Source organism: Streptomyces sp. AM25 (genome assembly GCF_058146165.1).
Genome location: NZ_JBKIWN010000014.1, coordinates 230446 through 286274, shown reverse-complemented (window position 1 = coordinate 286274; position 55829 = coordinate 230446). Strand labels below are relative to the sequence as shown.

49 protein-coding genes (2 of these 49 only partly in view) are annotated in these 55829 nt (G+C 74.3%); 23 read left to right on the top strand and 26 right to left on the bottom strand.

Going from position 1 to position 55829, the window contains the following annotated elements; translation table 11 throughout:
• The 4 genes in view from ACLHRZ_RS20460 to ACLHRZ_RS20445 are tightly spaced (at most 41 nt apart) and all read right to left on the bottom strand, a layout consistent with a single transcriptional unit that may run on beyond the window.
• Positions 1-1059, bottom strand: partial view of a ketosynthase chain-length factor gene (locus tag ACLHRZ_RS20460; RefSeq protein WP_490419928.1) — the 5' portion only. Its footprint begins 168 nt before the window's first position; 1059 of the gene's 1227 nt are visible here — the first part of the coding sequence; the start codon lies at positions 1057-1059; its stop codon lies off the left edge, out of view.
• A complete protein-coding gene (locus ACLHRZ_RS20455; protein WP_490419927.1) occupies positions 1056-2333 on the bottom strand; it encodes a beta-ketoacyl-[acyl-carrier-protein] synthase family protein in 1278 nt (425 codons plus the stop codon). The genes ACLHRZ_RS20460 and ACLHRZ_RS20455 overlap by 4 nt, the downstream gene beginning before the upstream one ends.
• Positions 2330-2770 carry a cupin domain-containing protein gene (locus tag ACLHRZ_RS20450; protein WP_490419926.1) on the bottom strand — a complete coding sequence of 147 codons (441 nt, stop codon included), beginning with the start codon at positions 2768-2770 and terminating at the stop codon, positions 2330-2332. The genes ACLHRZ_RS20455 and ACLHRZ_RS20450 overlap by 4 nt, the downstream gene beginning before the upstream one ends.
• 41 nt (positions 2771-2811) lie before the next feature.
• Positions 2812-3132 carry a TcmI family type II polyketide cyclase gene (locus tag ACLHRZ_RS20445; protein ID WP_490419925.1) on the bottom strand — a complete coding sequence of 107 codons (321 nt, stop codon included), beginning with the start codon at positions 3130-3132 and terminating at the stop codon, positions 2812-2814.
• Between the two features lie 184 nt (positions 3133-3316).
• Between ACLHRZ_RS20445 and ACLHRZ_RS20440 the strand changes: the two genes are divergently transcribed.
• The 5 genes from ACLHRZ_RS20440 to ACLHRZ_RS20420 all read left to right on the top strand — a co-directional run bounded on the left by ACLHRZ_RS20440 (position 3317) and on the right by ACLHRZ_RS20420 (position 8543).
• Positions 3317-4372 carry a methyltransferase gene (locus ACLHRZ_RS20440; protein ID WP_490419924.1) on the top strand — a complete coding sequence of 352 codons (1056 nt, stop codon included), beginning with the start codon at positions 3317-3319 and terminating at the stop codon, positions 4370-4372.
• 127 nt (positions 4373-4499) lie between these two features.
• Positions 4500-5636 carry a cytochrome P450 gene (locus ACLHRZ_RS20435; RefSeq protein ID WP_490419923.1) on the top strand — a complete coding sequence of 379 codons (1137 nt, stop codon included), beginning with the start codon at positions 4500-4502 and terminating at the stop codon, positions 5634-5636.
• A 26-nt stretch (positions 5637-5662) separates the two neighbouring features.
• Complete coding sequence (locus tag ACLHRZ_RS20430; RefSeq protein ID WP_490419922.1) at positions 5663-6874, top strand: cytochrome P450; 1212 nt, start codon at positions 5663-5665, stop codon at positions 6872-6874.
• Positions 6856-8091: a nucleotide disphospho-sugar-binding domain-containing protein gene (locus tag ACLHRZ_RS20425; protein ID WP_490419921.1), complete on the top strand. Its 1236-nt coding sequence runs from the start codon at positions 6856-6858 to the stop codon at positions 8089-8091. The genes ACLHRZ_RS20430 and ACLHRZ_RS20425 overlap by 19 nt, the downstream gene beginning before the upstream one ends.
• Positions 8088-8543: a pyridoxamine 5'-phosphate oxidase family protein gene (locus ACLHRZ_RS20420; protein ID WP_490419920.1), complete on the top strand. Its 456-nt coding sequence runs from the start codon at positions 8088-8090 to the stop codon at positions 8541-8543. The genes ACLHRZ_RS20425 and ACLHRZ_RS20420 overlap by 4 nt, the downstream gene beginning before the upstream one ends.
• 57 nt (positions 8544-8600) lie before the next feature.
• Here ACLHRZ_RS20420 and ACLHRZ_RS20415 read toward each other — a convergent pair whose 3' ends face one another.
• The 4 genes from ACLHRZ_RS20415 to ACLHRZ_RS20400 form a co-directional block, all read right to left on the bottom strand.
• Positions 8601-9092 (bottom strand): SgcJ/EcaC family oxidoreductase, encoded by a 492-nt coding sequence (locus ACLHRZ_RS20415; protein ID WP_490419919.1) that lies wholly within the window; start codon positions 9090-9092, stop codon positions 8601-8603.
• Between the two features lie 173 nt (positions 9093-9265).
• Complete coding sequence (locus tag ACLHRZ_RS20410; RefSeq protein ID WP_490419918.1) at positions 9266-13039, bottom strand: SDR family NAD(P)-dependent oxidoreductase; 3774 nt, start codon at positions 13037-13039, stop codon at positions 9266-9268.
• Between the two features lie 120 nt (positions 13040-13159).
• The gene (locus tag ACLHRZ_RS20405) at positions 13160-14032 is read right to left on the bottom strand and encodes an arylamine N-acetyltransferase family protein (protein WP_490419917.1); all 873 of its coding nucleotides are present in this window, start codon (positions 14030-14032) and stop codon (positions 13160-13162) included.
• Positions 14033-14037: 5 nt separating this feature from the next.
• Positions 14038-15237: a nucleotide disphospho-sugar-binding domain-containing protein gene (locus ACLHRZ_RS20400; protein ID WP_490419916.1), complete on the bottom strand. Its 1200-nt coding sequence runs from the start codon at positions 15235-15237 to the stop codon at positions 14038-14040.
• Between the two features lie 175 nt (positions 15238-15412).
• Between ACLHRZ_RS20400 and ACLHRZ_RS20395 the strand changes: the two genes are divergently transcribed.
• Positions 15413-16432 (top strand): LLM class flavin-dependent oxidoreductase, encoded by a 1020-nt coding sequence (locus ACLHRZ_RS20395; RefSeq protein ID WP_490419915.1) that lies wholly within the window; start codon positions 15413-15415, stop codon positions 16430-16432.
• Between the two features lie 62 nt (positions 16433-16494).
• Here ACLHRZ_RS20395 and ACLHRZ_RS20390 read toward each other — a convergent pair whose 3' ends face one another.
• The 10 genes from ACLHRZ_RS20390 to ACLHRZ_RS20345 form a co-directional block, all read right to left on the bottom strand.
• Positions 16495-18294, bottom strand: coding sequence for a fatty acyl-AMP ligase (locus tag ACLHRZ_RS20390; protein WP_490419914.1), 1800 nt, complete (start codon positions 18292-18294; stop codon positions 16495-16497).
• Positions 18295-18443: 149 nt separating this feature from the next.
• Positions 18444-19202: a 4'-phosphopantetheinyl transferase family protein gene (locus ACLHRZ_RS20385; protein WP_490419913.1), complete on the bottom strand. Its 759-nt coding sequence runs from the start codon at positions 19200-19202 to the stop codon at positions 18444-18446.
• Positions 19199-20233, bottom strand: a complete 1035-nt coding sequence (locus ACLHRZ_RS20380; protein WP_490419912.1) for a methyltransferase — start codon at positions 20231-20233, stop codon at positions 19199-19201. The genes ACLHRZ_RS20385 and ACLHRZ_RS20380 overlap by 4 nt, the downstream gene beginning before the upstream one ends.
• Before the next feature lie 30 nt (positions 20234-20263).
• Positions 20264-20722, bottom strand: a complete 459-nt coding sequence (locus ACLHRZ_RS20375; RefSeq protein WP_490419911.1) for an anthrone oxygenase family protein — start codon at positions 20720-20722, stop codon at positions 20264-20266.
• 38 nt (positions 20723-20760) lie between these two features.
• Positions 20761-21852, bottom strand: coding sequence for an NAD-dependent epimerase/dehydratase family protein (locus ACLHRZ_RS20370; RefSeq protein WP_490419910.1), 1092 nt, complete (start codon positions 21850-21852; stop codon positions 20761-20763).
• A 16-nt stretch (positions 21853-21868) separates the two neighbouring features.
• Positions 21869-23242, bottom strand: coding sequence for an NDP-hexose 2,3-dehydratase family protein (locus tag ACLHRZ_RS20365; protein WP_490419909.1), 1374 nt, complete (start codon positions 23240-23242; stop codon positions 21869-21871).
• Between the two features lie 248 nt (positions 23243-23490).
• Positions 23491-27018, bottom strand: a complete 3528-nt coding sequence (locus ACLHRZ_RS20360; RefSeq protein WP_490419908.1) for an ABC transporter ATP-binding protein — start codon at positions 27016-27018, stop codon at positions 23491-23493.
• Between the two features lie 117 nt (positions 27019-27135).
• Positions 27136-27822, bottom strand: coding sequence for a VC0807 family protein (locus tag ACLHRZ_RS20355; protein ID WP_490419907.1), 687 nt, complete (start codon positions 27820-27822; stop codon positions 27136-27138).
• The gene (locus tag ACLHRZ_RS20350; protein ID WP_490419906.1) at positions 27819-28574 is read right to left on the bottom strand and encodes a VC0807 family protein; all 756 of its coding nucleotides are present in this window, start codon (positions 28572-28574) and stop codon (positions 27819-27821) included. The genes ACLHRZ_RS20355 and ACLHRZ_RS20350 overlap by 4 nt, the downstream gene beginning before the upstream one ends.
• A complete protein-coding gene (locus ACLHRZ_RS20345) occupies positions 28571-29797 on the bottom strand; it encodes an FAD-dependent oxidoreductase (protein WP_490419905.1) in 1227 nt (408 codons plus the stop codon). The genes ACLHRZ_RS20350 and ACLHRZ_RS20345 overlap by 4 nt, the downstream gene beginning before the upstream one ends.
• A 480-nt stretch (positions 29798-30277) precedes the next feature.
• Here ACLHRZ_RS20345 and ACLHRZ_RS20340 point away from each other — a divergent pair, with 480 nt between their 5' ends.
• The 4 genes from ACLHRZ_RS20340 to ACLHRZ_RS20325 all read left to right on the top strand — a co-directional run bounded on the left by ACLHRZ_RS20340 (position 30278) and on the right by ACLHRZ_RS20325 (position 35538).
• Positions 30278-31492: an aminotransferase class I/II-fold pyridoxal phosphate-dependent enzyme gene (locus ACLHRZ_RS20340; RefSeq protein WP_490419904.1), complete on the top strand. Its 1215-nt coding sequence runs from the start codon at positions 30278-30280 to the stop codon at positions 31490-31492.
• A 79-nt stretch (positions 31493-31571) separates the two neighbouring features.
• The gene (locus ACLHRZ_RS20335) at positions 31572-33356 is read left to right on the top strand and encodes an AfsR/SARP family transcriptional regulator (protein WP_490419903.1); all 1785 of its coding nucleotides are present in this window, start codon (positions 31572-31574) and stop codon (positions 33354-33356) included.
• Between the two features lie 66 nt (positions 33357-33422).
• Positions 33423-34646, top strand: a complete 1224-nt coding sequence (locus ACLHRZ_RS20330) for a cytochrome P450 (protein ID WP_490419902.1) — start codon at positions 33423-33425, stop codon at positions 34644-34646.
• 61 nt (positions 34647-34707) lie between these two features.
• Positions 34708-35538: a tyrosine-protein phosphatase gene (locus tag ACLHRZ_RS20325; RefSeq protein ID WP_490419901.1), complete on the top strand. Its 831-nt coding sequence runs from the start codon at positions 34708-34710 to the stop codon at positions 35536-35538.
• A gap of 187 nt (positions 35539-35725) precedes the next feature.
• Here ACLHRZ_RS20325 and ACLHRZ_RS20320 read toward each other — a convergent pair whose 3' ends face one another.
• The 3 genes from ACLHRZ_RS20320 to ACLHRZ_RS20310 are packed head-to-tail and all read right to left on the bottom strand — an operon-like array spanning position 35726 to position 39053.
• Positions 35726-36547: a class I SAM-dependent methyltransferase gene (locus tag ACLHRZ_RS20320; RefSeq protein ID WP_490419900.1), complete on the bottom strand. Its 822-nt coding sequence runs from the start codon at positions 36545-36547 to the stop codon at positions 35726-35728.
• Between the two features lie 53 nt (positions 36548-36600).
• On the bottom strand, positions 36601-37842 hold the full coding sequence (locus ACLHRZ_RS20315) for a glycosyltransferase (RefSeq protein ID WP_490419899.1): 1242 nt from the start codon (positions 37840-37842) through the stop codon (positions 36601-36603).
• Positions 37839-39053, bottom strand: a complete 1215-nt coding sequence (locus ACLHRZ_RS20310) for a nucleotide disphospho-sugar-binding domain-containing protein (protein ID WP_490419898.1) — start codon at positions 39051-39053, stop codon at positions 37839-37841. Before ACLHRZ_RS20310 ends, ACLHRZ_RS20315 begins: the two co-directional genes overlap by 4 nt.
• 450 nt (positions 39054-39503) lie before the next feature.
• Between ACLHRZ_RS20310 and ACLHRZ_RS20305 the strand changes: the two genes are divergently transcribed.
• The 4 genes from ACLHRZ_RS20305 to ACLHRZ_RS20290 all read left to right on the top strand — a co-directional run bounded on the left by ACLHRZ_RS20305 (position 39504) and on the right by ACLHRZ_RS20290 (position 46316).
• Positions 39504-42524, top strand: a complete 3021-nt coding sequence (locus tag ACLHRZ_RS20305; RefSeq protein ID WP_490419897.1) for an amino acid adenylation domain-containing protein — start codon at positions 39504-39506, stop codon at positions 42522-42524.
• Positions 42521-43768, top strand: a complete 1248-nt coding sequence (locus ACLHRZ_RS20300) for a condensation domain-containing protein (RefSeq protein ID WP_490419896.1) — start codon at positions 42521-42523, stop codon at positions 43766-43768. The genes ACLHRZ_RS20305 and ACLHRZ_RS20300 overlap by 4 nt, the downstream gene beginning before the upstream one ends.
• Entirely contained in the window at positions 43765-45534 is a 1770-nt protein-coding gene (locus ACLHRZ_RS20295; RefSeq protein WP_490419895.1) for a non-ribosomal peptide synthetase, read from the top strand. Before ACLHRZ_RS20300 ends, ACLHRZ_RS20295 begins: the two co-directional genes overlap by 4 nt.
• A gap of 410 nt (positions 45535-45944) precedes the next feature.
• Positions 45945-46316, top strand: a complete 372-nt coding sequence (locus ACLHRZ_RS20290) for a hypothetical protein (protein WP_490419894.1) — start codon at positions 45945-45947, stop codon at positions 46314-46316.
• Positions 46317-46356: 40 nt separating this feature from the next.
• Here ACLHRZ_RS20290 and ACLHRZ_RS20285 read toward each other — a convergent pair whose 3' ends face one another.
• Positions 46357-46974, bottom strand: coding sequence for a VC0807 family protein (locus ACLHRZ_RS20285; protein WP_490419893.1), 618 nt, complete (start codon positions 46972-46974; stop codon positions 46357-46359).
• A gap of 110 nt (positions 46975-47084) precedes the next feature.
• Here ACLHRZ_RS20285 and ACLHRZ_RS20280 point away from each other — a divergent pair, with 110 nt between their 5' ends.
• Both ACLHRZ_RS20280 and ACLHRZ_RS20275 read left to right on the top strand, forming a co-directional pair.
• Entirely contained in the window at positions 47085-48395 is a 1311-nt protein-coding gene (locus tag ACLHRZ_RS20280) for a sensor histidine kinase (RefSeq protein ID WP_490419892.1), read from the top strand.
• Positions 48347-49012, top strand: a complete 666-nt coding sequence (locus ACLHRZ_RS20275; protein ID WP_490419891.1) for a LuxR C-terminal-related transcriptional regulator — start codon at positions 48347-48349, stop codon at positions 49010-49012. The genes ACLHRZ_RS20280 and ACLHRZ_RS20275 overlap by 49 nt, the downstream gene beginning before the upstream one ends.
• Before the next feature lie 18 nt (positions 49013-49030).
• Here ACLHRZ_RS20275 and ACLHRZ_RS20270 read toward each other — a convergent pair whose 3' ends face one another.
• Positions 49031-50167, bottom strand: a complete 1137-nt coding sequence (locus ACLHRZ_RS20270; protein WP_490419890.1) for a baeRF3 domain-containing protein — start codon at positions 50165-50167, stop codon at positions 49031-49033.
• A 117-nt stretch (positions 50168-50284) separates the two neighbouring features.
• Between ACLHRZ_RS20270 and ACLHRZ_RS20265 the strand changes: the two genes are divergently transcribed.
• The gene (locus ACLHRZ_RS20265; protein ID WP_490419889.1) at positions 50285-50860 is read left to right on the top strand and encodes an HhH-GPD-type base excision DNA repair protein; all 576 of its coding nucleotides are present in this window, start codon (positions 50285-50287) and stop codon (positions 50858-50860) included.
• Between the two features lie 24 nt (positions 50861-50884).
• Here the strand turns inward: ACLHRZ_RS20265 and ACLHRZ_RS20260 are convergent, their stop codons facing one another.
• Both ACLHRZ_RS20260 and ACLHRZ_RS20255 read right to left on the bottom strand, forming a co-directional pair.
• Positions 50885-51316, bottom strand: a complete 432-nt coding sequence (locus ACLHRZ_RS20260; protein WP_490419888.1) for a glycosyltransferase — start codon at positions 51314-51316, stop codon at positions 50885-50887.
• Positions 51313-52110 (bottom strand): MerR family transcriptional regulator, encoded by a 798-nt coding sequence (locus ACLHRZ_RS20255; RefSeq protein ID WP_490419887.1) that lies wholly within the window; start codon positions 52108-52110, stop codon positions 51313-51315. Before ACLHRZ_RS20255 ends, ACLHRZ_RS20260 begins: the two co-directional genes overlap by 4 nt.
• A 113-nt stretch (positions 52111-52223) precedes the next feature.
• Between ACLHRZ_RS20255 and ACLHRZ_RS20250 the strand changes: the two genes are divergently transcribed.
• The 3 genes from ACLHRZ_RS20250 to ACLHRZ_RS20240 all read left to right on the top strand — a co-directional run bounded on the left by ACLHRZ_RS20250 (position 52224) and on the right by ACLHRZ_RS20240 (position 53650).
• Complete coding sequence (locus ACLHRZ_RS20250; RefSeq protein ID WP_490419886.1) at positions 52224-52424, top strand: DUF5988 family protein; 201 nt, start codon at positions 52224-52226, stop codon at positions 52422-52424.
• 103 nt (positions 52425-52527) lie between these two features.
• Positions 52528-52824, top strand: coding sequence for a type II toxin-antitoxin system VapB family antitoxin (locus tag ACLHRZ_RS20245; protein WP_004943146.1), 297 nt, complete (start codon positions 52528-52530; stop codon positions 52822-52824).
• 136 nt (positions 52825-52960) lie between these two features.
• Entirely contained in the window at positions 52961-53650 is a 690-nt protein-coding gene (locus ACLHRZ_RS20240; RefSeq protein WP_490419885.1) for a LytR C-terminal domain-containing protein, read from the top strand.
• 164 nt (positions 53651-53814) lie between these two features.
• On the opposite strand, the gene upp is transcribed toward ACLHRZ_RS20240, so the two are convergent.
• Complete coding sequence (gene upp / locus ACLHRZ_RS20235) at positions 53815-54450, bottom strand: uracil phosphoribosyltransferase (RefSeq protein ID WP_490419884.1); 636 nt, start codon at positions 54448-54450, stop codon at positions 53815-53817.
• A 171-nt stretch (positions 54451-54621) separates the two neighbouring features.
• Here upp and ACLHRZ_RS20230 point away from each other — a divergent pair, with 171 nt between their 5' ends.
• The 3 genes from ACLHRZ_RS20230 to tadA form a co-directional block, all read left to right on the top strand.
• Positions 54622-54837 carry a hypothetical protein gene (locus ACLHRZ_RS20230; protein ID WP_490419883.1) on the top strand — a complete coding sequence of 72 codons (216 nt, stop codon included), beginning with the start codon at positions 54622-54624 and terminating at the stop codon, positions 54835-54837.
• A gap of 169 nt (positions 54838-55006) precedes the next feature.
• Positions 55007-55531, top strand: coding sequence for a tRNA adenosine deaminase-associated protein (locus tag ACLHRZ_RS20225; protein WP_490419882.1), 525 nt, complete (start codon positions 55007-55009; stop codon positions 55529-55531).
• A gap of 34 nt (positions 55532-55565) precedes the next feature.
• Positions 55566-55829: the 5' portion of a tRNA adenosine(34) deaminase TadA gene (tadA, locus tag ACLHRZ_RS20220; protein WP_490419881.1), read on the top strand. It continues 252 nt past the right edge of the window; only the first 264 of its 516 coding nucleotides appear in the window; the start codon lies at positions 55566-55568; its stop codon lies beyond the right edge, outside the window.

Genomic DNA, 55829 nt, shown 5'->3' with positions numbered 1-55829 from the left:
GCGCAGGGCCAGCAGCGCGGCCGCGGCGTCCAGGGAGCCGCCGCCCGCGTAGAGCCGGCCGGTCATGGACTTGGGCGCGGTGACCGGCACCCCGCCGGGGCCGAAGACCTCGGCGAGCGCGGCGGACTCGGCCCGGTCCAGCTCGGGCACCCCGGCCGCGTCGGCGAACACCGCGTCCACGTCGGCGGGTTGCAGCCCGGCGTCGGCCAGGGCCTGCCGGATCGCGCGGGCCAGGCCCGGCGGGCGGCCGGTGCCGGGCGCCGGGTCGAAGGTGGCCGCGTACCCGGCGAGGTACCCGTAGACCTTCTCCGCGCCGCGCTCGGCGGCGGCACGCTCGTCCTCGACGAGGAGGATCGCGCCGCCCTCGCCGGGCACCCAGCCGGTGGCGTCCGCGGCGAACGGCCGGTAGGCGCGGGCCGGTTCGGGCTCGGCCGACAGGTTTCCGCTCGCGCCCTGGCAGACCAGGGCGTACGGGGACAGCGGGGCCTCGGTGCCGCCGGTGAGCACCGCGCGGGCGTCGCCGTCGGCGAGCGTCCGGCGGGCCTGGGCGAGCGCGTCGAGACCCGCGGCCTGCTCGGAGACCAGGACCCCGCAGGGGCCGCGGCCGCCGTTGCGGATGGACAGCTGGCCGGTGGTCGCGGCGTAGAACCAGGCGATGGACTGGTAGGCGCCGACCGCCTGCGGCCCGCGGGACCACAGCTTCTCGATCTCGCGCTGCCCGAACGCGTTGCCGCCGGAGGAGCTTCCGGTGACCACGCCCAGGTGGTAGTCCGGCAGCTCCTTCGGGTCCATCCCGGCGTCGGCGAAGGCGAGTTCGGCGGCGGCCAGGCCGAAGTGGGTCCAGCGGTCGGTCTGCACGGCGAGCCGGCCGGGGATGGTCCCGGCGGCGGTGAAGCCGTCGACGGTGCCGGCCACGACGGCCGGGTAGCCGGTGGTGTCGAAGCCGGTGATCCGGGACAGGCCGCTGCGGCCCTCCAGCGTGGCCCGCCACCACTCCTCGGTGTCCGGGCCGTTGGCGGCGATCGCGCCGATTCCGGTGATCAGTGCGCGGGCGGTCATCGGGTCACCTCGCCGGGACGGGCGAGCAGCATGGCGCTCTGGAAGCCGCCGAAGCCGCTGCCGACGGTCAGCACCACGTCGAGGCGCTGCTCGCGCGCGGTGCGGGGGACGTAGTCGAGGTCGCACTCCGGGTCGGGGACCTCCAGGTTGGCGGTGGGCGGCACCACGCCGTGCTCGATCGCCAGCGCGCAGGCGGCGATCTCCAGCGCGCCGATGGCGCCCAGCGAGTGGCCGATCATCGACTTCACGGAGCTGACCGGCACCCGGTAGGCGCGCTCGCCGAGGCTGCGCTTGAACGCGGCCGTCTCGTGGCGGTCGTTCTGCTTGGTGCCGGAGCCGTGCGCGTTGATGTAGTCGATGTCCTCGGGGTTCACCCCGGCGCGGCGCATCGCCACGTCGACGGCCTCGGCCATCTCGCGCCCGTCCGGGCGCAGTCCGGTCATGTGGAAGGCGTTGCCGCGCCCCGCGTAGCCGGCGAGCTCGGCGTAGACGCGGGCGCCGCGGCGGCGCGCGGCGCCGGCCTCCTCCAGGACGAACACGGCCGAGCCCTCGCCGATGACGAAGCCGTCGCGGCGGGCGTCGAACGGCCGGGAGGCGTGCGCCGGGTCGTCGTTGTTGGCCGAGGTGGCCTTGATGGTGTCGAAGCAGGCGACGCTGATCGGCGAGACGGGCGCCTCGGTGGCACCGGCGATCACGATGTCGGCGACGCCCTCCTCGATCAGCCGCATGCCGTGGGCGACGGCGTCGATGCCGGAGGTGCAGCCGGTGGAGACCACGGCGGCCGGGCCCTCGGCGCCCGCGGCGCGGGCGACCTCGGCGGCGATGCTGCTGGGCACCAGGTGGTCGTAGAGGTACGGGTTCGGGGGCGTCGGGTCGACGCGCCAACTACCGCCGCCCGCACTGACCTTGACGTAGTTCTCCTCCAGGGCCGCGGTGCAGCCCACGGCGGTGCCGATGGAGGTGGCGGTGCGACCGGGGTCCAGGGCGCCGAAGGACAGCCCGCTGTCGGCCATGGCCTCGCGGGCCGCGGCCAGCGCGAACTGCGCGGAGCGGTCGAGCCGGTCCGCCTCGGCCGCGTCCAGGCCCGCGGCGAGCGGGTCGAAGTCGCACTCGGCGGCGATGCGGGAGCGGAAGCCCGTGGTGTCGAAGAGGGTGATGGGGCGGGTCGCGGTGCGGCCGGCGGTGAGCAGGTCCCAGTAGGCGGCGGTGCCGGTGCCGCCGGGGGCGACGGCGCCGATGCCGGTGATGGCCGCCGTGCGGCGTCCGGTGCTCATGAGTGCGCTCCTGCCGGGCAGCCTTCGGGACCACCGATGCCGGGGTGCGGCTCGTCGGCGCCGGGCAGCGGCTCGGTGTCGACGTGGCCCATGGACGGGTGCGGGGCCAGCGGGCCGAGCTGGAAGACGGCCGTGGCCGCGGCGCCGCTGCGGTTCTCCACCCGGTGCCGGACCCCGATGGGCACCAACAGGCCCTCGTCCGTGCCCAGTTCCACCGCTTCCCCGTCGAGCAGCACGGTCAGCGCGCCCCGGGTCACGTACAGGAACTCCTCCGAGTACGGGTGGTAGTGCTCGGAGACGGACTCGCCCGGCTCCAGCGCCAGCACGCCCAGGAAGCCCGAGGTGGCTCCGGCGGTCTGCGGCCCGAGGACGACCCGGACGTCGCCGCCGCGGCGGCGGTTGGGGGCGATGTCGGCGAGGGCCACCTTGGCGGTCATCGATGCTCCTTGAACAGCTTGTACGGACGGCGGTCGACTGCTCACGCGGACCAGCTGTAGAAGGTCCGGGCCATGGCGTCGGCGGGCTCCCGCCAGGACGGGTCGTAGGGCTTCACGAACGGCTCCAGGCCCCGGTTGACCTCCTGGAACAGCGGGTGTTCGCGGACCTGCGCCAGGCCGGGGCGGATGTCCTGCTCGGCCTCGATGAGGTGGAAGTACAGGCCCTGGTAGCCGAACAGGGTCCGCCGGGACACGCCCACCAGGTGGGGCAGGTCGCTGCTGTCGGACCTGGCGAACTGCTCGGCCACCTGCCCCTCGTGAGCCGGGTCCAGCCGGGCGACGATCAGCGTGCGGTGCGCCATGACGGTTTTCTCCCTTCGCCGTTGCCCCGAGATCGTCACCCGGCGGGATCGAGCGTCGGTGGACCGCGGCTCGGGTGCCGGAGCGGTTTCCGGGGCGCGGGCCGAGCGCCGGCCGAGCGGCGTTCGAGGGCCCGGGCCCAGCATCGAGCCGCCACCGAGGCAGAACCCACGAGGAGCTCAGGACATGACCGTCACCCAGGACAGCGCCCAGCCGGCAGTCACCGCGACCGGCAACCCGCACCAGCAGATGCTGCAGCTGCTCGGCGGCAAGATGGTCGCCGCCGCGGTCTGCACGCTGGCGCGCATCGACGTGGCCGACCTGCTCGCGGACGGCCCCCGCCCGGTGACCGAGCTGGCCGCGGCGACCGGCATGGACGCCGACATGCTCTACCGCTTCCTGCGCGCCGCCGGTTCCGCGGGCGTCTTCACCGAGACCGCGGACGGCGTCTACGGCCTGACCCCGATGGGCGAGCTGCTGCGCACCGACGTCCCCGGCTCGCTGCGCGACCTGGCCGCCATGTACGGCGAGACCAGCATCTGGAACTGCTTCGGCGACGCCGTCGACACCCTGCGCACCGGCGAGCCCACCGGCCCCAAGTACCGTGGCGGCCAGGGCTGGTTCCCGTACATGGAGCAGCACCCGGAGTGGGCGCAGACCTTCCACCGCGCCATGACCGGCGTCAGCGAGAAGGCCATCCGCGCCGCCGAGGTCTTCGACTTCGGCCGCTTCGGCAAGGTCGCCGACATCGGCGGCGGCCAGGGCCGGCTGCTCTCCGCGATCCTGGGCGCCCACCCCGAGGTGCAGGGCCTGCTCTTCGACCAGGCGTCGGCCGTCCAGGGCGCCGCGCCCGTGCTGGAGGCCGCCGGTGTGGCCGAGCGCGCCGAGTGCGTCGTCGGCGACTTCTTCCGGTCGGTTCCGGGCGGCTGCGACGCGTACGTCCTCAAGGCGATCCTGCACGACTGGAACGACGAGGACAGCATCCGCATCCTGCGCAACATCCGCGCTGCGATGGACGGCAATGCCGATGCGCGCGTCCTCATCGTCGAGGCCGTCGTCCCGGCCGGTGACGGCTGGCACTTCAGCAAGGCCATGGACATCGCCATGGGCGTCAGCCTGGGCGGCAAGGAGCGCAGCGAGCAGCAGTGGCGCGAGCTGCTGGCCGAGGCCGGTTTCGAGCTCGTCGCCGTCACGGAGACGGCGCCGCCGCACGCGATCGTCGAAGCGCGGCCGGTGTTCTGACGGTTCGCGGTAGGTGCAGTGCGTCGGCTGCGGGTGCGTCGTGGCTGATCGCGCCCACGCGGCGGAGCCGCATATGTGACCGCCCCGCGCCCCTTCGGGGCGCGGGCAGATCAGACCGGAGACCCCCATGACGACCCCGCTCGACTACCCCTTCGCCTGGCCCTCGGCCACCGGGCAGCCCGAGGAACTGGCCACCGTGCACCAGTGCCCCGTCATGCCGGTGACCCTGCCGAGCGGGGACGAGGCGCTGCTGCTCACCCGCTACGAGGACATCCGCGCCCTGCTCGCCGACCCCCGCGTCAGCAAGGACCGCAACCGGCCGGGCATGGCCCGGATGACCGCCAAGAAGGACAAGGTCTTCCAGAAGAAGGTCCCGGCCCGGCCCGGCGGCCACGCCCGAGTCCGCAAGCTCATCAACAAGGAGTTCACCGCCGCGCGCGTCGAGAAGCTGCGCCCGCGCATCGTCGAGATCGCCGACGGACTGCTCGACGCCATGGCCGCCGAGGGCGGTCCCGTCGACCTCAACGAGGCGTACTCCTTCCCCCTCACCGTGCAGGTCATCTGCGAACTCCTCGGCGTACCCGCCGAGGACCGCGAGCAGTTCGGCGACACCAGCGCCCCGCCGTGGGACTACATGCGCGAACTCATCGCCGCCAAGCGCGAACAGCCCGGCGACGACCTCATTACCGACCTCATCGCGGTCCGGGACGAGGACGACGGGCGGCTCACCGACGACGAACTGCACTGGTGGTGCACGCTGCTGCTGCTCGCCGGCTACGAGACCACCGCCAGCCAGCTCTCCGGCGGCACCGTCCTGCTGCTCACGCACGAGGAGCAGCAGGCGAAGCTGCGCGCCGACTGGACGCTCGTCCCGCAGGCCGTGGAGGAGCTGCTGCGCCTCCAGGTCGTCGGCTCGTCGCTGTCGATGCTGCGCTACGTGACCGAGGACATCGACCTCAACGGCACGCACATCGCGCAGGGTTCGAGCATCATCCCGGCCCTGGAGGCCGGCAACACCGACGGGGAGGCCTTCGCCTGCCCCGCCGAACTCGACATCGCCCGCTCCGGGCCGCGCCAGCTCACCTTCAGCACCGGACGCCACTTCTGCCTGGGCGCCCCGCTGGCCCGGGTCGAGCTCCAGGTCGGCATCGAGCGGCTGCTGCGCCGCTTCCCGGACCTGCGCCTGGCCGCCTGCCCGCAGCACCTGCGGCGCAAGGACGACGCGTTCTTCCAGAGCTTCGAGGAGGTGCCGGTCACCTGGTGACCGGCCACGACAAGGAAAGTCACGCCATGACCACCGCCACCGGGCGCTGCCCGTACCCCTTCCACCGCCCGGCGGCGCTGGAACAGCCCCTCGAACTGGCCGGTGTCCGGGACGAGCCCGTCGTCCCGGTCACCCTGCCCAGCGGCGACGACGCGCTGCTGGTCACCCGGTACCAGGACGTCCGCGCCCTGCTGGTCGACCAGCGCATCAGCCGCAACCTCAACCGGCCCGGCGCCGCCCGCATCGCCAAGGGCAACAGCATGTTCCAGGACAGCCGGATGGACCCGGACCCGCCGGAGCACACCCGGGTGCGGCGCCTGGTCATGCGGGCCTTCTCCCCCGCCCGCGTCGAGAAGCTGCGCCCGTTCGTCCACAGCACTGTGGACGAACTGCTGGACGCGATGGAGTCGCAGAGCGGCCCCGTCGACCTGTGCGAGGCACTCGCCTTCCCCCTCCCCATCCGCGTCATCACCACCCTCCTCGGCGTCCCCGAGCAGGACATGGACCGCTTCCGCGGCTGGACCGACGCCTTCCTCTCCGTGAGCCGCTTCACCGGCCCCGAGATCCGCACCGCCATGCAGGAGATGAGCGGCTACATCGCAGAACTCGTCGCCGCCAAGCGCGAACAGCCCGGCGACGACCTCATCAGCGACATGATCAGGGTCGGCGACGAGGAGGACGGCACCCTCACCGAGTACGAACTCCACTGGTGGGCCCGCCTGCTGCTGCTCGTCGGCTACGAGACCACCGCCACCCAGCTCGCCGGCACCGTCGCCATGCTGCTCAGCCACCCCGAGCAGCTGCAGAAGCTGCGCGCCGACTGGTCGCTCGTGCCGCAGGCCGTCGAGGAGGCCCTGCGCTGGAAGCTGGTCGGCTCGTCCGTCTCCATGCTGCGCTACGCCACCGAGGACGTCGAACTGCCCAGCGGCGCCGTCGTCCCCGCCGGCAGCAGCGTCATCCCGGCAGTCGACTCCGCCAACCAGGACCCCTCGGTCTTCGCCGACCCCGGCACCTTCGACATCACCAGGACGGACCCCAACCTCACGCTCAGCCTCGGCCCGCACTTCTGCATCGGCGCCACCCTGGCCCGTGTACAGCTGGCCATCGCCGTCGAGGCCCTGCTGCGCCGCTTCCCGGACCTGCGGCTCGCCGTCCCCGCCGGCGAACTGCGCCGCCAGGAGGGCGCCCTGCTGGAGGGCTTCCTGGAGGTCCCGGTCACGTGGGGGGACGAGCACTGATGCGCGTCCTCGTCGTCACCTGGGCGTGGCCCTCGCACTACATGCCGCTGGTGCCCACCCTGTGGGCGCTGCGCGCCGAAGGCCACGAGGTGTGCGTGGCCAGCCAGCCCGCGCTGGCCCCTGCCGTCACCGGCTCCGGGATGGTCTTCGCCGCCGCGGGCGAGGACCTGGACCACGCGGAGCTGCACCGCCGCCGGCTGCGCGGCCTCGACCACACCGGCGTCCCCGAGGCGCCGCCGCCGGGCGCGGGCGCCGAGCGGTTCAGCCCCGCGGAACGGGAGAAGGTCTCCCGCGTCTTCGGCATCTTCGCCGACCGGGCCGACGCCATGGTGGACGACGTGATCGCGCTGGGCCGCTCGTGGCGCCCGGACGTGATCCTGTACGAACCCACCAGCTACGCGGGCCCGTTGGCGGCGGCGGTGCTGGGGATTCCCGCGGTGCGCCACCTGCACGGCGTCGACCTGACGTACCAGGTGCACGGGCTCATGCCGGAGTTGCTGGCGACGACGGCACGCCGTCTCGGCCTCCCCGGGGTGAACGTCCTGGGCGACCTCACCGTCGACCCCTGCCCGCCGAGCATGCAGGTCCCCGCGGAGGTCGAGCGCGTCCGCATCCGCCACGTCCCGTACAACGGCCCGGCCGTCCTCCCCGACTGGCTGCGCCCCCCGCGGCCGCCGGGCAGCCGGCGCCGCATCTGCGTCACCTTCGGCCGCACGACGACGGCGCTCAAGGGCAACCAGCGGTTCCTGCCGCCGGTGGTCGTGGAGGCCGCCCGCGCCCTGGACGCGGAGATCGTGGTGGCCCTGGACCCGAAGGACCGGGAGGCGCTGGGCGACGTCCCGGAGGGGGTGCGCGTGGTGGAATCCCTGGCCCTGCACCTCCTCCTCCCGGCCTGCGAGGCCGTCGTGCACCAGGGCGGCATCGGCACCACGCTGGCGGCCGCGGCCGCCGGGGTGCCGCAGCTCGTGCTGCCGCAGCTGCCGGACCAGATCTTCACGGCGGAGCGGGTGGCGGCGACGGGCGCGGGCCTGGTGCTGCGCCCGGGCACGGTCGACGACCTGGTCCCCGCCATCGCCCGGGCCCTGTCCGCGCTCGTCGAGGGCGACGTCCACCGCGACGCCGCCGCCCGCCTGCGCGACGAGATGCAGGCCCAGCCCGCACCGCTGTCCGCCGTCCCCGCCCTCGAACGCCTCACCCGCACCCGGAGCACGTCATGATGCCGACCCCCGCCGAACCCCCGCGCACCGTCGCCCAGCGCCGGGAGGACGTCCTGGCCCTCCTGGAGACCGAGCGCCACCTCTGGCTCGCCTCCGCGGACGCGGACCGCCCGCACCTCGTGCCCTTCGCGTACGCGTGGGACGGCGAGTGCCTGACGATCCTGACGCGGCGCACGAGCCGCACGGTGCGCAACCTGCAGGGCGGCGGCCCGGCGCGGATCGCGCTGGGCACGGCGCGGGACGTCGTACTCGTCGACGCGGCACCGGAGTTCATCGAGCCGGAGGAGGCCGACGAGCGCACCTCCGCCCTCTTCTCCTCGCTCCCGATGGACCCGCGCCGGGTGCCGGGCGTGATCGGCGTACGCCTCAGGCCGCAGCGGATCCTGGCGTGGCGCAGCCTGTCGGAGATGCGCGACCGGCTGGTCATGCGGGACGGCCGCTGGGTGGAGTGAGCCCGCGGCCAACCGACGTGAGGCCCCGGGGACATGAAAAGTCCCCGGGGCCTTTCGTCACCCTGCCGGCACCGCCGACGAATGGTGGTTGAGGATGAGCCATTTGCCGTGGCGCCGCTCGTAGACGAACGTGTAGCGGGCGTCGACCTTGGACTTGCTGCCGTCCTTGTTGGTCAGCGTGAACTCGTAAAGGCCGGTGTCGACGGCGCTGTTGCGGCCCAGGATGTTGATGAAGCGTTTCTGGATGCGGCCGACCGGCTTGTTCTCCAGAAAGTGCTTGAAGTAGTCGACCCTCTCCGCCCGCGTAGTGCGGATCTGGGCGGAGACGGTCGGCAACAGCACGGCATCGCGGGCGTAGAGGTCCGCGACGCGGTTCGCATCGCCGGTGGCCAGGGCTGCATTCCAGCGGTCGAACAGAGCCTTGATGCGGCCCTTGGTGGGCGGCTTCCTGACGTGGGCGCCCTCGGCATGGGCCGATTCGGCTCCCGTTCCGGCGAACAGAACGGCGAGAGTGGCTACAGCGACCCCTGCGGAGTGCCTGCGCCTCATGGAACACCTCCTGCTGAGTCGGTGATCAAGCGGGGAACAGGCTCAGCCTCCCCCGGCGCAGGCGATCCCGCATGTCGACGAGCCAAGCGGTCCCGCGCCCCGCAGGGGCGCGGGGAACTGCGCGACCAGCCACGACGCGCCCGCAGACGAAACGCTCGACTCCCCGCGGAGCGCTACCGCACCCCCGCCAGGTGCCGCGCCAGAGCCGGCACCGTCGGGTTCCGGAACAGGGCGCTGCGCTCGAAGCCCAGGCCCAGGGCCGCCTCCAGGCGGGCGTGGGCCTGGAGCATCTGGATCGAGCTCAGGCCGACCCGGAAGAGGGGGGTGTCCCCCGGCACCGGGACCCCGGCGATCGACTCGAAGACCTCGCGGACGGTCTGCAGGAGGTCCGCGGGGACGTCCACCGCTTCCTGTGCGCCGGCCTCCGCCGGGCGCGCCGCCGGCTGTACCTGCACCGGGCGGCCGAACACGTCGGTCACCTCGGCGGGCGCGTCCCCGGTCAGCAGGTACGGCACCTCCAGGGCCAGGCCGTCCAGCGACCGGACCCTCCCCCGCAGCTCCTCCGACGTGCCGTCGAGACCCACGCAGTAGGCGCCCGGCGGCAGCCGCAGCGCCACGCGGGCCAGGACGGCGGCCTCCGCGGGGGCGAGGGACAGGACGCCGCGGCGGCGCACTGCGGCCTCGTACGGGTTGTCGCGGTTGAGGCCCGTCTCCTTCCACAGGCCCCACGCCAGCGTGTGCACCGGCACGCCGGACAGCCGCAGGTGCTCACCGAGGGCATCGGCGTAGGCGTTGCCGGCGCTGTAGGCCGCGCAACCCGCCGATCCGAGCTGGCCGACCAGGGACGTGAAGACGACCAGGTGGGCGCCGGGCCGCTGCCGGCACAGCTCCGCCAGGTGCAGCGTGCCGGCCGTCTTCGCGGCCACCGCCTGCCGCCAGTGCTCCGGGGTCTCTTCCGCCAGCAGGCGGAAGCCGTAGGAGTCGGCGAGGTGCAGGACGCCGTCCAGCGGGGCGCCCCAGTGGGCCTCGGCCTCGGCGACGGCCGTGTGCAGGGCGGCGGCGTCGGTGACATCGGCGCTGCGGTAGAACACGGGCCCCTGCTCGCCGGCCTCGGCCGCGGGCCTGCGGCCGACGACCGCGAGCGACAGGCCGTAGCGCTCGGCCAGTTCGCCGAGCAGGGCCCGGCCGACGCCGCCGGTGCCGCCCGTCACCAGGTAGCGGCCGCCGCGGCGCAGCGCGTCCGCGGGGCGCGGGTCCTCGGCCACGGGGGCCAGGACGGGCACGTACGGGCGGCCGTCGCGCCAGGCCACGTTGCCCGCGTCCACGGCGAGGGCGGCGCGCAGCGCCTCCGCGGCCTCGGCGGCCGGGAGTCCCTGCAGGTCCACCTGCCGCACGCGCACGTCCGGGTGTTCCTGGGCCAGGACGCCCGCGATGGCGGACGAGAGGGAGGCGGGGTAGCAGACGTCCTCGTGGCCCGTGATGCGGTGCAGGCCGCGGCTGACGGTGATCACCTGGGCGGGGAGGGCGAGTTGGGCGCAGGCCGCCGCGAAATACGTGCCGCAGCGCTCGTTCGCCTCACGCGCATTCGACGCGTCCGGCGTCTCCAGGTAGCTCCACAGCTGGAGCAGGGTGCGGGGCTCCTTGCCGGACTCGTGCAGGGAACGGGCCAGCGAGGCCCAGTCGTCGGCCGAGGCCGGGTCCAGGCGGTAGCCGTCCGCCGTCACGGCGAAGCCGGTCCCCGGCCGGACCAACACCGCGTCCGCGGCCAGCTGTTCGGCCAGCCCCAGATCGTCGGCCAGCACCAGCACCGTGCCGTCCAGAGCGGCACACTCCGAAGGCGCCTCCACCGGCTCCCACTCCTGCGCGTACAGGCAGTCCGGCACTTCGGTCCCGGTGCCGCCGCCCGTGCTGCGCAGGGCCTCCTCGAAGTCGCCGGCCGTGAACCGGGCGACGAGCCTGCGCCGTTGGACCTTGCCGCTGGTGGTGCGCGGGAAGTCGGCGGTCGTCAGCGGGACGGCATGGGTGACGGGCAGGCGCACAGCCGCCCCCACCGCCTCCCGGATGCGCTCGGCGATCACCGCCGGCTCGTCCTCCGGTCCCTCCGGCACGAAGAAGACCGCGAGGACCTCGCTGCCGCTGACCGGGTCGGGCACGCCGCACGCCGCGGCCCAGCCGCTCGCCACGCCCTCGACGCGGCCGCACAGTTCCTCGATCTCGTGGCAGAAGTATTTGTTGCCGTTGACGTTGATGAGCTCCTTGGCACGGCCGGTGATGACGACCTCGCCGTCCCACAGGAACGCCTGGTCGCCGGTGTCGAACCAGCCGCCGCCGGGGAACGCCTCGGCGTTGGCCTCCGGGTTGTCCAGGTAGCCGGGGGTGACCCGGTCCGCCTGCACCTGGAAGGCGCCGATCACGCCCTCGGGCACCACGCGCCCGGAGTCGTCGACGACCCGGACCTGTGCACCGTGCGCGGCCGGGCCCATGCTGAGGAACTCGGAGGCCTCCGCCTCCGGGGTGCCCTCGGGCGCGAGCCGCAACGCGCCGTCCAGCGTGGCCTTCAGGACCCGCAGCACGCTGCCCTGCTCGGCGTAGAACTTGTAGCAGATGCCGGTGGCGGTCTCGGCCATGCCCCACGCGTGGATCATCGCGGTGCGGCGCAGCCCGAACGGGGCGGTGCGCTCCAGAAACGCGTCCACGACGGGCGCGGTGCACTGCTCGCCCGCGTTGAGGACGGTGCGCACCGCGGACAGGTCCCAGCTGCGCTCCGGGGCGGCGCGCAGCGCGTCGGCGACGAGGCGGTAGCCGAAGTTGGCCGCCCATGTGTGCTCCACGCGGTACTGCTGGAGGATGTCCAGCCAGCGCAGCGGCTGTTCGGCGATCCAGCCGGTGGGCGAGTGGATACCGGTGCAGCCGAGCACGGCGTCCCGCAGCAGGTACATCACCAGCGGCGGCGCGTGGTCGAACGGCAGCCAGTTGAAGGAGATCTCGCCGGGCCGGATCAGGCCCGCGTCGCGCGCGGCGCAGGCGTTGTCCACGATGGCCCGGTGCGTGACCTGCACGAGCTTGGGGGCGCCGGTGCTGCCGGAGGACATGACGAGCACGGCGGTGTCGTCCGGCGCGGCCGGGTGGACCGCGGACACCGGTGCACTGCGCCGGAGTTCGGAGACGGGGGCGGTGCGCAGCGGGGCGGTGCCGTAGAGCGTGTGCAGGCCGGCGAGGCCCTCGGCCTCGGCGTCGTCGGTGATCACGAGCGGGTGGCCGAGCTGCTGCCAGGCGTGCACCAGGCGGTCGAGCACGGGCCCGCGGGTGGTCCAGCCGTCGGGGATGCCGGCGGTGAGCAGCCGGATGCCGCCGAGGAGGCAGGCCCAGACGGCGAGGACGTAGTCGTCGAGCGAGGGGACGAGCAGCACGGCGCTGTCGCCCGCGCGCAGGCCGCGCTCGTGCAGCCCGCCGAGCACCCGGCGTGCCTCGTCGAGCAGTTCGGGGTAGCTGCGGTAGGCGTCGGTGCCCGGCGCGATGACGCGCACACCGTGCACGGCGTGCCGCTCGGCGGCGGCGAGCAGCGCCTCGGTGACGGTCGACACGTCGACGTCCCCGGAGAGCAGCGCGGGACCGGTGCGCAGGGCCGACGGAGCCGGGTCGGCGGGCGTCAAGTCGACGGCGGCCGCGGTGAGTACGGGCGCGTCGAGGTCGAGCGGCGCGAACCGGCCGAGGGCCGTGGCGGCCGGGGCGTACCCGATGCGCTCCGGGTCCTCGGCGAGGACGGGGAGCGCACGCAGGGCGTCGAGGTCCGGATTCCCGTCGCCCCGGCGCGGAATGCGCCGCACGGCCACGGCGGGCAGCGGCGCGAGGGCCCGCCGGGCCTCGTCGGGAGTATGACCCGGGGCGGGCACCACGTAGGCGGCGGTGGGGAGTATCACGCAGTCGGCTATGGAGGGGAGGGTCATGGGTGAGGCCTTCCAATACGGGGCGGGGGCGCCCCGTAAGGGGCGCGGGGCTGTTTCGATATGCGGCTCCGCCGCGCGGGCGCGACCAGCCACAACCGGCCTGCAGCCGAAAAAGCAGGATCAGCTTTCGGGGTAAATCAGCGAACGCAAGTTCTGCCGCGTCCAGTTGTCGTGCACCCGCTCCCACTGAGCGGCACCCTCCGAAGGAGTCACGCCGAACACCTCGTCCAGGACGGCAAGCCATTCCTCGGCAGAAGCCAGCGTCCGCACCTCACGGCCGGCGCCCGCGGCGTACCGCGTGAACTGGCAGCCGATCACCTCGTCGAACCCGTCGGCGTGGTGCCGCTTCACCCACCCGTAGAGGAAGAAGACGGTCATCGGCCCGTCGGCCAGCGTGAGATACGGCGTACCGAAGTCCTCCCACCGGGAGGTGCGGACGGTGAAGTCGACGCCCCGGCACGACTCGTCGGGGTCGTAGTCGATGCGCCAGTCGCCGCCCGCGGTGTCCGAAGGGCGCAGCAGGTACACGGCGTCGCCGATGCGGTGGGTGCCGGCGACGAGCGGCAGCGGGCGGTGGAAGCCCTCGCCCGAGCCGACGTCCAGGATCCAGGTCCCGCCCGGGTTCTCGGCCGTCGGCAGGTCGTGGACGAGCAGCACGTTGTGGGAGTCGTCGGGGCTCACCGGTCCGCTGGCCCAGCCGCTCTCGATGGCGGCGGAGTGCAGCGTCACGCGGTAGCCGAGGGCGTCCAGCAGCAGGCTGAACGCGCCGTTGAGCTGGTAGCAGACGCCGCCGAGGCCGGCGCGGGCGATGCGGCCGGCGGCGGCGTACGGGTCGACGTCGTGGGCCCGTTCCAGGGTCTGGAAGGGCACGTTCTCGACGTGGGCGGCGTGCAGGAGGGCGAGGTTCGCGACGGACGGGGCGCCGGACGGGCCGAGGCCCAGGCGGCGCAGGTACCCGTCGACGTCGAGGGAGACGTCAGGAGTGGTCGACATGGCGGTCACCGGGAGGAGTTCGAGGACGGTTCGGGGAGGCTGCCGTCGCGGGCGAGGCGTTCGAGCAGGGCCACGGTCTGCGCGGGCGTGGGCCGCGCGTCGGACTCGGCGCGCAGCCCGGCGGCCGCGTCCCGGTGCCCGGGGTCGGTCAGCAGGGCGTGCACGGCGATCCGCAGGGCGTCGACGGTGGCCTCGTCGGCGGTGAGGGTGCGGGAGGCGCCGGTGGCCTCCAGATGGCGGGCGTTGAAGATCTGGTCGGGCATGTGCGGCACGACGAGCTGCGGAACGCCCGCGGCCAGCGCGGTCATGGTGGTGCCGCCGCCGCCCTGCTGGACGACCGCGTCGCAGGTCGCGAGCAGCGGCTGCAGCGGGACGGGGCCGATGTGGCGGACGTTGGCCGGGGGGTCGGGGAAGAGGCCGCGCTGCCGGTCGGTCACCGCGACGACGGTCTCCACGTCCAGCCCTGCCAGGGCCTCGACGACGCGCGGGGCCAGCACCATGTGGTCCAGGCCGAGCCCGTCGAGGGAGGTGCCCCAGGTGACGCAGACGCGCGGCCGGGAGGGCGGTTCGCGGAGCCAGTCCGGCAGCACGGCGGGGCCGTTGTAGGGGACGTAGCGGACGGGGTGGCGGGGGAGGTCGTCGGCGACCTGGAGGCGCGGCGGGCAGGGGTCGAGCGTGATGGTGCCCAGCGCGCCGATGGTCGTCAGCCCGAACCGGGACGCCATGGGCTCCATCAGCTCCGCCTCCAGCTCGCCGAGCCGGGCGGTGAAGTCGACGGTCCACAGCAGGCGCACGGACGGGATGCCGAGCAGGGTGGCGGCCAACGGGCCGACGAACGCATTGGGTTCGAAGACCACCAGGTCGGGCCGCCAGGAGCGGGCGAAGGCGAGGACGTCGTCGGCCATGGCGTCGGCGCTGTCCACGCCGATGCGCAGCCCGAGCAGCCGGCGGCGCGCGTCGGGGGCGCCCTCGGCCGGGGGCCCCGCCTTCCAATTCCGCTTGCGCAGCCGTCCCTTCAGCACCTCCAGGACGTCCACGTCCGGCCCCGCCGGAAGGGCCGGCAGGCCGGCCTGCGTCACGGTGGGCGCGAAGGAGGGATGGCACGCCACCACCACCTCGTGCCCGGCGGCGCGCAGCGCCCAGCCCAGCGGCACCAGCGGGTTGTAGTGGCCCTGCATGGACCAGGTGGCGAACAGGACTTTCACGGGCGAGGTCCTCCCTTCCGGTCCGGCCGACCGATCCGGCGGACCCGCCGCCCAGCGTCGCCGCGGCCCCTGGAGCAACGCTCCAGCGGCGGTGGGGCTGCTCCCGGCCGATCCTCGATCGCGGGGCCGCACACTCGTCACGGACAACTCACGCCAACACAACAGGAGGTGGCGCATGCGGCTCGGTGTCTTCCTCAACCGCCAGGGCGCGGTGGAGGTCGCCGTGGAGGCGGAAAAGCTGGGCTACGCCATGGCGCTGGTCCCCGAGGGCTTCCGCTCCGACGCGGTCAGCGTCCTGGGGGCGGTGGCCGCCCGTACCGAGCGGATCGGGCTCGCGTCCGGCGTGATGCAGATCCCGGGGCGCCCCCCGGTGATGGCCGCCCTGACCGCGGCCACCCTGGACCAGCTGTCCGGCGGCCGCTTCCGGCTGGGCCTCGGCGTCTCCAACCCCGACGTCTCGCTCGGCTGGTACGGCGTCCCCTTCGAGCGCCCGCTGGAGCGGACGCGGGAGTACGTGGACGTGGTGCGCCTCGCCCTCACCGGCGAGCCGGTCCGCTACCCCGGCAAGCACTTCCGACTGCCGCCGGAGGGCACGGACGAGGCGGCCCACCTGATCGCGGCGGCCGTGCGCAAGGACCTCCCCGTGCTGCTGGCCGGTGTCGGCAAGCGCAGCCTGGAGCTGGCCGGCGAGATCGCCGACGGCTGGATCGGCGTGTTCGCGCCGCCGTGGCGGATCGCCGAGTCGCTCACGCACGTGCGCACCGGGCGCGAGCGCGTGGGCCTCGGCCTGGACGGCTTCGAGGTGATGCCGTCCATCTCCATCGGCCTGGGCGACGACCTGGAGACGGCCGCCGAACCGCTGCGGCACTACTACGCCAACTTCCTCGGGCTGGGCTCGAAGGAGAAGAGCATCTACTACGCGCTGGCCGTGCGCATGGGCTTCGAGGAGCAGGCGGCCGAGGTGCACCGCCTGCGCGCCGCGGGCGACCGCGTGGGAGCGGCGAAGGCGGTACCGCTGGAGTTCATCGACCAGACGGCGCTGCTCGGGACGCCCGAACGAATTGCCCTGCGCATGGCCGAGTACGCGGAGGCGGGGGTGACCGTGTTGGGGCTCACGTTGCTCGCCCCCACTGTGGAGCAGCAGGTCGAGACGGTGCGCGCGGCTGCCCGCGCGCTGGAACTGGCCGGTTTGTAGCTGCGGGCTGGTTGTGGCTGGTCGCGCAGTTCCCCGCGCCCCTTTCGGGGCGCGGGTCCCTCTTAGAACACCGGCATCCGGTCCCGCACCCACGTGCGGCGACGCCGCTCCGGCAGCAGTGCCGCGATCTCCGGCTCCAGCACCTGGTGGTGGAGGGAGCGGTGGCCGATGCGGCCGTCCAGGAGCAGTTGGCGCATCAGCGAACGGCGCGCCTTGCCGCTCGTCGTCCGCTGCACCGTACCGGGGCGGGCCAGCAGGATGTTGGCGGCGTCGACGCCGAGGGTGCGCGTCAGGTGGGTCTGCAGCTCCCCGGCCAGGGCGGCCGCGTCCGCCGGGGTGTGCAACACCTCCTGGACCAGCACCAGTTGGCCCTCGACCGCGAACGCGACACCCGTGCCGAGCAGCGGGCTGGCCTCGGCGGCGGTGCGCTCCACGTCCTCGGGGTGGACGCGGCGCCCGGACAGCGTCATCACGTCCTTCATGCGGCCCAGGACGAACAGTTCGCCGTCCTCCACCGCACCCATGTCGCCGGTGCGGACGAAGCCCGTCCCGCCGTCCGCCGTCGCCGCGCCGAACACGGCGTGGCTCTCGGCGGGCCTGCCCCAGTAGCCGTCGGCGACGCCCGCGCCGCGGACCCAGATCTCGCCGACCGAGCCGTCCGGCAGCACCGCGCGGCTCTGCGGGTCCACGACCCGGACCTCCGCCCCGGCGGCGAAGCCGCTGCCGACGAGCGTGCGCACCCCGGCCTCGTACGCGCCCGCGCCCTCCGGCACCGGGCGGAGCACGCCCTGTTCCAGGGCGACCGCGTCCACGGTGCGCAGCAGCGGGCCCGTGCCGGGGCGGGCGCCGGCCACCAGCCAGGTGGCCTCGGCCAGGCCGTAGCAGGGCAGCAGCGCCTCGGGGCGCAGGCCGGTGGGGGCGAAGTGCCGGGTGAAGGCGGCCAGCGTCGCGGCGGACAGGGGTTCGCCGCCGACGAGGGCGCTGCTCCAGCGGCTCAGGTCCAGGCCGGCGAGCTCCTCCTCGCCGACGGCGCGGACGCACAGGTCGTAGGCGAAGCCGGGGGCGGCGCTGACCGTGACGCCGTACGTGTCGATCATCTGCAGCCAGCGCAGCGGGTCGCGGACGAACTCCGTGTGGTCCAGGGAGACGGCGGAGGCGCCGAGCCACAGCGTGTGCAGCAGGAAGCCGGCGAGGCCGAGGTCGTGGTAGGGCGGCAGCCAACCGCCGAGCACCGAACCGGAGTCGGTGCCGAGAAGCTCCTGCAGGGCCCGCTGCCCGGCGGCGGCGTTGCCGTGCGAGACGAGGACGCCGCGGGGGCGGCCGGTGGCGCCGGAGGTGTAGAGGAGGAAGGCCGGGTCCTCGGGGGCGGCCGCGGGCGGCGGCGTCCAGGCGTGGGCCTCGTCGAAGCCGGGGGTGTCGGCGGCGAGGCAGCCGATGTGGCCGAAGCCGCTGGTGCTCAGCCACATGGCGAGTTCGGGCTGGGCGCTGCGGTCGGTGAGGGCGAGGCGGATGTCCGCGTCCTCGATCAGGGCGGCGAGACGGACCGTGTCGCGCCGCACCTCGCCGGGCAGCGGGGCGGGGACGGGGACCATCCCGGCGTAGAGGCAGCCGGCGAACGCGGCGGCGAAGCCGGGGCCCGGCGGGTGGGCCAGCAGGATCCGTTCGCCGGGGCCGGCCACCGTCTCGCGGGCCAGCCGGGCGGCGATGCCGCGGGCGCGGCGGTCGAGGTCCCCGTAGTCAAGCACCTCGGGCCGGCGGCCGGGGGCGCGCAGGTGGGTGAGGGCCGGTCGGTCCGGGTGCCGTGCGGCGTGCCGCCGGATCATGTCGGTCACGGTCGTGAAGACCGTCGTAAGGCTGTCCACCAAGTCCCCTTGCCTGTGCAGCGGTTGCGGGCTTCCCTCCCGGGCCGGGTACGGCGGCCGGGGACCGGGGACCGCCCCCGGCTCCTCGCAGCCTCGGGCACCGGGGTGGACACGGGATGGAGCCCGGCTAGGCCGGAACCGTGAGTTCCTCAGGCCGTCCGGACTCCCGCGGGCGACAGATCCAGCAGATCCCGGGCATCGCGCTCCTCGACCCCGCCCACCGGCCCGCCGCCCAGCACCGCGAGCGCGGCCACGTAGCCGTCACCCGGATACAGTGCGAACAACGCGGCGTCCGCGGCGGACACTTCGGCGGCCGAGGAGGCGAGCAGCGCGGGGGCCCGGCCCGGCAGCGGCGGGGAGACCCGCAGCTCGGTCATGGGGGTGTGCAGGCCCGTACCGGCCGCCTTGAGCAGGGCCTCCTTGCGGGACCACCAGGTGAAGAAGGCGCGCGCCCGCGCCTCCGGCGGCAGCTGCAGCAGCTCCTCCCGCTCCTCGGGCCCCAGGACCCGGTGCACGAGCTCCTCGTGGTCGCCGCCGAGGTCGTGGACGCCCTCCACGTCGACGCCGAGCGGGGCCCGCCCGCCGACCGCGACGGCCACCCGGTCGCCGGAGTGGCTGACGGACAGCTCCGCTTCGCCGCCCGGCAGCCGCGGCTTGCCGTGCGGGCCCGCGCAGTCGGTGCACTCGCGCACCAGCGGGACCCGCTCCGGCGGCATGCCCAGCAGCTCGCCCAGGGCGAGCCGGCTCAGCGCGACGCCGGCCAGGAAGCGCGCCCGGTCGGCGGGCCGCCGGTACCGGCCCAGCCGGCCGCGCTCCACCTCGTTCAGCAGCCGTTCGTGCCGGGGGCCCGCCAGGTCCGGCGAGGCCCACCACACCTGCAGGACGGACGGGTTGTCGATCGTCGTCATGCTGCCGGCTTGCGTCCGACCACGAGCGTGTCGTGGGTGCCCAGCGGCAGCACCTCCACGTCGGTGCAGCCCGCCGCCTCCATCCAGCCGCGGCACTCGCTCGCCGGGTACTCCGAGCCGCCCTCGGTCACCAGCAGCATGTTGATGCTGACCAGGATGCGGGCGAGGTCCGTCGGCTCGTCGTCGAGCATGGCGTCGTACACCAGCAGCGCACCGCCCGGACGCACCGCGTCCCAGGCCTTGGCGACGAGCGCGGCGCGCTGCTCCGGCGACCAGTTGTGCAGCACGTGGCCCATCATCACCACATCGCCCTGCGGCAGTTCGCCGTCCGCGAAGAAGTCGCCGGGCACGAAGGACACCTTGTCCGCGGTGCCGAGGGCGGTGGTGTGCTCGCTCAGCGCGTCGCCCATCGGGGGCAGGTCGAAGACGGTGGCGGTCAGGTGCGGGTGCGCCTGCACCAGGCGGGAGGCCAGGTTGCCGCGGCAGCCGCCGACGTCGACCAGGGTGCCGTGGTCCGCCCACGGGAACGCCCCGGCCAGGTGCGGGGCCACGGCGCTGTTGGCCGAGTCCATCATCGCGAGGTACGGGCCGCGCTGCACCGGGTCGCCCAGCATGTCCAGGAACGAGCCCTGCGCGGACGCGGCCTGCGGGCGGCCGGTGGTGACCGCCTCCGACAGCTGCTCCCACGCCGGGTACAGCATGCGGTCGGCACGGGCGAGGAAGCCGCCGACGTACTCGGGCGCGCCCGGCACCAGACTGCGGCGCGCCGCGGCCGAGTTGGCGTAGCGGTCGCCGTCCTTCTCCAGCAGGCCGAGCAGCACGAGCCCGTACAGGAAGTCACGGGACGCCCGCGGGTGCAGGCCCAGCCGCTCGGAGAGCTCCTGCTCGGTGGCGGTACCGAGGTCCTCCAGGGCGGCGAACAGGCCGAGCTTCCCGGCGGTCAGCAGCAGCTTGGCGTGGCAGAAGGCGTTGGCGAGGCGCTTGACGTCGACCGGGCCGGCGGAGTCGGGGAGAACGGTGGCGGAGGTCATTGCGGCTTCTTTCTGAGGAAGTTGGTGGTGTCAGGCCGTCGCCAGGACGACCGCGGAAGCGTTGAGGACGAGCGCGGCGACGGCGCACGAGGTGCGGAGCAGGTGCCAGGCGCGCCAGCGGCGGCGCGGGTCGTCCCAGCCGTCGGGGACGGGCCCTGCGGGCAGCCGCTTGACCGTCCGGTTGATGGGCACGTTGCCCAGCTGGGAGACCACGGAGACGGCGAGGCCGCACGCGGCCGCCGTGCCGAACAGCGTCGCGGCGGTGGTGTCCGCGGCCTCGGTGGCCTGCCAGGCGCCGATGAGCGTCGAGGCCAGGACGACGGCGGGCATCACGTGGTCGAAGCGGCATCCGACGAGCTTGTGGGTCTCCACGTAGCGCTCGGGCGGCAGGGCGGCGAACGCCGGGACGACGCTGAGGGCGACGGCGAAGAGCACGCCCGCGGTCGTTCCGCTGCCCACGAGCAGCAGGATGGTGAGCAGTTCCTGCACCGGGTCTCCTCCGGAGGGGTCGGATCGTTGGGGTACGGCTAAGGTTCACAGGTGGTGGTGGCGTACCGCTCCAGGTCCGTTCGAGGAGTGTTGGTGCCCGTTGTCCTCAAACTCGGGCCGGGCTGAACTGATGTGGCTGCGGCCGCACTTCGGCCGGGCCTGGGGGCACCTCCCAGCGGTAGCTGGGGGAGTTCGAGGACCGGGGTTCGGGGCGGAGCCCCCGAGAAACGGCGAAAGGGTGGGACCGGGGCAGCGACCCCCTGGACCTCAGCCCAGTGATCCCGCAGGGACCGCTCCAGCGGAATGGTGGCGCCCCAGCCCAGTACGGCCCGCGCCCTCGCGGGATCGGTCGCGGACACCAGTCCGCCCGGCACCGGCCCATCGGGCGCAGCCCGTTCCACCAGTCGCACCGGCCGCCCGGCGGCCCGGATCAGCCCCTGGACCAGGGAGCGGACGGGTACCGGCGTGCCCGTGCCCAGGTTCACCACGCCCGTCACCGCGGAGCCGGCCGCGGCCACTACGGCGGAGGCCACGTCCCGCACGTCCACATAGTCCCGCTCCGTGCGCAGCGCGGTCAGCTCCAGCACGCCCGTGCCGGCGCGCAGTTGTGCCGCCACGCGGCCCGGCAGGCTGGCCTCCGGGGCGCCCGGCCCGCAGACGTTCGGCAGCCGGAGCACCACGGCGTCGGCGGCTCCGTCCAACACGGCCTCGCTGGCGGCGAGTTTGATGCGCCCGTGCTCGGTGTCCGGCCGCGTCGGGGAGGTCTCGGTCAGCAACTCGCCGGGCTGCGGCGGCGCGTACTCCAGCAGCGTGCCGAGCTGGACGAGCCGTGTGTCCCCCAGCGTCTTCAGCAGCCATGCGGTCACCCCTCCGAAGGAGCTCCGCATCGCGGCCGGGTCGCCGGTCCAGTAGCCGCCGGCGGCGTTCACCACGGTGTCCGGCCGTTCCTGTGCGAGCAGTCCGGCCAGGTCGCCGGACGACGCGTCCGCCGTGCGCAGCCGGACCCCGTCCGGCAGCGGCACCGCCGGGCGGCGCCGGGCCAAGGCGGCCACCTCGTGGCCGGCCCCGGCCAGGGCCGCGCACACCGCGCGGCCCACCCAGCCGGTGCCGCCCAGTACGAGCGTCTTCATCCCGTCTCTCCTCCGGTCACCAGGTGGCGTGCAGGCAGGCCAGCAGCGTGCGGGCCTGGATGTTGATCAGCCGCCCGTAGGGCAGCAGGTCGCGGACCTGCCCGGGCGTGAGCCACAGGTGGTCGGCGGGGACGTCCAGCGGGTGGTCGTCGGGCAGTTCCACGACCCGGTAGCGGCTGACGGCGCGGTGGAAGCGCCCGCCCTCCTCGGACAGCAGCGCGTCGTAGCGGGTGCGGGACGGGTCGAGGGCCTGCAATTCCCGGACGAGCGGCGGCGGTTGCCGGTAGTTGCCGGGGTTGTACTGCACGGGCGGGGCCAGCTCGACGACGTCGGCCGTGCCCGCCTCGGTACGGGCCTGGAGCAGCATGTGCAGCACCCCGCCGATCCGGCGCACCGGCAGCACCGCCTCGCCCCGGCCGACCGGGGCGAGCAGCGGCTGGGTCCAGCTGGCCACCTCCCGGCTGCCGGCGTTCACGGCGGCGGCGACGATGCGGAAGTACTTGCCCTCGTCGTGGGCGATCTCGCGGTCGGTGATGTGCCACCGCTCGACCGCCTCCAGCGGGACGAGCCGCTGTTCCACGTCCCGCAGGGCCTTCACCGCGGTGATGCGGCTGAGCACTTCGGCACGCGACAGCAGGGCTCCCGTCTCGCCCTCCGGCCCGAGCGACCTGCGCAGGCCGTTCCGCCAGGCGTCGTCGCCGGCCGAGGCGGGCGGCGGGCCGAAGGGGATGCAGGACAGCACGGTCCGCGCGTTCATGTTGACCACGTTGTCGGCGAGCAGCAGGCGCCGCACCTGGCCCAGCGACAGCCACCGGAAGTCGGGGTGTTCGGGCACGTCGTCGAGGGCCTCGACGACCATGTTGCGGTTGCGCTTGCGGAAGAACCACGAGCCCTGCTCGGACTGGAGCGAGTCCACCAGGACCCGCCCGCGGCCGGGCTCGTTGAAGTGGTTGAGGTACGGGACGGGCCGGCCGCGGTGCACGCCCAGGTAGTTGCTGCGGGTGGCCTGCACCGTGGGCGACAGCTGCACCTGGTTGACGTTGCCGGGCTCCATCTTGGCCTGCATCAGGCAGTGCAGGACCCCGTCGAACTCCTTGACCAGGATGCCGAGGACGCCGATCTCCGGCTGATTGATGACCGGCTGCATCCAGCTGCCGGTCCCCGGCACGTCGGTACGGACCTGCAGGCCCTCGACCGTGAAGAACCGGCCGCTGTCGTGGCGCAGCCCGCGGTGCGGGGCGAAGGCCCAGCCGTCGAGCTGTGCGAAGGGGATTTCCTCGACCTGGAAGGCGTGGGCCTCGCGGCGCTCGGCGAACCATGCGAGGAACTCGGCATCGGTCAGGCGGGCGCCGCCGGCGGCGGCGGACTCGGTGAAACGGTCGGAGGCCATGCGCTCAGCGTGGCTTGCCCTCTTCGAGGGCCGCTGGAGTGCCGGTCCGGCCCGGGGCCGGTGCGCCCCGAAGGGGCGCGGGGCCGTTTCGATGTGCGGCTCCGCCGCGTGGGCGCGATCAACCGCGATGCGCCCGCAGCCGAGGTTCCCGGGGCTTCGCCCCGGACCCCAGGGTTGTGCGTCGGCTGCGGGCCGTCGGTGGTTGCTCGCGCAGTTCCCCGCGCCCCTTACGGGGCGAACGGCACCGCTCAGGCCAGTACGGCGGCCGCCGCATGCAGCGCCGCGTAGCGGCCCCCCTCCGCGAGGAGTTGCTCGTGCGTGCCGCACTCCACCACCCGGCCCCCGTCCAGCACCGCGATGCGGTCCGCGGAGCGTGCCACCGCCAGGCGGTGTGCGACCACGACCGTCGTACGGCCCCGCCCGGCCGCCCGCATGGCGCCCAGCACCCGGGCCTCGGCCGCCGGGTCGAGGCCGGCCGTGGCCTCGTCCAGGACCAGCACCTTGGGGTCCGTCAGCAACGCCCTCGCCAGGCACAGCAGTTGCCGTTCGCCCGCCGACAGCGACGAGCCGCCGTCCTCCCCGAGGCGGTGCCCCAGGCCGCCCGGCAGCGCGTCGACGATGCGCCCGGCCCCGGCCGCCCGTACCGCGGCGGTCACCTCGGCCTCGCTCGCCCCGGGCCTGCCGTAGGCGATGTTGTCGCGCACCGTGCCCGCGAACAGGAAGGGTTCCTGGGGGACGTAGCCGATGCGCGCGTGCAGCAGGTCGGGGGCGAGGTCGCGGAGGTCCGTGCCGTCGAGCCGCACGGCGCCCGTGCCCGGGTCGTGGAAGCGGGTGAGCAGCCGCACCACGGTGGACTTGCCGGCGCCGGACGGGCCGACCAGGGCGAGGGTCTCGCCGGGGCGGGCCACCAGGTCCACCCCGTGCAGCACCTCCGTGTCCCCGTAGCCGAAGCGGACGCCGGCGAGCTCCACCCGCCCCGGGCCCGGGGCGGGCCGCACCGGCTCGGCCGGGGGCGCCACCGAGGGCTGTTCGGCGAGGAGTTCGCGGAGCCGGCCCAGGGAGATCCGCACCTGCTGCCAGTCGTCGAAGACGGACGCCAGCCGCTGCACGGGGGCGAAGAACAGGTCCAGGTAGAGGAGGAACGCGATCAGTTCGCCCAGCGTCGCCTCGCCGTCGCGGACCAGCACCGAGCCGACGCCCAGCACGATCACCGCGGCGGCGATGCCGAGGAGTTCGACGAACGGGAAGTACAGCGCGACCAGCTTCTGCGCGTCGAGCCGGGCGTCGAGGTAGTCGCGGGTGAGGCGGCGGAAGGCGGAGTGCTGGCGCCGCTGCTGGCCCAGCATCTGGGACTCCCGGGCCCCCGCGAGGTTCTCCTGCACCGCGGAGTTGGCGTCCGCGGCGACCTCCCGGGCCCGCCGGTAGGGGGCCGTGGCCAGGCGCTGGAACAGCCAGGTGGCCACGACGAACGGCACCAGGACCACCGCGACGGCGGCGGTCAGCGGCGGGCTCATCACGAGCATCGCGCCGAGGATGCCGAGGAACGTGGCGGCGCTGACCACGGCGTTGGCGAGGCCGTCGGAGAACAGGGCGGAGAAGGCGTCCACGTCCGTCATCACCCGGGTGAGCAGGTGCCCGGAGCGGTGCCGCTCGTAGTGGTCCACGGACAGCCGCTGCAGGTGCGACCACACGCGCACCCGCAGGGCCAGCACCAGGCGCTGCCCGGTGCGGCCGGTGACCGCGGCGGACGCGGCCGACAGCAGGATGCCGCCGACGGCCACCGCGGCGAGCGCCGTCACCGCGGTGACGAGGCCCTCGCGGGAACCGGCGAGCACACCGTGGTCGACGCCGGAACGGCTCAGGTACGGGCCGAGCACGGAGGCCGCGGCCTCCAGACCGACCAGCAGCAGGGCGACCGCCAGGGCCCGGCGGTAGGGGGCGAGGAACCGGCGCAGGCCGAACGGGCGGTCATCGACGGGCACTTCGTCCGGTACGTCCTCCAACTGCGCTTCCGGCTGCGGCTCCGCCTCCGTCACCGGCTCCGCCGCCGCCTCGCCGCGCTCCCACGCGGCGACGAGCTCCCGGTACGGGGCGCAGCGGGCGGCGAGCTCCTCGTGGCTGCCGGTGTCGACGATGCGGCCGCCGTCGGCCACCGCGATCCGGTCGGCCAGGGCCAGGGCGGCCCGGCGGTGGGTGACCAGCAGGACGGTGCGGCCGCGCAGCGCGGTGCGCAGGGTGGCCGTCATCTCCCGCTCGGTCGCGGCGTCGACGGCGCTGGTGACGTCGTCCAGGACGAGGACGCGGGGGTCGGTGAGCAGGGCCCGGGCGAGGGCGATGCGCTGGCGCTGCCCGCCGGACAGGGCCGTACCGCGCTCGCCGACGGGGGTGTCCCAGCCGTCGGGCAGTGCGGTGACGAAGTCGAGGGCGCCCGCGGCCCGCGCGGCCTCCGCGATCCGGTCGTCGGTGGCGTCGGGGCAGCCGAAGGCGACGTTCTCCCGGACCGTGCCGGAGAACAGGAAGGCGTCCTGGAACACCACGCCGACCCGGCGGCGCAGCGACTCCAGGGTGACGTCGCGGACGTCCGTGCCGTCCACCCGGACCGCGCCGCCGCGCACGTCGTGCAGACGGGCCGTGAGCAGGGCGGCCGTGGACTTGCCGGAGCCGGACGCGCCGACCAGGGCCACGGTCTCACCGGGGGCGACGCGCAGGGAGAAGCCGTCCAGGACGGGACGTCCGGGCAGATAGCCGAAGTCGACGCCGTCGAGGACGAGTTCGCCCTCCCCCGCCGCCAGTTCGACGGCGCCGGGGCGGTCGGTGACCTCGGGGGCGGCGTCCAGCAGCTCCAGGACCCTGCCCGCTCCGGCGCGGGCGCGCTGCACCGCGGAGAGCGCGTCGGCCAGGGTGCGGGCGGGGGTGGCCAGTTGGACCAGGTAGGCGGAGAAGGCGAGCAGGGTGCCCACGGAGATGCGGTGGTGCAGGGCGAGCCAGCCGCCGAAGGCGACCACGGCGACCTGGCCGAGCACGGGCAGTGCGCCGAGCAGCGGTTCGTAGCAGGCGCGCAGCCGCACGACGCGCATCCGCGCCTCGTACAGGCGGCGGGCCGTCGCCGACACGGCCTGCGTCTCGTGGTGTTCGCGGCCGAAGGCCTTGACGACGCGCACACCGGAGACGGCCTGGTCCACGCGCTGGGTCAGCTCGCCCTCGGCCTGCTGCGCGTCGCGCGAGGCCAGCGCGAGCCTGCCGCCCATCGCGCGGGACAGCAGCACCGCGCCGGGCACGGTGACGGCCGCGGCCAGCGCCAGGACCGGCGACATGGCCACCATGAACGCGGCCGAGACGGCCATCTGCAGCAGGATGCCGATGCTGTGCGGCAGCGCGCCGACGGCGCGGGCGAACAGGCCCGCGTCGGAGTTGATCCGGGCCACGAGCTGGCCGGGCGGCAGCGCGCCGCGGCCGGCAGCGTCCAGCCGCTGCAGGCTCTCGTGCATCGCGGTGCGCAGCCCGTACTGCACGCCGGACTGGGCCTTGGCCTCGCGGTAGAGGCAGGCACGCTGGGTCCAGAACACGGCCGCCCCGAGGGCGAGGAGGGCGCCGAGCCATTGCGCGCCGTGCGCGGTGAGGTGGTCCAGCGCTTCGCGCTGGGCCATGGGGATCAGGGAGGAACAGGTCCCGCCGAGCAGGGCTGCGCCCAGGGCGAGGAGGAGGTCTTTGCGCTGACCGCGCGCGTGGGGGGCCAGGCGGCGCAACTCGCGCCGGGGGCCGGGTGGTTCACCCATCGCGGGTTGCCCTTCGTGTCGGGGGTACGCCCGCCCACCCGCCCATGTGGTTCAGGGTGATCGGGTGGGAGGGCGGGGAACGGGGGTCTGGGGGCGGAGCCCCCAGGACGGCAACCCCTATGCCGGGACCAGGACGGGGGCCTCGACCGGCACGACCACGGCGCGGGCGCGGAGCGCCGCCCCCAGCGGCGGGGACAGGCGAACCGTCGTCACGATCAACCCCACCAGCGTCAGCAGCGTGGGCAACTGCCCGAGCGGCACGGCCAAGTCGAGCGGCACCGAGTAGATGACCACCACGCGGGCCACCGCGCTGGCCAGAAACCCCACACCCCACAGCAGGTTGATCAACCGCAGCCGCTGCGCGAACGCCGGCTCGCGGTCGAAGCAGTCGTCCCAGGCCGCGCGCAGCGCCGGGTCCCCCTTGGTGACGAACGGCGCGGCGACCTCGCCGACCAGCGTCCGTCCGAAGAAGTGCGTGAGCAGCCCGTACGCGCCGCCGACGGCCGGCATCACCGCCGACTTGGCGATGATCAGCCGCGGGTCCCCGGTGATGCCGACCAGCGCGAGCGTGGCGAGCAGCATCAGGATGGTCATCGCGGTGAACGCGTTGAGGCGGCGTTCCCGCACCGCGCGCCACGCGGTGCGGGCTCCGGCGACGACCGCGCCCGCGGCGAGCGCGGGGACGGGGGCCACGCCGAGGGCCATGTGCAGGACGTAGAAGGAGACCACGGGGGCGGCCATGTCCAGCAGCATCGGCGCGGCCGCCTTCAGCGGCAGCCCGCTCAGTGCGGAGCGCACGCTCATCGCGTGGCCCCGTGCCGGGGACCGGCCGGCACCGCGTCGGCGTCGGGGCGCGGGCCGACGACGCCCTCGCGGTGCAGCTGGTCGTGGACGTCGTCGACGAGCCCGTGCAGCACCTTGATCTGGAACTTGGTGAACAGCAGCACCGCGACGATCAGGACGAGGCCGGGCAGCTGGGACAGCAGGAAGGACTCGTTGAACTTGTCGACGTCGTAGCTGTAGACGACGATCACACGCAGCACGGAGTCGATCAGGGCGGCGAGGCCGAAGGCGGCGGTCACGGCGCGCTCACGGGCGCGGAACGGCTTGGAGCGCTCCCACGCCTGCTCGTAGGCGACGGTGCGGTCGGGGTCGCCGTCGGTGGCCATCGGGGTGGCGGCCACGTAGACGAGGGGGCGGCCGAAGACGCACGTGGACAGCAGGTACAGGGCGGCGAGCAGGGTGTAGAAGGACGGCTTGGCGGCGACCAGGCGCGGGTCGTTCGATATGAACAACAGGGCGACGGTGAGCGCCATTTCGAGGACGACGAGCAGGCCGATGACGTCGAGCTTGCGCCGCTGGATGGTGTGGATCAGCGTCCACACGCCGCCCGCCGCGCCGGCGAGGGTCAGCGCCCAGACCTGGCTGAGGCCGGCCAGCTGGTGCAGGACGTAGAAGCCCGCGATGGGGATGACCAGGTCGAGGATCATCGGGGCCAGGGCCCGGAACTTCTGTCCCGGATCCGGCTTGGCGGCGGTGGGGGCGGGGGTGTTCATGCAACGGCTCCCTTGATGAGCGTTTCCAGTGCGGGGGTACGGAAGATCCGGTGTGCGCCGACGAGGGAGCCGCGGACGGCGGCGTACCCGTAGTCGCGCAGCTGCGTCTCGTACTCGGCCACCGCGCCCGCCACACCGCGCTCGCCCCGGTCGGCCTGCGCGAGCAGGCCGGACAGCAGGGCGGCGTCGCGCAGCGCGGTGTTGGCGCCGACGCCGCCGACGGGCGTGGTGGCGTGCACGGAGTCGCCGAGCAGGGTGACCCGGCCGGGCGCCCACGCGGGGGACGGCCGTACGACGCGGATCGACAGCGGGAACGTGGCCCACGGCTCCGCCTCGGTGACCAGGCGGTGCAGCAACGGGTGCCAGTCGCGGGTGCGTTCGACGGCCCAGGCGTGCAGCTGCTCGGGCGCGGCGGTCCAGAAGTCGGCCTCGGGGACCGGGTAGCTCTCGGCGGGCGCGACGAGGGTCCACTTCACGTACGGGGCGACCGGGTCGAGGTCCGCGTAGGGGGCCAGGTCGGCCGCGGCCTCCTCGGTGGGGCGGCGCGGCTGGAAGACGCCGCAGGCAAGGGTGGTGCGGTCCGGGCCCATGACGGGGCTGGAGCCGCCGAAGAGCTCCTCGGGGATCCAGGAGAGGTTCTTCTCGTCGAACGGCAGGCGCCCGTAGATGCAGCGCATGCCGGTGTCGACGATGTGGTCGTCGCCGGGCAGCTTCCCGGCGCGGACGGCCGAGTTGATGCCGTCGGCGCCGACCAGCAGGTCGCCGGTGAGCTCACTGCCGTCGGCGAGGCGGACCCGTACGCCGTCGGGCTCCTCGGCGTATCCGGTGACCTCGCTGCCGAAGCGCACCGCGTCGCCGAGGCCGGCCAGCAGGATCTGGCGCAGCGTCATGCGGTTGACGGCGGTGTGGCTCAGGTCGGGGTCGAAGGGGCGGTCCGGGCGGCCGTGCCGCATCAGCTCGTTGAGCTGGTGGTCGAAGGCCGCGCCGCGGGGCATGTAGGGGCGGTTGGAGGTGGCCAGGTACAGCGCGTACAGGTCGTCGGGCAGCAGCGTGCGCAGCGCGGCGCCGCCGTGCTCGTCCATCCGCAGCCGGTAGCCCTGGCCGCGGACCTGGGACGAGGCGTCGCGCTCCAGCACCGTGGTGCGGACGCCGTGCCGGCGCAGACCCTGGGCCAGGGCCAGGCCGCCGATGCCGCCACCGGCGACGATGACGTGCAGGGACATGGGGAACGAACTCCTTCGGGGAACGTGCGCGGCCGGGGCCGACGGATCTCCGTGCCCCGTCAGGGGCACGGGGAACTGCGCGAGCAGCCACGACGCGCCCGCAGTCGACGTTCCCGGGGCTCCGCCCCGGACCCGCCAGGGTGGTGCGTCGGCTGCAGGCCGTCGGTGGCTGGTCGCGCCCACGCGGCGGAGCCGCATGACGTCACAGCCCCGCGCCCCTTCGGGGCACGAAGGTCCGCCGGACACGCTGGGCGTGTCCGACACCCCGGCACAGTGACGCTGCCCCCATGAGTCCCGCATGAGCGCCGGTGGAGTGGCACGCAGTGCACCCGGCGCCGGATCCAGGCCCCGTCGAGAGCCGGTCGTCCCGCCGTCGAGGCCGTCTCCGCCGGTGGCCGAGCCCCGTTCGAGCCGCCCCCGGAAAGATCTTGCCATCCGGCGCCGCCGCCCCGGGCGGCGCCCCACGGAAGGTGGTGGCGCGTGGAGCGCACGTCAGTCGCAGCAGGCCCGACGCAGGTGCCGGCCCTGCTCGGCGGCACCCCGGCCCTCACGGAGCCGGCCCGCGTGGGCCGGCCCAACACGGTCGGCCGCGCCCGGTTCCTGGAGCGGCTCAACGGCGCCCTGGACCGGGGCGTGCTGTCCAACGGCGGGCCCCTGGTCCGCGAGTTCGAGCAGCGCGTCGCGGAACTGGCCGGGGTCCGGTACGCCGTCGCCACCTGCAACGCGACCGCCGCCCTGCAGCTGGCCGTCCGGGCGACGGGCCTGACGGGCGAGGTGCTCGTGCCCGCGTTCACCTTCCCCGCGACCGCGCACGCCGTCGCCTGGACCGGGCTCACCCCGGTCTTCTGCGACGTCGACCCGCGCACCGGCACCCTCGACCTCGGCCACGCCGAGTCCCTGATCGGACCGCGCACCAGCGCGATCCTCGGCGTGCACACCTTCGGCCGGCCGCACGGCCTGGACGCCCTGCAGCAGCTCGCCGACGGCTACGGCCTGCGGCTGCTGTTCGACGCCGCGCACGCGCTCGGCTGCACCTGGGACGGCCGGGCGATCGGCGGGTTCGGCGACGCGGAGGTGTTCAGCTTCCACGCCACCAAGTTCGTGCACTCCTTCGAGGGCGGCGCCCTCGTGACCGACGACCCGCAGCTGGCCCGCCGGGCCGCCGCGATGGCCAACTTCGGCTACGACGAGGACGGCCGGCCCGAACACCTGGGCATCAACGCCAAGATGAGCGAGGCCGCCGCCGCGATGGGCCTGACCTCCCTCGACCACCTGGAGGAGTTCCGCGCCCACAACCGCACCCTGCACGAGCGCTACACCGCCGGCCTCGCCGGGCTGCCGGGCGTCACCGTGCTGCCCTTCGACGAGCGGGAGCGGAACAACTACCAGTACGCGGTGCTGCACGTCGACGCCGTGGAACTGGGCCTGACCCGCGACGAACTGGACCTGGCGCTGCGCGCGGACAACGTCGTCACCCGGCGCTACTTCCACCCCGGTCTCCACCAGGCCGCCCCCTACCGCGGGGGGCCGCGCCTGCCGCACACCGAGTCCCTGGCCGACCGCTGTCTGGTGCTGCCGACCGGCACCGCCACGTCCGCCGCCGACGCCGAGCGGATCGCCTTCGCGGTGCGCCGGATCGCCGGGCGCGCGGCGGCCGTCGCCGTCGCGCTGCGGGCGGTTCCGGCCGCCGCGTGAGCCATCCGACCAGTACCCGAGAGGAGGGCGGTGCGCCCGGCGGGCCCCCGGCCCGCCCGCACCGCACGTGACCATGGAAGTGTCCGTACTCGGACCGCTGCACGCGGTTCACGAGGGCCGGGACGTCACGCCCACGGCCCCCAAGGTGCGCAACCTGCTCGCCCTGCTGGCCCTCCGGCACGACCGGCTGGTCACCACGGGCACGCTGATGACGGAACTGTGGGGCGACCACCCGCCGCTGAGCGCCCTGGCCACCCTGCAGACCTACGTCTACCAGCTGCGCAAGGCGCTGCGCGGCCGCGAGCTGCTGGTCACCAAGCCGCTGGGCTACGTGCTGCACCTGGAGCCCGGCAGCCTGGACGCCGACCGCTTCTCCGGCCTGCTCTCGCGCGCCCGCGCCGAACTGGCCGCCGGGCGGCCGGAGCAGGCCGCCGAGGTGCTCACCGAGGCGCTCGCACTCAGCTCCACCCCGCCGCTGTCCGACCTGGACACGGGCCCGGTGCTGGACTCCCACCTCGGCCAGCTGGCCGAGAGCCGGCTGCAGGCGCACGAGCTGTGGGCGGAGGCGGACCTGCGGCTGGGCCGGCACCACGACGTCATCACCCGGCTGCAGGCCCTGGTCGTCGAGCACCCCTTCCACGAGGACTTCCACCGCAAGCTGATGCTGGCCCTGCGCCGGGCCGGGCGCCGCTCGGAGGCCATGGAGGTGTACCGGAAGGTGCGCCGCACGCTGGTCGAGGAGCTGGGCATCGAGCCGTCGGCCGCACTGCAGGCGCTGCACGAGTCGCTGCTGGGCGACGACACCGACGACGCCGCGGCCGTCGTGACCGTCCCCGAGGCCCCGGCCCCGTACGCCCGGCCCGCCCAACTGCCGCCGGACAGTGCCGACTTCGTCGGCCGGGCCGCCGAACTGCGCCGCGCCGCCGAGCTGCTGGTCCCGGGCGCGGCTCCGCAGGCCACCCGGCTGGTGGCCGTCACCGGCATGCCCGGCGCCGGCAAGACCGCGCTGGCGCTGCGCGCCGCCCACCAGGCCGCCGCGCGCTACCCGGACGGGCAGTTCCACGCCGACCTGCGCGGCGCCGAGGAGCACCCGGCCGACCCGGGCCGGATCCTCGGCGGCTTCCTGCGCGCCACCGGTCTGCGCGACCAGGACCTGCCGGACGACCCCGCCGAACGCTCCCAGCTGTTCCGCAGCTGGACGGCCGGGCGCGCGGTCCTCGTCGTACTGGACGACGCCGCCGACGAGGAGCAGCTGCGCCCGCTGCTGCCCGGCGGGCCCCGCTGCGCCGTGCTGACCACCAGCCGGGCGCCGCTGTCCGGGCTGTCCGGGCTGCAGCGGCTGGAGCTGGGCGAGATGCCCGCCGAGGAGTGCGTGCAGCTGCTGCGCAGCGCCGTCGGCGAGGGGCGCGTGGACTCCGACCCGGACGCGGTGCGCACCATCGTCGCCATGTGCGGCCGGCTGCCGCTCGCGGTGCGGGCGGTGGCGGCGCGCATGCGGGCCCGCCCGCAATTCCCCTTGCGGGCGGTGGCGAGCCGGCTCGCCGACGAGCGGCTGCGGCTGCGCGAGCTGCGGCACGGCGAACTGGACGTCGCCGCGCGGCTCGCGCCCGCGTACCGGCGTCTGGACGCCGGCGGGCGCGACCTGCTGGCCGGCATCGCGGCCCGCGCCCCGGAGACCTTCACCGCCCGCTCCGCCGCGCTGTGGACGGGCTGCGACCCCGTCGCGGCGGAGCTGCTCATGGAGCAGCTGGCCGAGCGGCACTTCCTGCGGCTGCACGGCTACGACGCCGGTGGGGAGGACGTGTATGCCCTGCCTGATCTGGTGCGGTCCTTTGCCCTCACGCCGGCGGTCGGCTGCAGGTAGCCCGTGGCCGTTCGCGCAGTTCCCCGCGCCCCTTACGGGGCGCGACGCCCCATTACCGAGGACCCCATGACCGCCACGTTCCCCATGCGCCGCACCTGCCCCTTCGACCCCCCGCCGCAGTATGCGGCGATGCGGGAAACGGGCGCCCCGACCCGTGTCACCCTCGCCGGAGGCGGCACCGCCTGGCTCATCACCCGGTACGAGGACGTCAAGGACGTCCTCATGGACCCCCGCCTCAGCTCCGACCGCACCCGCCCCGGCTACCCCTTCCTCACCGACGACGCCGCCTACCTCGCAGAGGTCCGCGTCTTCCCCGGCATGGACTCCCCCGATCACCAGCACTACCGGCGCATGTTCATCAAGGAGTTCACCGCCCGCCGCATCCGCGAACTGCGCCCCGAGGTGGAGCGCATCGTCGCGGAGCGGCTCGACGCCATGGAGGCGGCCGGCGGGCCCGTCGACCTGGTCACCGCGCTCGCGCTGCCCGTGCCGTCGCTCGTGATCGCCCGCCTCCTCGGCGTGCCCGAGGCCGACCGGCCCCGCTTCCTCGAACTCACCGAACTGCTGCTGACCGGGCGGGCCACCGCGGACGAGACCGAAGAGGCCGCCCACCAGCGCGGCCAGGACGCGTTCCGCGAACTGCTGCGCTTCATGCGCGAGCTCGTCAAGGCCAAGCGGGCCGAACCCACCGAGGACCTCCTCGGCCGCGTCGCCGCCGAGCACGTGGCCTCCGGCGCGCTGGACGAGTGGGAGCTGGTGATCACCGCCATGCTGCTGCTCTTCGCCGGCTACGAGACCACCGCCAACATGATCGCCCTCGGCACCGCGGCCCTGCTGTCCCACCCGGATCAGCTCGCCCTGCTCAAGGAATCCCTCGACCACGACGGCGGAGCCCTGCTCCCGTCGGCGGTCGAGGAGCTGCTGCGCCACCTCTCCATCGCCGAACTGGCCACGGCCCGCACGGCCTTGGAGGACATGGAGGTCGGCGGCGTGCTGATCCGGGCCGGCGAGGGCGTCATCCCGCTGGCCGGCGCCGCCAACCGCGACCCGGCCGCCTTCGCCGACGCGGACCGGCTGGACCTGCGCCGCGCCCCCAACCGTCACTTCGCCTTCGGCCACGGGGCGCACCAGTGCCTGGCCCAGACCCTGGCCCGGCTGGAACTGGAGGTCGTCTTCGGCGCCCTCTTCCGCCGCTTCCCGGACCTGCGCCTGGCCGTGCCCCTGGACGAGGTCCCCTTCGCCTACGACGCCGTGCTGCACGGCGCCTACGCCCTGCCGGTCACCTGGTGAGCAGGCCCTTCTTACCGAGCCGGCACCCTCCTTCACCCTCCATCACCGACGAGGAGTCGTCATGCCTTCGTTCACCCGGCCGAGCCGCCGCACCCTGCTGCGCGGCCTCGGCGCCGGCGCGGCCGGCCTTGCAGCCGTGCCGCTGCTGGCCTCGGCCGCCTCGGCGGCCCCGGCACGCCACCGCCGCCGTGCCGTCGTGGCCGACACCACCCCGCACCAGCGCATCCTGACCGTCGACGGCCTCCACAACCTGCGCGACGTCGGCGGCTACACGACCCAGTGCGGCGGCACCGTCGCCTGGGGCGCCGTCTACCGTTCCGGCGCTCTCAACAAGGTCACCGACCAGGGCCTCCAGCAGCTGCAGCCGCTGAAGCTGACGTGGCTCGTCGACCTGCGCACCGACCGGGAGCGCAGCACGGTCGGCACCGACCACATCCCGCCGGGCGCCCAGGAGCTGCTGGCCCCGGTCGGCGACGAGAACGCCCGCGGCGGCTTCCCCACCGTCGGCTCGGTCAGCCCCGACACGCTCGCCGAGTTCCGCTCCCACGTCACCGACCCGAAGCAGCGCGCCTCCTACGGACTGGCCCTCAACCGCATCGCCGACAACCGCGGCGCGCCGGCCCTCGTCCACTGCAACGCGGGCGCCTACCGCACCGGCTGGCTCACGGCCGTCCTGCTGACCGCGCTGGGCGTGGACCGGGACCAGGTCAACGCCGACTTCCTGATCTCCAACGAGACCATCGGCGCCCAGATCGCGTTCCCCGACTACCTCGACGCCGCGTTCGAGGAGGTCGACAACGCCTACGACGACTTCCACCAGTTCCTCACCGACGGCCTCGGCGTCCGCGCCTCCGCCATCGCGGCCCTGCGCCGCGCGTTGATCGTCCGCTAGACCCACGCAAGGGGGGCGGCCCACTCGGGCCGCCCCCCTTGAGGTGTGTCGTGCCCCGTAAGGGGCGCGGGGAACTGCGCGACCAGCCACCGCCGGCCGGCAGCCGACGCACTGCCTTGAACGTCAACTGCAGGCGCGTCGTGGTTGCTCGCGCAGTTCCCCGCGCCCCTTACGGGGCGCCCCGCCGTCATTCCGGCTTGCGCAGCACCACCGCCTGGCTCAGGCAAGGGTTGAACGTACCGATGAACAGCTCCGGGATCGTCTTCACCACGTGGTCGTAGTCGAACTCCGGGAAGCCCAGCAGCTCGCGCGGGTCACCCTGCTCCAGCTCCAGGCCGTGCCCCTTCAGCAGCTCGTGCACGTCGATGTTGGAGCCCCAGAAGTTGGCCTCGCGGACGCCGAAGGGGAGCACGTCGAGGAACAGGTCGACGGTCAGCAGCAGCCTGCCGCCGGGCTTGAGGAGCTCGGTGATGCTCTCCAGCATCGCCCGGCCCTCCTCCAGCGAGACGTGCTCGATGACCGACAGGCAGAAGATGCGGTCGAAGGTGCCCTTCTCCAGCTGCCCGTCCGCCAGGCCGGCCTGCACGGTGTCCATCACCAGGCGCACGTCGGTGCCGAACAGCTTGTTCAGCTCGGCGTGGTTGTCCTCGGTCAGCCAGCGGTTGCGGCCGTCGACGGTGGACCAGCGGCGGTCCTCCTTCGCGGACGGGTCGACGTTGACGACCTCGCAGCCCTCCTTGTCCAGCACGAACTGGAAGCCGCTGAGGCCGCCGCCGACGTCCAGGACCTTCATGCCCGACTCGACGCCGGCCGTGAAGAACGCCCACGGGTACTCGAACTCGCGGGTGGGGCTGGTCTGCTGGAAGCCGAAGGGGCCGTAGCGCAGCGGGTCCTCCTCCTCCAGGCGGTACTCCACCGCGCGGCGGCCGGGCACCCGGTAGCCGAAGGGCACGCCCCAGGCGGTGTTCCAGTCGCGGAAGTTCTCGGGCAGGGTGTGACGGGCGAGCATGGCTTACTCCTCAGCGGAAGCGGAATTCGGGGACGTTCTTGGGTTCGGGCCGGTCAGGCGGGCGCCGGTGCCGTGGCCTCGCGGACGACCAGCTCCATGTCGTCGATGAGCTGCGCCAGGGACGGCTGGGCGTGGATGTGCCGCTGCAGGCGGCGGGCCTGGGCCCGGTAGGACGGCGTGGAGAGCACCTCGGCGCATGCGTCGGCGATGGACGCGGCCGAGGCCTCGCGCAGCCCGACGGTCTTGGACAGGCCGATGCGGGCGAGCTGTTCGGCGTTGTGCCGGTGGTCCTCCAGGACGGGCAGGGCCACCATCGGGATGCCGGGGCGCAGCGCCTCCTTGATGGAGTTCAGCCCGCCGTGGGTGATGAACAGGTCGGCGCCCTCCAGCATCAGCGACTGCTCGATGAAGCGGACCAGGCGCACGTTCTCCGGCACGGGCCCGTAGGCGAGTTCGTCGCCGCGCGAGCCGACGGCCAGTACGGCGTTGGCGTCCAGTTCGCCGAGGGCGTCGATGACCTCGGCGACGAACTCCTCGGAGCCGGGCAGCGCGTAGACGACGGTGCCGAAGCCGGCGAAGACGAACGGCCGGTCGTGGTCGAGGTCGGCGAGCCACTCGGGCAGCCGGCCGTAGCGCTGTTCGGCGTTGGGGTGCCGGTAGGTGCGGGTGTTGGGCAGGATCAGCTCGGCCTCGCCGTAGGCCTCCGGCAGGAAGCTGGCGTGCAGATAGTGGTAGAGGCGGGTGCCCAAGGGGTCGGGGGCCAGGCCGAGTTCACGGCGCCCCTCGTCCAGGATCGGGCCCAGGGCCTCGCCGGTGACCTGCTCCAGGCCGCCGAACGAGGCGATGGACACGTGCGGGATCCCCAGGGCCTCGGCGGCCAGGTAGCCGCCCATCTCGTCGAGCTCGCGCACGACGAGATCGGGCCGCCACGTCCCGGCCAGGTCGAGGACGTCGCGGGCCGTGGCGCGCGCGATGTGCCCGGCGAAGGACTGCGTCAGCGGGGCGCCGGTGGCCATGCACGCCTCGGCGGCCTCGTCGAAGGTCAGTTCGCCGTAGTCGCGGGGCAGCAGGCGCCAGGCCTCCATCCGCCAGTCGTAGCCGCCGGTCACGTGGCGCAGCCCGTAGGAGTCGAGTTCGGCGCGCATGCAGTCGGGGGCGAGCACGGCCACGTCGTGCCCGCGCTCGCGGGCGGCCTGGGCCACCGGCACCAGCGGGCGCAGGTGGCCGCTGGCTGGCTGGGTGGTGAAGAGCATGCGCAGCGGGTGGTCGGTCCTGCCGCCCGTGCCGCTGCTCATGGGAGTTCCTCTGTCATGGACGTCATGGACGGACCCCTTCCTGGGTCGTGGGCGATCCGCTCCAGCCCGGCCACCGCGGCGGTGGCGGGCGGCATGGCCTCGGTCTCGTGGCGCAGCGCCTGCGCGGCGGCCCGGTGGTCCGGGCCGGACAGCAGGACCGCGGCGGCCTCGCGCACGGCGCCGGGCCGCAGTTCGCCGGGGGCGAGCAGCAGCCCGGCCCCGGTCGCGGCCAACTGCCGGGCGTTGAACAGGTGGTCGGGAAAGCGGGGGGCGATCAGCTGCGGCACCCCGGCGGCCGCGCCGGCCAGCACGCTGCCGCCGCCGCCCTGGTGCACCAGCAGGTCACTGCCGTGCAGCAGCAGGTGCAGCGGGGTGCGGCCGACGAGGCGGACGCTGTCGGGCAGCCCACCGGGGAGCGCGCGCAGCCGGTCCCGCTCGCGCTCGGGCACGGCGGCGACCACGTCCGCGCCGAGCGTGCCGAGCGCGCGCAGCAGAACCGGCAGGTCCGGTACGTCCCGGCCGCTCAGCTCCGCCACGGCGCTGCTGCCCGTGACGAGGATCCGCGGGCGCCCGCCCCTCAGGGGCTCGGACAGGGTGCCCGTGCCGTGGAAGGGGGCGTAGCGCAGCGGGATGCGGCGTACGGGCGCGTCGGTCTGGAGCGAGGGCGGGCAGGGGTCCACGGACGCCACGCCGAGCGTCTCCACGTCCTCCGTCAGGCCGAGCCGGGCGGCCGTCTCGCGCAGGGCCTCGGGTTCGAACTCCCGGGTGCGGTACGTGTAGTCGGCGCCCCACAGCTGCCGCACCGCGGGCACGCCCACGGCCGCGGCGGCCAACGGGCCCGCGTAAGTGGTGGGTTCGCACACGACGAGGTCGGGCCGCCAGTGGCGGGCCAGCGCCGTGGTGTCCTCGGCCATGGCCTCGGCGAGCAGCACGTAGGTGTGCACGTTGGCGGTGCCCCAGCGGCGCATCTCCGCCCACTCCACGGTGCGGTTCTCGTCGACCAGCCGGGAGAAGAACGGCCGTACCAGCGGCCGGATGTCCAGTTCCCGCCCGACGGCGGCGAACGGCAGCCCGGCGCCCACGACTTCGCCCTCCAGCGAGGGCTGCGAGGCGACCAGCACCTCGTGCCCGGCGGCCCGGCAGGCCCAGGCGAACTGCACGAGGGGCAGGAAGTGCGACGGCCACGCCCACGTCACGAAGAGAACGCGCACCGTGCTTCCCTTCCTCTCCCTTTCGCTGTCCATTGCTGCAGGTGCACTCTGCTCGCCGCTGTTCGAGGTCCCGTAGCGCTCCGTTGGAGGCGGGGACGAGATCTTCTGGTGGCGCGCCGGAGCGCCGCTAGCGCGGCGCTTGAGCGCCCCGTAAGAGGCGCGGGGAACTGCGCGAGCGACCACGACGCGCCCGCAGTCGACGTCCCCGGGGCTCCGCCCCGGACCCTCCAGGGTGGTGCGTCGGCTGCAGGCCGTCGGTGGCTGGTCGCGCCCACGCGGCGGAGCCGCATATGTGGCAGCCCCGCGCCCCTGACGGGGCGCCCCTGACGGGCGCTCGACCGCCGCTCCAGCCATGCGCAGGCGCCCCCGGTCACGATCCATGCCGCCCGGCGGCGCCTTCCCCCGTCGTCGCCGGGCCCTCCGTCCCGGCACTCCGCAAGGGAACCCACCGTGAACAGCAGCCCCGCCCGCGTCGACGAACGCGTCGCCCACTGGGCCCGTACCCGCCCCGGCGCACCCGCCCTGCGGTGGCGCGGCACCTCCGTCACGTACGCCGAACTCGACACAGCCGCCACCCGGTTGGCGGCCGGTCTGGACGCCGGCCCCGGCGACGTCGTCGCGGTCCGCATGGAGCGCGGCCCGCGGATGGCCGAGGCCCTCCTCGCGGTGCTCAAGTGCGGTGCCGCCTACACGGCCGTGGACACCCGCTGGCCGGAGGCCCGCTGCCGCCAGGTCCTCGAACTGACCGGCGCCCGCCTGCTCCTGACGGACACCGGCGCCGAGGTCCTGCACACCACGAGCCGCACCGGAAGCGCCGACGCCCTCTGCGTCTTCTTCACCTCCGGCAGCACCGGCACCCCCAAGTCCGTCCTCGCCACCCACCGCGGGCTGCTGCGCATCGCCGAGGACCCGACGCTGGCCTTCGACGGCACGACGTGCATGCTCCAGTCCGCGGCCGTGCCGTGGGACGCGTTCGCCATGGAGCTGTGGGCGCCGCTGGTGCACGGCGGCACGACGGTGCTCCTCGACGGCCACTACCTCACCGTGGACGGCTGCCGCGACGCCGTGGCCGACGGCGTGAACACGATGTTCGCGACCACCTCCCTCTTCGACGCGATCGTCGACGAGGACGCCGCAGCCCTGCGCGGGCTGCGCACCGTGATGGTCGGCGGCGAGCGGCTCTCCCCCCGCCACATGGCCCGCGCCCTGCAGGCCGTCCCCGGCACGCGGCTGGTCAACGGCTACGGGCCCGTCGAGAGCACGGTGTTCGCCACCGTGCACCCGGTCACCGACGTAGCGGACGAGGACACCGACATCCCCATCGGCCGCCCGGTAGTCGGCACCCGCATCCACGTCCTGGACGCGCAGCTCCGCCCCGTCGCCCCCGGCGGGACCGGCCAGTTGGCGATCTCCGGCGACGGCCTCGCACTCGGCTACCTCGGCGACCCCGGGGCCACGGCCCGCGCGTTCCGCGAACTGCCGCTCGGCCCCGGCGGTACGGCCCTCCGGGTCTACCTGACCGGCGACCGGGCCCGGCTCGGGGCCGACGGCGCATACGAGTTCCTGGGCCGCGCCGACCGCCAGGTGAAGATCCGCGGCGTCCGCGTGGAGCCCGGCGAGGTGGAGCGGGCCGCCGAGGACGTCCCCGGCATCGCCCGGGCCGTCGTGCTGCCCCTGCCGCTGGACGGCGGCCCGTCCGCCGCCACGACCGGCCTGGCCATGGTGTGCGTGCCGGCCGCGGAGGCGCCGGCCGGTCCCGAGGCGGTGCGCGAGGCCGTCGCCGGCCGGCTCCCGGCCGCGTTCGTACCGGACCCGGTCGTCATGACCGGCAGCCTGCCGCTCACCGGCAACGGCAAGCTCGACCGCGAGGCCCTGGCCCGTGCCGTGCGCACCGAACTCGACCGGCGCGCAGCCGCGGAAGAGCCCCTGTCCGCAGCGGTGCCGCCCCGGGTGGCCGCCGTCCTGGCCGCAGCTGCTGATCTGCTCGGCCGCCCGGTCGGACCGGACACCAACCTCTTCCAGGCGGGCGCGACGTCCATCACCGCGATGCGGCTGGCCGGCCGGCTGTCCGCCGCCGCCGGAGTGCGCCTCACCGCACCCCAGGTGATGCTGGCCCGCACCCCGGCCGCCATCGCCGGCCTCCTCGGCCCCGAGGAGCAGGCCCCGCTGGCCGCCGCGCCGGAGTCCTCCCCGCGGTGGATCAGCGGCCTGCCCGCCCCGCAGTGGCGCTTCTGGTTCACCGAGCAGCGCACCCCGGGGTCGGCCGACGCCCTGTCGTCCTTCCTGTTCCGCACCGACGGACCGGTCGACACGGACCGGCTCGCCGCGGCCGTCCACACGGTGGCGTCCCGCCACGAGGCGCTGCGCACGACGCTCACCCGCGGCGCGGACCGCACGGTCACCGCAACCGCCGTGGCGCCGAAGGAACTTCCCCACCTGCTCACCGTCCTCGCCCCGGCCCCCGAGCGGGAGGCCCGGCAGGCCGCCGAGGCGCACCTGGCGCGCCCGTTCGACCTGGCCGCCGAGGTGCCGCTGCGCACCGTGCTGGCCCCGTCGGGCAACGGCAACCACTGGTTCGGCCTGGTCGTGCACCACTCGGCCTTCGACGGCTGGTCCGCGGGCCTGCTGCTGCGCGAACTGTCCGACGCCTACGCCGGTTCCGCCGACGACCGCGCCGCGCCGGGCCACGCCCACGCCTGGACGGAGCAGTTCGCCGCGGAGACCGAGGCGGACCGGGCGGCCCTGTGGGAGTGGACGCGCGAGCTGCGCGGCGTCCCCGACCTGCCGCTCGGCCCCGGCACCCCCGCCCCCACGGGCCCCGTCTCCCGCATCCGCATCGACGTCCCGGCCCCGCTGCGCACCGCCGCGGCCGGCACCACCGTCGCCGCGACCCTGCTCGCGGCCTGGGTCCGCGCCCTGCGCACGGTGACGGGCGCCGCGGACTTCGCCGTCGGCATCCCCGTGGCCGGCCGCGCCTCGGCCGCCGCCGAGCAGGCGGTCGGCTGCTTCGCCTCGGGCGTGGCCGTCCGCTTCCGCGGCCCGGCACACGACGTTCTCGCCGACGCGACACGGCAGTTGACGCAGGCACTGCGCTTCCAGTTCCAGCCGGTCGAGGCCCTGCTGCGCGAGGACGCCCCGCGCGACCCGCACCGCAACCCGTACTGCCAGGCGGGCTTCGTCATGCAGAACACCGAGCCGCCACGCCTGGTCCTGGACGGCCGCACCTTCGCCCCCGAACGCCCCGCGGGCCCGGAGACCTCGGCCTACGAACTCACCCTGGAGGTCCCGGACGCGACTCCGGACCACCTGACGCTGCGCTACCGGACGGACGTGCTGGACGGGGAGAGGGCGCAGGCCCTGGCGGATGCCCTGCTGGACGAACTGGCGCGCCCCGTAAGGGGCGCGGGGAACTGCGCGACAAGCCACAACGAGCCCGCAGCCGAACAACTGCCGCACGGAGCAGCCCTATGACCACCCGCACCGCGGCCTCCGCCTCAGAACAAACCTTCTGGTTCACCGAACAACTCCTCCCCGGCTCCCTCAGCACCGTCGCCCTCCTCCACCTCCGCATCGACGGCCCCGCCGACCCGGACGCGCTCGCGTCCGCCTGGCAGGCGGTCCGCATCCGGCACGAGGCGCTGCGCACCGCATTCGTCTCCGACGGGGGCGAGTTGTGGCGGCAGCCCGTGACGCAGCCGCGCCCCGTCCCGGTGCAGGTGTTGCCGGCCGGCACGGGCCGCGAGGCCGCGGTACGGATGCTGTGCACCGCGCCGTACGGCCTGGAGACGGGGGACGTCCTGCGCCTCGGCCTGGTGCCGGACGGCCCGCAAGGCGGCGGCGAGTTGTACGCGGCCGTGCACCACACCGCGTACGACGGACTCTCGGAGGTCGCCCTGACCGCCGATCTGGCGGAGGCGTACCGCCAGGCCCTCGCCGGGCAGCAGCCGCACCTGACGCCCGCCGCCCGCACCACCGTGCAACCGCTCGACGGGGCACGGCGGCAGGAGCTGTGCGCCTACTGGGAGCGCGCGCTCGCCGGGGCACCCGCCCTGCCGGAGCAGCAGCCCGCGCAGACGCACCGCGAGATCCTGCAGGACCGCCTCGCCGTCCGCCCCCTCCCGCTCCCGCCCGGCAGCGGGACCCGGCTGCGGCAGGTGGCCCGCCGGTCCGCGGTGCCGCCGTTCGCCCTGCTGCTGACCGCTGTCGGCCGGGCCGTCGCCGAACTGACCGGCGCCGCCGACTTCCTCGTCGGCGTGCCGTTCTCCACGCGCACCCCGGACCAGCAGGACGAGGTCGGCTGCGAACTCACCATGCTGCCGGTCCGGTTGCGCGACCCCGCGGCCGCCGACGGCCCGGACCGGGCCATGGACGCACTGCTCGACGCGATGTACCACGCGGACCTGCCCGTCTACGACATCCTGGCGTGCGGCACCCCCGACGACACCGGCCGTATGCAGCCCTACCAGGTCCTCGCCGCCTACCAGAGCTGGCCGCGCGACCCCCTGCAGGCGGGCCCCGCCGTGCTGCGCGCCCGGCCGTCCAGCCCCTGCGGGCCGCAGGGCGAACTGCTGGTGGAGTTCTACGACGAGGGCCCCGACGACCTGACCGCCGCCCTGTACGTCCCCGCCCACGGCGGCTGGCTCCCCCGCGCCCCGGAACTCGCCGCCGCCCTCGACCGGCACCTCACCGCCCTCACGCCGATGGAGACCTCATGACCCCGGAGGAGCAACAGCGCATCCTCGTGGACTGGAACCGCACCGCGTCCGCCCTGCCCCACGACACGCCGCTGCACGAGCACTTCGCCGCCCGCGCGGCGGCCGCGCCGGACGCCGTGGCGATAGTGCAGGGGGAACACTCCGTCTCCTACGGAGAGTTGGACCGCCGGTCCGCGGACCTGGCCGACCGGCTCCGCGCCCTGGGGGTCTCCCGCGTCGCCCTGGCCCTGCCCCGCGGCCCGGAGTTCCTGACGGCGGTCCTGGCGGTCCTGCGCGCGGGGGCGGCGTACGTCCCGGTGGACGTGGACTACCCGGCGGACCGCATCACCTTCATCCTGGAGGACGCGAACTGCGAGGCGGTGATCTCTCATGAGGGGCTAGCGCCCCGAAGGGGCGCGGGGAACTGCGCGAGCAACCCCCACGAACCCGCAGGTCCGAACGACCTGGCCTACGTGATCTACACCTCCGGCTCCACAGGCCGCCCCAAGGGCATCGCAGTCCGCCACCGTGGCGCAACGAACAACCTCCTGGACCTGGCGGAGCGCTTCCGCATCGCCCCCGGCGACAAGATCCTGCACCTTTCGTCCACGAGCTTCGACATGTCGGTCGTCGAACTCCTCGGCACCGTCCTCGCCGGTGCCACCGTGGTCGTCCCCACCGCGGACGGTCTGCGCGACCCCGCGCACTGGCACGCCCTGGCCGTCGAGCACGGCGTGACCGTCTGGAACACCACCCCCGGCCTGCTCGGCGCCTACCTGGGGCACCTGGAGAACACGGCCCCCGGCACCGCCCTGCCGCCGCTGCGGCTGGCCATGCTCGGCGGCGACCGGGTGCCGCCGACGCTGCCCCGCCGCGCCGCCCGGGTGCTGCCCGCGATGCGCCTGGCCAATCTCGGCGGGTTCACCGAGGCGTCGGTGCACAGCACCGTCCAGCTCGTCGACCCGCAGCACGACCCGGCGGGCGACGTCCCCATCGGGCGCCCGCTGGCCAACCAGCGGATCTACATCCTCGACGAGGCGATGCACCCGGTGCGGCCGGGCGTGACGGGCGAGCTGTACGTCGCGGGCACCGGGCTCGCCGAGGGCTACCTGGGCCGCGAGGAGCTCACCCGCGAACGGTTCCTGCAGTGGTCGTTCGGCCCCGTCCGCGACGAGCGCGTGTACCGGACCGGCGACCTCGCCCGCTACCGGGCGGACGGCACGATCGAGTTCCTGGGCCGCTCGGACTTCCAGGTCAAGGTCAACGGCGTGCGCATCGAGCCCGGCGAGATCGAGGCGGCGCTGCGGCAGCAGCCCGGCGTCCGCGAGGCGGTCGTCGTGGCCCGCGAGGACGCGGCCGGGGACCGGGCGCTGGTCGGCTACGTAGAGGCGGACGGGAAGGCGGAGGTGGACGTACGGTCCGTCCGCGAGGCCCTGGCCGAGATCCTTCCGGGCCACCACGTCCCGTCGGCGCTCGTCGTCCTCGACCGCCTGCCGCTGAGCCCCAACGGCAAGCTCGACCGCTCGGCACTCCCGGCCCCGGTCACGGAGCCGGAGACCCCCGGGGAGGCCCCGGCCGACCCCGTCGAGCAACAGATCGCAGACGTCTTCGCCGAACTCCTCGGCACGGACGCCTTCGCCCGCGACGACGACTTCTTCGCCCTCGGCGGCACGTCCTGGAAGGCGATGCGCGCGGTCCAGGCCCTGGGCGAGGGCCTGCGCCTGGCGGACCTCTTCCGCAACCCGACACCGCGCCGCCTGGCGGGGGTGCTGCACGGGCGAGCGTGACGCTGCGGGTGCGTCGTGGTTGCTCGCGCAGTTCCCCGCGCCCCTTCGGGGCACGGTACGCACCGCCCCGTCGGGGGCGCGGGGAACTGCGCGACCAGCCACCGACGGCCCGCCGCCGACCGACCGCGCAAGACGCAAGGCGGCCCCCGCGGCGCACGGCGCCTATTCCTGCTCCGCCCCTCAGGGCCAAGGCTTCGCCTACAGCTACCACCTGCGCGGCTGAACCCCCGTACGCCCGCGCCCCGTTAAGCCGTACCACCGGCTCATACGAACGGGCTAAACCGGCGGCTTCTCGCCGTTTTCCGGGCCGTGGACCGCGAAGATCCGTGCGTACCGAGGGCGCGACCCCCGCGCCCTCGTTCGTCCTCCCCCGGATCCCGGATCCTGGATCCCGAGCAAGGAGCACGCTCATGTCCCACGTCACCATGCGGCACATCGCCGCCGTCGCCGCCTCGGCGGCCCTGCTGTCCGGCGCCGCCGCAGCAGCCGGCAGCGCGGCGTACGCCGATGCTCCGGGCCACCACGGGGCCGGCGTCTCGGCCGAGCACAAGGAGGAGGCGCACGTCACCGTCCACGGCGACCACGACCACGGCCGGCACCTCGGCTGGGAGAAGGGCGTCGACAAGAAGGCGGACCACTTCGACGCCAAGCACAAGGTCTGGCAGCGCTGGGACGGCGACTCCCGCACCTACGCCCAGTGGGACGAGCGCACCCGCAGCTGGGAGCGCAAGTACAAGGGCCGCACCCAGCACTGGGACAACGCCCACAAGGCCTGGAAGTGACCCCGGGTCCTTGACCCTTGGTCCTTGAGTGAGTGCTGCGTCACCGCGTCACGCGGTGACGCAGCACCCGCACCGACCCCTGCCGCACCACGGCCAGCAGGCCGACCAGCAGCGCCGCACCGGCCACGGGCACGGTGTCCACCGGCAGCGTGTATGCCATGACCACCCTGGCCGCCGCGTCCAGCAGGAACGCCCCGCCCCACAGCACCGTGACCACCCGCAGCGCGCGGCGGAAGCGCGGGTCGCCCGCCCAGGACTCCTCCCAGCGCTGCGCGGCGTCCCCCCGCAGGAACTTCAGCGTCACGTCGAGCAGGAACGGGCGCCGGCCCAGCAGCGATCCGACGATCCACAGGCCGAACGCCGCCGTGCTCCAGCTCTCCCTGGCCAGCAGCAGCCGCGGGCTGCCCGTCAGCAGCGGCATCACGGCCGACAGCACCATCGTCACCAGGGCGAACAGGCCCAACGAGTCGACCCTGCGCGTACGGACCAGGGTCCAGACCGTGTGCAGCAGCGGGGCGATGCCGGAAAGCACCAGGGCCCACCACTGCCCCGCCCCGGCCGCACGCAGCCCGTAGTAACCGGCAAGCGGAATACACACGTCCATCAGCAGGGCCGGCACCGGCGTCGTCTTCTTCTCAGTCACGTTCTTCTCGGTCACGGCCACGACGCTAGGAAGCCGCCGGCCCGTCCGGAATCCACGGAAGCACCGTCCTGAGGTGCACTTTTGTGCACTGCCCCGGCCGCACCCGATGCGCGAGACTGAGCGGCATGATCCGAGACGCGCACACCCCGGCCCGGTGGATCGCGGTCCTCCGCGCGGGGTCCCGCGCCCGGCGCACCGGCTTCGAGTGGCTCGGGCTGTCGCTCGTCCTGCTGGCGGGGCTGCTGCTCTCCCTGGCCGCCCTCGGCAGCCTCCTCCTCGGCTTCACCGCCGCGTTCCCCGCGGTCGTCGAGGCCAACCGGCAGCTGCTCAACCGCGTCCGCACCGCGGTCGGCACGGTGACCGGCACCCCGGTCGAGGTGCCCTATCCGCCCCTCCCCGAGCCGGACATGGCCCGTGCCCGCGCCCTGCTCGGGGACCCGGCCACCGCGCGGGACCACCTGTGGATGCTGCTCGGCCTGCCGGCCGCCCTGCTGCTGTCCGCGCTGCCGATGGTGATCGGCGTCTACGGGCTCGTCGCCGGCATCATCGGCGGCCTGCGCAACACGGTCCTGCCGGGTCCCGCCCCCGCCGCGGGCTGGGCGGTGCTGACGAACCCGGCTGCCGCGCTGGGCAGTCGGGCCTGGCTGGCCGTCCCGGCCGGGCTCGCCCTCTTCGCCGGGGTGCTGCTGCTCGGCCCCGCCGCGCTGCGCGCACAGGCCGCCTTCGCCCGCGCGCTGCTCCGGCCCACCAAGGCCGCCCGCCTCGCCCGGCGCGTGGACCACCTCGCCGCCAGCCGCACCGACGCCACCGACGCGCAGGCCGTCGAACTGCGCCGCATCGAACGGGACCTGCACGACGGCGCCCAGGGCCGCATGGTCGCCGTGGGCATGACCCTGCGCACCGTCGAGCACCTGCTGGACACCGACCCCGCGGCGGCCCGCGAACTCGTCGCCGAGGCCCGCCGCACCTCCGCCGCCGCACTGGCCGAACTGCGCGAGCTCGTCCGGGGCATCCACCCGCCCGTGCTCGCCGAACGCGGCCTGGCCGACGCCCTGCGCGCGGCCGCACTGGACGCCGCGCTGCCGGTCACCGCCCACGTCGACCTGCCCGGCAGGCCGCCCGCCCCGGTCGAGGCGGCGGTGTACTTCGCGGTCCGCGAGCTGCTCACCAACGCCGCCAAGCACGCCGCCGCCCGCCGCGCCGAACTCACCGTCCGGCACCGGAACGGCGCCCTGCACATCACCGTCTTCGACGACGGCACGGGCGGCGCCGACCCGGACCGGGGCGGCGGACTGCGCGGCGTGCAGCGCCGGCTGTCCACCTTCGACGGCACCTGCCGTGTCGACAGCCCGCCCGGCGGACCCACCACGATCACCCTGGAGATCCCGTGCGCGTCGTCCTCGCCGAGGACCAGTACCTCCTGCGAACCGGCCTGACCCGGCTGCTGACCGCGTACGGCTTCGAGGTGGCCGCGGCCGTGTCCACCGGCCCGGAGCTGCTGCAGGCCATGACCGAACTGCGCCCGGACGTCTCCCTCGTGGACGTCCGCCTGCCGCCCACCTTCACCGACGAGGGCCTGCGCGCGGCCCTCGCCGCCCGCGCCAGCGTCCCGGGCCTGCCGGTCCTGGTGCTCTCCCAGTACGTGGAGACGCTCTACGCCCGCGAGTTGCTCGCCGACGCGGCCGGGGGCATCGGATACCTGCTCAAGGACCGGGTGTTCAGCGACGACGAGTTCGTCGACGCCCTGCACCGCATCGCCCGCGGCGGCACAGCCATGGACCCGGAGGTGATCGCCCGGCTGCTGTCCGGCGGCTCCCCCGGCGGCTGGCAGCAGCCCCTCGACCGTCTGACGCCGCGCGAGCGCGAGGTACTGACCCTGATGGCGGAGGGCCGCTCCAACGCGGCCATCGCGGAACGGCTGTTCCTCTCCGCGAGCGCCGTCACGAAACACATCGCGAGCATCTTCGACAAACTCGGCCTCGCCGCCTCCGGCGAGGACAACCGGCGGGTCCTGGCGGTGCTGACGTACCTGAGCGGGCGGCACGACGGCTGACCGCGCGGGACACGTCCGTCAGAACCGCAGCACCCCCGCGATGTGCCCCGCCTCCGCCAGGTCGCCGTCCGGGACGAACCGCACCTCCGACCCCTTGTCCAGGGCGGCTTCGACGAGTTCGTCGACGATGTCCTCGTGCACCCCGTCCGGGGAGCCGGGAACACCGGGGTTGGCGGCCATGACCAGGTGACCGTCCTCCACCCGGGCCGCGGTCTCGTACCCCTCCTCGACCGCCAGCAGCGCCACCCGGCCCTCCTGCACCGTCTGCCACACCTCGTCCAGGCCTGCGGCGTACCGGCGTCGACCGCGGGCGTCCACCAGGCGGCGCTGGATGTCGACGCGGCGCCGCTCGTGGCACTCGTCGAAGGCCGGGGCCAGCAGGCCGCGCAGTTCGGGAGCCGTCGCGGAGGCGGCGCCCCCGCGCTCGACGCGGGCCGCGACGGCCGCACCGTGCGTCGAGACCTCCTCGAACCGGGCCAGCGACACCGCGAGCCCCACCAGGTACACCGGGCGCGGGTCGCGCTCCAGCACCCGGCCGAGGGCGCCGTCCACCGAGCGCAGGTACTGGCGCTCCCGCTCCGTGCGGTAAGGGCTGGGCCGGCTGCCGTAGTTGGCGAAGTTCGCCCCCGGCAGCGCGTCCACCTGGTCGGGGATGGCGGGCATGACCGGGAAGCCGTCCCCCGTCACCTCCTCCAGGTGCCCGCCGTGCGGGCCGCCGCCGCTCCACAGCCGCGTCTCGCCGTCGGACAGCACCAGCGCCCAGTACGGCTCCTCGCCGATCCGCGCGGCGACCAGGTTGCGGGTGAGGAACGTCCCGTCGATCACCACCCGCTGCGGCACCGGCCGCGGCAGGTACCAGAGTTCGTGCTCGCCGGGCGCGGCGAGGATCAGCAGCCCCTCGGCGGGGTGCAGGAAGTCGACCTCGGCGACGGCCGCATCGAGCCGCTTCTCGACGTCCATCCGGACGTCCCGCGACACCTTCGGATCCTCCCCGAGCCGCCGCTTCGCCTCGGCCAGGGCGTTCCGCAGCCGGACCCTGTCCTCGGGGTTGCCGGGCTCGCGCCGGTGCGTCGGTACGAGGAGGGAGACGGCCGGGTACGTCCGCGGGCGGCGCAAATCCTTCAGTACCGCGTCCGTGAGATCGCCGATGTCCATGAAGCGCCCTTCTTGCCGACCGGCCGGGAAACCCTTTCAGACCACCAGAGCCCCGCCCCGGCTGCCATTCGTGCGCGTCCGGTCGAAGGAGGCCCCGCATCGGGGGATCATCGGGGAATGGACCGTTCCCTCCGCCTGGCCCAGCAGCCCGACGCCGACGAGCTGCTCTCCCGCAGCCCGCTGGCCGCACTGACGGGCATGCTGCTCGACCAGCAAGTACCCATGGAGTGGGCCTTCACCGGGCCGTACACGATCGCGCAGCGCCTCGGCCGCGACGACCTGGACGCGCACGAGATCGCGGCCTACGACCCCGAGGCGTTCGCCGCCCTCTGCGCGGAGAAGCCGGCCGTGCACCGCTACCCCGGCTCGATGGCCAAACGGGTGCAGCAGCTGTGCCAGTACCTGGTCGAGCACTACGACGGCGACGCGGCCGCCGTCTGGCGCGACGCGGACACCGGCACGGAGCTGCTGCGCAGGCTCAACGACCTGCCGGGCTTCGGCAAGCAGAAGGCCCAGATCTTCCTGGCCCTGCTGGGCAAGCGCCTGGGCGTCCGCCCGGAGGGCTGGCGCGAGGCGGCGGGGTCCTACGGCGAGGAGGGCTCGTACCGCTCGGCGGCGGACATCACGGGCCCGGAGTCGCTGGAGAAGGTGAGGGCGTTCAAGCAGGCGGCGAAAGCGGCTGCGAAGAAGTAGAGCCGGCACTTCTTCTGCGGGCCGTCAGGGGCTGGTCGCGCAGTTCCCCGCGTCCCTTCGGGGCGGTGCGTACCGCGCCCCGAAGGGACGCGGGGAACTGCGCGAGCAACCACAGCGGACCCGCATACGACAACTGCCCTCAGCCCAGCCGCTCCACGGCGTCCCGCACCCGCCCGGCCCCGTCCTCCGAGGCCATCCGGCGCGACAGCGCCGAAGCCGCCGCGCCGTCCCCAGCGCGTCGATGTACGCCGCCGCCTTGCCGAGCAGCGAGCCCCCGGCGCCGCCACCGGCGTCGGGCAGCGGACGGAACCCCAGCCCGGAGTCCCGTACCGCCCCCGCGAATCCGGCGGGCGCGGCCGGCACGACCTCGTGCCCGGCCGCGCGCAGCGCGGCGCCCAGGCCGGTGTAGGGCGCGACGTCGCCGCGCGAGCCGGCCGCCATGACGAGAACCCTCACTGCCACCTCCTCTCGGCATTGGCGTGGACCGCCTGCCGCACGTACGCGGCCAGCCCGGGCCGCTGTTCGGCGGGCGGCACGACGAGCGCGAAGGCCCGCGCGTCTGGGGGCACCGCCCAGCGGTAGCTGGGGGAGTAGTCGTCGGCGATCCGGCAGTGCATCTCGTGCGGGCAGGGCGTGAACCAGCGGGCGATGTGCTGCCGGTGCTCCTCGGCGAGCTCCCGGGCCCGTTCGCCGTCGGCGTCGGCGCCCTCGTCGAAGGCGGCCGGCAGCCGCCCCCGCCAGTCCGCGGCCTCGGCCATGAGCCGCCGCCAGTCCTCCTTGGTGTGGGCCGCGGCCCGGGCCATCGCCTGCCGATGCCCGTCGCTCCGCCCCCACTTCAGGTGCGCGTCCGTCGCGTAGCCCAGGTCGAAGGCGACGTCCCCGAAGACCTCGAACCGCTCCTCGGGCGACAGGTGAACACCCGTGTGCTGCACCTCCATCGCCCGCTCGGCGACCTCGACGAGCCGTTGCAGCCGCAGGATCTGCTCGTTCAGCCGCCGGTGCCGCTCCCGCAGCCGGTCCAGGGCACTGGCCTGCGGGTCGTCGAGGAGAGCGGCTATCTCCTCCAGGGAGAAGCCGAGTTCGCGGTAGAAGAGGATCTGCTGCAGCCGGGCCAGGTCCCCATCGCCGTACTGCCGGTAGCCGGCCGGGGTGCGTTCGCCCGGGGACAGCAGCCCGGCCCTGTCGTAGTGGTGCAGGATCCGCACGGTCACTCCCGCGAAACCGGCGACCTGCCCGACCGAGTAGCCCATTCCCTCACCTTTCGTCCGCGCCCACGCTGGACCCTGACGCGACGTCGGGGTCAAGCCCGGCCCCGTCGGCGCGTCGGGGGGCCGCCGCGGCCGATCGGGGCAAGACTGTGCCCATGTCTGCCAAAGCGTTCCTCGAAGGCGGCCCGGACGATCTCTCCACGCGCATCGTCCCGATCACCCCGCCCGGGGTCGAGCTGAAGATCCCGCACCGCGGCGGGTACGAGCACTTCAAGAACACGCCGCGGCACACGGACACCGCCGAGGGCCGGCTCCCGGTCTACGAGTGGTTCGAACGCACGGAAATCGCGGAATAACGGCGGACCCGGCGCGGCAAAGACGAGGTATGCGGCCGATTGCCCCCTTCGCTCTGCCGTGCCATGGCTGCGCCGGGAGCCGCTCGCCCGGTAGGCTTTCCGTGTGATCTTCAAGCGCATCGGAAACGGTCGGCCGTACCCCGACCACGGCCGGGAAAGCACCCGCCAGTGGGCGGACGTCGCCCCGCGCCCGGTACGTCTTGACCAGCTGGTGACCACGAAGCAGCAGCTGGACCTGGAGACGCTGCTCGCCGAGGACTCGACGTTCTACGGTGACCTCTTCGCCCACGTCGTGAAGTGGCAGGGCGATCTCTACCTGGAGGACGGGCTGCACCGCGCGGTGCGCGCCGCGCTCCAGCAGCGCCAGGTGCTGCACGCCCGGGTGCTCGAACTGGACTGAGCGTCGGCCCCGCCCTTAGTGCGGCTACGCATCACGTATCGCCATTCGGCCACTTATTGGCCCTTTTGGGTTGGCATGGGGTCAACCCATTGATCATTTAGTAGGCAGCGGCATTCCCCGGCACTACGCTGCGCCCATGAGCATGCTCACCCCTCCCGGCATGGGGGGAAAGTATCGCATCACGGGCAATCGGTTCCCGCACATGCGCCGCCCGAGGAATCGCCGCAGGATCGTGCTCGCCGTCGTCTCCACCGCCGCCGTGCTCGGGCTGGCCGGGTGGGGAACGCTCCAGCTCGCCGATGTCTTCTCGGGCGGCGGGAGCAGGACGGAAGCGGCGCGGCACAAGAGCAGCGGCGACTGCAAGAACGCAGGCCGTCCGGCCGGGCACCGGGTCCCCCTGGAACTGCCCAGGCCCTCCGACGTCACGGTCAACGTCTACAACGCGACCCCGCGCGGCGGGCTCGCCAAGATCACCGCGGATGAGCTCGAACGCCGCGGCTTCAGAATCGGCAAGGTGGGCAACGCCCAGGCCGAGTACGACAAGAAGGTCTCCGGGCCGGGGCTGCTGATGGGCGGCCAGGGCGCCGTGGACGGGGCGCTGCGGGTGCTCGGCACGCAGCTGGCCGGGGCGGAGACCAGGAGCGACGGGCGCGAGGGACAGGACGTCGATCTGGTGCTCGGGGATGCGTACAAGTCGCTTACGGCGAAGGACGATGCCGACCGGCTGCTGGCGGGGCTGACGGCGCCGTCCTCGGCGGCTCCGCCGACGCCGTCCGCGGTGGCCTCCGCCGCTTCGGCGGCGGCGTCTGCTCCTGCGAGGTGCTGAGGCCGGTTGTCGCCTGCGGGCTGTCTGTGGCTTGTCGCGCAGTTCCCCGCGCCCCTTCGGGGCACGGCACGCACCGCCCCGTCAGGGGCGCGGGGAACTGCGCGAGCAACCACGACGGACCCGCACCGGAGAACAGCCAGGGCGTCCCGTCAGGGGCGGAGCGCTCAGCCCGCCGTGCCGTACATGCGGTCGCCCGCGTCGCCCAGGCCGGGGACGATGTAGCCGTGCTCGTTGAGGCGCTCGTCGACCGAGGCGGTGACGACGGTGACGGGGGCGCCCTCTAGTTCGCGCTCCATGACCTCGACGCCCTCGGGCGCGGCCAGCAGGCAGATGGCGGTGACGTCGTCGGCGCCGCGCGCGATCAGCTCGTTGATCGCCGCGACCAGGGTGCCGCCGGTGGCCAGCATCGGGTCCAGGACGTAGACCTGGCGGCCCGAGAGGTCGTCGGGCATCCGCGTCGCGTAGGTCTCCGCCTTGAGGGTCTCCTCGTTGCGGATCATGCCCAGGAAGCCGACCTCGGCCGTGGGCAGCAGGCGGACCATGCCGTCGAGCATGCCCAGGCCCGCGCGCAGGATCGGCACGACCAGCGGGCGGGGGTGGGACAGCTTGACGCCCGTGGTCCGGGTGACCGGGGACTCGATGTCGACCTGCTCGGTGCGCACGTCGCGCGTGGCCTCGTAGGCGAGCAGGGTGACCAGCTCGTCGCAGAGACGCCGGAAGGTGGGGGAATCGGTGCGCTTGTCGCGCAGCGTGGTGAGCTTGTGAGCAACCAGGGGGTGGTCGACGACGTGGATCCGCATGACATCGACATTAACCGAGCTTTCACGCCCCGGCGCCCGCCCGTACCGGCCACGCCCGTGCACGGAGGCCTGCCGGGGCCCTGGCATCAAACTACCGGCCAGGGGGAAAGTGGGCACATACGCCCGGTCTGTCGCTCCGGGCGAGGACCTCGGCACGAGGTGGTGCTGCCCATGGCCGGTCAGGACAAACGACAGCGGAACGCAGACCCGACGGATCCCGTGGACCCCGGGACGGAGCCGGAGAGCGCCGAGGAGCGCAGACGGCGGCGCGCCCAGTTCCTCCGCGAGCTGAACGAGGCGAGGGAGTTGCGGGAGCGCGTGCAGCCGCGCCGCGCCCGGGCCGCCCGGATGCGCCAGCAGATGCGTATGCGCACGTTCCGCTGGTGATGCGGCGCGACGGGCCCCTGGGACCCCACGTGAGCGACATCTCTTCGGACTGCTGCACGACGCAACGCGGAAGACCTCTCGCAACGGCGAGGTTTCTGCCACGATTCCGAGTGGGCGGGGTGCTCCCCGTCCGGCCCCGGCACCGCCTATGACCAGTGGGAGAGTCACGGTGTACTTCGCCGCAATGCTCGCGCGCACCGAAGACGGGTGGGAAGCGAGCGACACAGAACTCGACAACGTGGAGACCCTGTCCGACATCGCCGACCTGGCCCGTGACAACGCGGTGGACGACGACACGGTCCTGGTGCTCATCGAGCAGGAGGACACCTGGTTCGGCATCGTGCGGGTGGACGGCGAGGACGACCCCCGCGTCTACGTGTCGAACGCCGCCCTCGCCGCCCGCAGCTCCTACGGGGCGATGCTCGTCGATGAACTGACCGGCCGCGACGAGGACGGGGGCGAGGAGCTCGGCCTCCCGGACCTCGACGGCACCGAGGACGGCGAACCCGAGACGGAGGAGGACGGGGACGACACCGTGGCCGCCGAGGCGGCGCCGTTCGGCCCGCTGGGCGACGCCGAGCTGCTGGGCGACCTCGGGGTGAGCGGCAAGGAGCTGCAGAGCCTCAACGGCGACGCCCTCGGCGAGATCGCCGACGTGCTGGGCTGCACCGAGGTGCTGGAAGCAGTGCGCTGACCCGCCCCCGGGCGGGTTCGCTCACACTGGTGCCATGAACGAAGCCGTCCCCGACCAGCCTCACGACCCCGTGCGCGACCCGTGGCGGGCCCCGATGCGGGCCGCCCTGGAGGAGGCCGCGCAGGCGCCCGGAACCGGCGACGTGCCGGTCGGCGCCGTCGTGCTGGGACCGGACGGCTCCGTCATCGGCCGCGGCCGCAACGAGCGCGAAGCCACCGGCGACCCGACCGGCCACGCGGAGGTCATCGCCATCCGTGAGGCCGCGCGGGCCGTCGGTGAGTGGCGTCTCTCCGGCTGC

Coding starts and splice junctions, on each gene's coding strand:
- ACLHRZ_RS20455 (WP_490419927.1), bottom strand. CDS start 2,333: ATGAGCACCGGACGCCGCACGGCGGCCATCACCGGCATCGGCGCCGTC.
- ACLHRZ_RS20450 (WP_490419926.1), bottom strand. CDS start 2,770: ATGACCGCCAAGGTGGCCCTCGCCGACATCGCCCCCAACCGCCGCCGC.
- ACLHRZ_RS20445 (WP_490419925.1), bottom strand. CDS start 3,132: ATGGCGCACCGCACGCTGATCGTCGCCCGGCTGGACCCGGCTCACGAG.
- ACLHRZ_RS20440 (WP_490419924.1), top strand. CDS start 3,317: ATGACCGTCACCCAGGACAGCGCCCAGCCGGCAGTCACCGCGACCGGC.
- ACLHRZ_RS20435 (WP_490419923.1), top strand. CDS start 4,500: ATGACGACCCCGCTCGACTACCCCTTCGCCTGGCCCTCGGCCACCGGG.
- ACLHRZ_RS20430 (WP_490419922.1), top strand. CDS start 5,663: ATGACCACCGCCACCGGGCGCTGCCCGTACCCCTTCCACCGCCCGGCG.
- ACLHRZ_RS20420 (WP_490419920.1), top strand. CDS start 8,088: ATGATGCCGACCCCCGCCGAACCCCCGCGCACCGTCGCCCAGCGCCGG.
- ACLHRZ_RS20415 (WP_490419919.1), bottom strand. CDS start 9,092: ATGAGGCGCAGGCACTCCGCAGGGGTCGCTGTAGCCACTCTCGCCGTT.
- ACLHRZ_RS20410 (WP_490419918.1), bottom strand. CDS start 13,039: ATGACCCTCCCCTCCATAGCCGACTGCGTGATACTCCCCACCGCCGCC.
- ACLHRZ_RS20405 (WP_490419917.1), bottom strand. CDS start 14,032: ATGTCGACCACTCCTGACGTCTCCCTCGACGTCGACGGGTACCTGCGC.
- ACLHRZ_RS20395 (WP_490419915.1), top strand. CDS start 15,413: ATGCGGCTCGGTGTCTTCCTCAACCGCCAGGGCGCGGTGGAGGTCGCC.
- ACLHRZ_RS20385 (WP_490419913.1), bottom strand. CDS start 19,202: ATGACGACGATCGACAACCCGTCCGTCCTGCAGGTGTGGTGGGCCTCG.
- ACLHRZ_RS20380 (WP_490419912.1), bottom strand. CDS start 20,233: ATGACCTCCGCCACCGTTCTCCCCGACTCCGCCGGCCCGGTCGACGTC.
- ACLHRZ_RS20370 (WP_490419910.1), bottom strand. CDS start 21,852: ATGAAGACGCTCGTACTGGGCGGCACCGGCTGGGTGGGCCGCGCGGTG.
- ACLHRZ_RS20365 (WP_490419909.1), bottom strand. CDS start 23,242: ATGGCCTCCGACCGTTTCACCGAGTCCGCCGCCGCCGGCGGCGCCCGC.
- ACLHRZ_RS20360 (WP_490419908.1), bottom strand. CDS start 27,018: ATGGGTGAACCACCCGGCCCCCGGCGCGAGTTGCGCCGCCTGGCCCCC.
- ACLHRZ_RS20355 (WP_490419907.1), bottom strand. CDS start 27,822: ATGAGCGTGCGCTCCGCACTGAGCGGGCTGCCGCTGAAGGCGGCCGCG.
- ACLHRZ_RS20350 (WP_490419906.1), bottom strand. CDS start 28,574: ATGAACACCCCCGCCCCCACCGCCGCCAAGCCGGATCCGGGACAGAAG.
- ACLHRZ_RS20345 (WP_490419905.1), bottom strand. CDS start 29,797: ATGTCCCTGCACGTCATCGTCGCCGGTGGCGGCATCGGCGGCCTGGCC.
- ACLHRZ_RS20330 (WP_490419902.1), top strand. CDS start 33,423: ATGACCGCCACGTTCCCCATGCGCCGCACCTGCCCCTTCGACCCCCCG.
- ACLHRZ_RS20325 (WP_490419901.1), top strand. CDS start 34,708: ATGCCTTCGTTCACCCGGCCGAGCCGCCGCACCCTGCTGCGCGGCCTC.
- ACLHRZ_RS20320 (WP_490419900.1), bottom strand. CDS start 36,547: ATGCTCGCCCGTCACACCCTGCCCGAGAACTTCCGCGACTGGAACACC.
- ACLHRZ_RS20315 (WP_490419899.1), bottom strand. CDS start 37,842: ATGAGCAGCGGCACGGGCGGCAGGACCGACCACCCGCTGCGCATGCTC.
- ACLHRZ_RS20300 (WP_490419896.1), top strand. CDS start 42,521: ATGACCACCCGCACCGCGGCCTCCGCCTCAGAACAAACCTTCTGGTTC.
- ACLHRZ_RS20295 (WP_490419895.1), top strand. CDS start 43,765: ATGACCCCGGAGGAGCAACAGCGCATCCTCGTGGACTGGAACCGCACC.
- ACLHRZ_RS20290 (WP_490419894.1), top strand. CDS start 45,945: ATGTCCCACGTCACCATGCGGCACATCGCCGCCGTCGCCGCCTCGGCG.
- ACLHRZ_RS20280 (WP_490419892.1), top strand. CDS start 47,085: ATGATCCGAGACGCGCACACCCCGGCCCGGTGGATCGCGGTCCTCCGC.
- ACLHRZ_RS20270 (WP_490419890.1), bottom strand. CDS start 50,167: ATGGACATCGGCGATCTCACGGACGCGGTACTGAAGGATTTGCGCCGC.
- ACLHRZ_RS20265 (WP_490419889.1), top strand. CDS start 50,285: ATGGACCGTTCCCTCCGCCTGGCCCAGCAGCCCGACGCCGACGAGCTG.
- ACLHRZ_RS20255 (WP_490419887.1), bottom strand. CDS start 52,110: ATGGGCTACTCGGTCGGGCAGGTCGCCGGTTTCGCGGGAGTGACCGTG.
- ACLHRZ_RS20250 (WP_490419886.1), top strand. CDS start 52,224: ATGTCTGCCAAAGCGTTCCTCGAAGGCGGCCCGGACGATCTCTCCACG.
- ACLHRZ_RS20240 (WP_490419885.1), top strand. CDS start 52,961: ATGAGCATGCTCACCCCTCCCGGCATGGGGGGAAAGTATCGCATCACG.
- upp (WP_490419884.1), bottom strand. CDS start 54,450: ATGCGGATCCACGTCGTCGACCACCCCCTGGTTGCTCACAAGCTCACC.
- ACLHRZ_RS20230 (WP_490419883.1), top strand. CDS start 54,622: ATGGCCGGTCAGGACAAACGACAGCGGAACGCAGACCCGACGGATCCC.